The organism is Bacteroidota bacterium, from assembly GCA_039714315.1.
Taxonomy (GTDB): domain Bacteria; phylum Bacteroidota; class Bacteroidia; order Flavobacteriales; family JADGDT01; genus JADGDT01.
On record JBDLJM010000002.1, the window covers coordinates 1 to 57,671 of the forward strand.

The window sequence follows — 57,671 nt, forward strand, 5'->3', positions numbered from 1 at the left end:
TTTGTTTTATGATTTACAACGTATGAGTATAAAACACATCAGGTATTATAAGGGAGTCAGTTACATTATTTAAAAAATCAAACATAAATAATTCTATTTATTAAATAGATGATCCAAATCATATTACAGAATGAAAACAGAATAACAAACTCTTCTTCAAATTTTCAAAATACCTTCAGAATCACCAGTCATCAAGCTAAAATTTTTCTCCACCACCCTTAGCGAAGTATTTGCATAACAATAAACACATAAATGCCTGCATGTGTTATAGGCTCCTATATCCTTACTTACAATGCATCCGCATGCGGGTCTCTGCCCTTTGTCTTTAAGCTTAGGCTTAGGAGCAAAGAGTCCGGTCTTTTCGGGCTTATACCCCAGGAAGTTCATCAGTAGCTTATCGTCGGCAAAAAGCTCCGTCATCAGCTCATCGTCGATACATTTATTGTGTTTAATTCCGTATGCCGTCAGATCTATATCTTCGGCACAGGTGGCAGCTACTAAGCGGGGATTTATTTTATTCCATCCTGAAAGTATTTCACGCATGCCTTCGGCAAATTCTGTTTTTTGTTCAGGGCTAAACTCAGCATCGCCTATATTATCTTTAGTGTAGTAATCAGTGTTTCTGATTAAGTTATTCTGCACCTTTTTGTATTGCATAACATCGGCATAACTAAATACAAAGCTGTTTGTATAAGGCACCAATTCCCTGCCCAAATCCTCTACCCTGTTTAGCAGATCGGCCACCGATGTTTCCGGTGTTAAAATCAAAGGATCGAAACGCCAGATAACTTTCTCCTTCCCTACCCTTTCCGACAATTCTTTAAAAGTGGCCCTTCGTTTGGCAAGTTCAGGTATATCGGGTTCAAGATTTTCCTTTTCGTAATTATTGAGTGTATACTGAAAATAGTAGTTTATATTTTTCCGCTCTATCACATCGAGGTATTTAATAAGCGGAGCAGGATTTTTGGTCCAGAAAACAATAACTCTGGTATTTTTAAACGAAACATATTGGAGCTTCCTGTTAAAAGGGTTTTGCCAGGCTGCATAACCTTTCTCCAAACGCTTTATAAACCATTCGGCATGAAAGGCAGGAATATCGGTAGAGCGGCTTGCTGATATAATAAGTGGAGCAATCCCTTCCACTACACCCTTACTTTCGGTCTTTAATTTTATCTTTTCCCATGCCATTGCCATAATTTCAAAATTACTCCTTTTTAGAAATAATATGAAATCATGCCTATATTACAATTAAGACAGTTAAAGGATGATTCTTTAAAATCAAACCAATACAACTTCACCCCGCAAAACGGAATAAAGTCATATTATTAATTAAAAAATTCATGGATAGGTACTAGGCAAATCTCTCTGGATTTGTGCAGCAAACTTAGACAAATCGGCCTGTGAAAATCATGATGCTGATCATGATTAACAAATCAATAACAACCTGATATTACATCAGTTAATAAACACTTTATTTATTACAGTTGACAAGATAAGCAGCAGTAAAACCACAAATATTATTACCCAAATATAAAAAGGGGAAGTTCCTTTCTCTTTTTCACTTACCAGACCCTCAATATCGCCGGCATCGCACCACTCACACTTACTCTCCTCCCAAACCGGAGTATAGTCTTTTAGGTTTTTCTTTTGAAGTTGGGCAAAAGAGTAAGGACCTTTTTTCTTACTGTCTTTTGCATAGTAATATTGTGAAGGCTTTTTATTCCTCATTTCTATATCTTCATTAAATCGTCTACCACCGAAAGAAGAATATAAACTATGATAATATAAGGAATTGCCACTAACTGAAATACCGATATCAGAACTAATGATATAGCCACAAAAATCCACCTGATCTTATTATCCTGCCAGTTCCACACCTTAAATTTCATCGCAAAAAGTGGTAACTCAGCAACTAAAGCATATGACGCCAAAACAGTTATCAAATACAAAACCCACGGTGTGGCCACCATATTTTCTATCATTTCATCCTGCTTAAGCACAGAAATTAAAAAAATCGACAATACAAAAAGTGTAATTGCCGGTGTAGGCACTCCTATAAAGGAAGAAGTCTGACGTGTATCAATATTAAATTTAGCCAGGCGCAGGGCCGAAAACAAAGTGATCAAAAAACCCGGCAAAGCATATACTGTATCGCTATGCAACAAAATATTTAAGTTTTCATTAGAGTAGAAAACAACATCGGCTACATCGTTATTTGCGAGTTTTAACATTTCGAACATGGCCATTCCCGGTACCACACCAAAGGAAACCATATCGGCCAAAGAGTCCATCTGCTTTCCAAGTTCTCCGCTAACCCCAAGCAAGCGGGCTATCATCCCATCGAAAAAGTCGAAAAAAGCCCCCAGAAAAACAAAAGCCCCGGCCCATACGTAATATCCGTTTAAAATTAATAAAACGGCCATCAGGCCCGAAAATAAATTCCCTAAGGTTAAAATATTTGGTATATGTTTCTTCACTGACATTTCTCTTTTATCTTTTATCTTTTATCTTTCCTGCCTGACTGCGCCACGCAGGCAGGTATCTTTCCTCTTTCTTCTTTTATCTTTTATCTTTTATCTTAAAAATACAAATGTATGAAAAGAATCTCTACAAAAAATTTTGTTCTGAAAGCACAAATCCAAAACTTTGTAATTACTTTTACATATCATTAAATCATAAACCTATGAACTACAAAGAACTTTGCCACAAAGTAATAGGGATTGCTAAAGAAGCCGGCACCTTTATGAAAAAAGAACAGGAGAGCTTTTCCGAATCAAAAGTTGAAGAAAAAAGCATTAACTCTTTGGTTTCATACGTTGATAAAACGGCAGAGAAAATGATTGTTGAAGCCTTAACGCAATTCCTGCCCGAAGGCGGTTATATTGCCGAGGAAGGAACATCAGATAAAAAAGGAGAAACATATAACTGGATTATCGACCCTCTGGACGGCACTACAAACTATATTCACGGCTTGCCTACATACGCAGTTTCGATAGCTCTTATGAAAGACTCGAAAATGGTTCTTGGTGTAGTTTATGAAGTTGGAATGGATGAATGTTTCTATGCTTATGGCGATGGCAAAGCTTATCTTAACGGAAAAGAAATCAATGTAAAAAACAATCCTAAGTTGAAAGACTCATTAATTGCTACAGGATTTCCATACTACGATTTTAGCAGAAATACTGCTTTTTACAACACCCTGATGGCATTAACTTCGAAAACAAGGGGAATGAGAAGATTAGGTACTGCCGCCACAGATTTGGTTTATGTTGCATGCGGCAGGTTCGATGCTTTTTACGAATATAGCTTAAGTCCCTGGGATGTTGCAGCCGGATCATTTATAGTAGAACAGGCAGGCGGAAAAGTAACTGACTTTAACGGCGGAGATAACTGGTTGTTTGGAAAAGAAATTATCGCATCAAGCTCTTCTTTATATCCTGACTTTTCGAAGATAGTCATCGATGAATTTAACCAGGACTACAACAGTGGAGATATACTGCTTTAATGTATAATGATGAATTAATAATGATTAACTAATCGTTCTAAAAAAATAAATGCTTTTTGGAAACAAAAAATATATATCTCATAAGTGGAATGGGTGCCAATGAAAAAGTATTTGAGCGCCTCAACCTCGATGGTTACAACTTAAACTTTATTGATTGGATTATTCCTCACAAAAACGAAGCTATAGAAGACTACGCCAAAAGAATGTCAAAAAATATCGATACCCGCGGGGAAGTTATATTGATTGGTTTATCCTTTGGAGGTATCATGGTTCAGGAGATAGCTAAACTTATTGAAACAAATAAAATTGTAATAATATCATCGATAAAGAATAGGAACGAGCTTCCTGCACTTTACAAAATATCTTCAACACTAAAACTTCATAAGCTTATACCTTCATTTTTCTTTCATAATACAAAAATTTTAAGTAAATTATTGTTCGGAAAAAACAGTGAATCACTAATCAGAATTATGGAGCGTTTCTTTACGATGAGAGATATCAGATACAGCAAATGGGCAATGGATATTGTAGTAAACTGGAAAGAATCATCGCTTACAACAGACCTTTTACATATTCATGGAACAAAAGACACGGTATTTCCGGCTAAACATATCAATAATGCTATTTTTGTAGAAGACGGAACTCATTTAATGATCTTCAACAAGGCAACTACAGTGAGTAAACACATTTTAAACTTCCTGAAAAAACAAGATTAACAAATGCAAATAAAGAAAACACATATAGAAGGTTTATTAGAAATAACACCCAAGGTATTTGAAGACGACAGAGGCTATTTTTATGAGAGCTACAATAAACTGGCCTACATGAAAGAAGGTATTGACTACAACTTTATTCAGGACAACCAGTCTCTATCGCAAAAAGGTGTTCTTAGAGGATTACATTTTCAAAACCCTCCTTATGCACAGGGTAAACTGGTAAGGGTAATAAAAGGAGCCGTTATTGATGTTGCTGTTGATCTCAGAAAAAATTCACCTACTTACGGTAAATACCACAAAGTACTGTTAACCGAAGGCAACAAACGCATGTTCTGGATACCTCCCGGATTTGCACATGGTTTCCTCACTCTGGAAGATGATACCATATTTGCTTATAAAGTAACCAATATCTACCATAAGGAATCAGAAGCCTGCATAAAATGGGATGATTACGATTTAAATATTGAATGGGATATCCCGGAGGAAATCACACCAATAGTTTCTGAGAAAGACGAAGAAGGAGTATCTTTTAAAAATTACAAATCTGAATTTAATATAGTTATCAACTAAACGTGTTTATATATCAACAATTCTTGAAATAGAAAAAAATATTAACTTAATTGCAACCGAATTAATAAACGATAAGCCATGAAGAAGGTATTCAGTGTTGCAGCGATGGTGGTGTTGGCTTTTGCTGTAGGAAAATTATTTGTTTTCTCAGTTCCTGAGGAAAAAGAAAACGATGATACAAATCAAAAAAACATTAGCAACGAGTATAGGGTCTACGCTCTGAACTTACCTAAGGAAGCGTACTTTGCCGGTGAACAAACACCTCTGGACATTCCGGATGTAAAAGAACGTTTAGACAGGGAACTCTTAGTTAATACATATTGGCAATCGCAAGGATTACTTTTTTTCAAGCGTGCCAACAAATACTTCCCGACTATTGAAAAAATTCTAAAAGAAAAAGGCGTTCCTAATGATTTTAAATATCTGGCGCTAATTGAAAGTGGGCTTCAAAATGTAACATCACCTGCCGGAGCAAAAGGTTTTTGGCAATTGATGCCTAAGACAGCCCGGGAACAAGGATTGGAAGTTAATTCGAATGTTGACGAAAGGTATGATGTTAAAAAATCAACCGAGGTTGCCTGCGATTACCTTTTAAAAGCAAAGGAAAAATTTGGATCCTGGACTTTAGCTGCAGCATCCTACAATATGGGAATCTACGGTGTAAGCAAACAACTGAAAAGACAAAAAGTAGGCACCTATTACGATCTCCTGCTGGGAGAAGAAACAGGTCGTTATGTTTTTAGGATTTTGGCAATTAAAAAGATTTATGAAGATCCAAAAAAATACGGCTTTCATTTCAGAGAAAAAGACCTTTATACAATGCCCGAAACAAAGTTGATTGAGATTGATACTGCTATAAATAATCTGGCTGATTTTGCCATCACTCAGGGGGTTAACTATAAAGAGCTTAAAATGTATAACCCATGGCTAAGGGAAATTAATCTGAATAATAATTCCCGAAAAAAATACACTATAGAAATTCCGGTAGAATAATACCAATTTGAATTCAAAATGGTATAAAACGGATTTCATAAAATATAAATGCCGCAATAAAGATTTTATTGCGGCATTTATATTTTCAGACTAATCAGAGCTGATAAGCAATCAACATTAACAAGCCGGCAAACTCACCGGTACATTTACTGCCAATCCTCCCTCAGAAGTTTCTTTGTATTTTGAGTTCATATCCCTAGATGTTTCCCACATAGTTTTTATAACCTTATCCAAAGGAACTTTTGTTTCGGATGGCACTGTATTCAATGCCAATTGCGATGCGGTTATTGCCTTAATTGCCCCCATGGAGTTTCGTTCGATACACGGTATTTGCACCAAACCTCCAATCGGATCGCATGTTAAGCCCAAATGATGTTCCATGGCTATTTCTGCTGCTACCATTGCCTGCTCCGGACTTCCTCCCATTGCTTCTGTCAATGCTGCAGCTGCCATTGCCGAGGACACGCCTATCTCGGCCTGACATCCCCCCATAGCTGCCGAAATTGTAGCTCCTTTCTTAAATATACTCCCTATTTCGCCGGCAACTAAAAGAAACCTGACAATGTCACCATCTGTTGCATTCTTGTTTACTCCGGTTAAATAATACATCAAAACAGAAGGTATAACACCGGAAGAACCGTTGGTAGGAGAAGTAACTACCCTTCCCAATGCTGCATTTACTTCGTTTACGGCAATAGCAAATACACTTATCCAGTTGAAAATATTCTTATTATCGCTTTCCTTTTTCGAAATTGCATCCATCCACTCTTCTCTTGTGGAATATTTCTCTTTTCCTATAAGTGAATTAAACAGTACTGCCGCTCTTCGTGTAACATTAAGTCCTCCGGGCAAAGTTCCCTTAGTATGGCAGCCATCGTATACACAGTCCTGCATAACCGACCAAACTCTCAACAACTCCTTATAAACAACATCTTTTGACCGCCAGGTCAGCTCATTTCTCAATACGATCTCAGATATTGACTCATCATTATTATTACAATGATCCAATAAGTCCTGAGCTTCTTTTATAGGAAATGGCAATTCTCTTACTTCATCAACCTGCTTTTCATCCTCCTTTACAACGAAACCACCTCCGATTGAGTAAAAATAACTCTCGGAAGATTCTTTGTCATAATAAGCCGTGAATTTCATGCCATTAGGATGAAACTTTAGAAACTCCCTGTTAAATATAATATCCGTTTCAAAGTCAAACTCAATCTTCTTTCTCCCTCCCAGATTCAGTGTCTTTTCCTTTTTAATTTCATTTATTATATCCTCAATTTCATTTGTAGGAACAGTTTCCGGATCTTCTCCATTCAGTCCTAAAACCGTTGCCACATCAGTTGCATGCCCCCTACCTGTAAGCGATAAAGAACCGTAAAGCTCTACTTTGACTCTAGAAACTTTTAAGAAGATATATTCTGCCTCCAACTCCGCGATCCATCTTTCGGCAGCTCTCCAAGGCCCTAAAGTATGTGAACTAGAAGGTCCTACCCCTATCTTCAACATATCAAAAACACTAATACTCTCCATTACTAATATTAATATTATTAAAACTTCATTTAATACAGGCGTCCCAAACCGGATCTTGTGGTGTGGCCGCAATCAACGATATTATTTCCTTCTTCACAGGGTGAATAAACTCAATCTGTCGGGCGTGAAGGTGAACTGACAGATCCTTATTAGCTCTTTTGAAACCGTATTTAACATCTCCCTTTATCGGGAAACCTATTTTCGACAATTGACACCTAATTTGGTGATGCCTTCCGGTCTTTAAGTTAATTTCCAGAAGCTGATACTTATCCAACTCCCTTTCTATTTTATAATGTAAGATCGCTTCCTTGCTATTCGGAACTGCTTTATCGTTTGCATACGATTTATTCTGCTTTGGATTTCTAACCAAATAATGAATCAGTTCCCCTTCTTTATTCAGATGCCTTTTATCAACAATTGCCCAATATGTCTTTTTTATTTCGTGGTTTTGAAGCATTTTATTAAGACGGGTCAAAGCCTTATCAGTCCGCGCAAAAATAACAGCACCACTGGTAACCCTGTCAATTCTATGTACTACTCCCAAATAAACTTTCCCGGGCTTATCGTACTTATCCTTAATATACTCCTTAACAACATCGCTTAAAGGTTTATCGCCGGTTTTATCTCCCTGTACAATATCACCCGGACGTTTATTAACGACTACAATATGATTGTCTTCGTAAATCACCTGTAAGTTTTTCTTGTGACTCCTATGCATCTTCACATTTTCTTGCAAAGGTAGAACAAGAAGTGTTAGTTACAAACTGTAAGATACTAAGTTTTTAACGGGAGTAATAATTGCAAATTAATCAGAAGCATAAGCGATTAACCTTTCGTTGTGAGAAACAACTTTGTAATATAACAATTATTACCAATCGCTCCTTGAAAATAATTTAAAAAATAAGCTTAAGTTTTTAACCAATTCTTAATAAGTAATATTCGGAAATAAGAAGTCATTTTTATACTTTTAAAAAACTAACTAATCTCACATGCCTATGACACCATTAAGATCTAAAACAGCAATTGAACCTCATAAAATTTTCGTTCTCGATACCTCTGTAATTATTTTTGATCACGATTCTATTTTAAATTTTGAGGAAAATGATGTTGCTATACCAATTACAGTACTGGAAGAGTTAGATGAATTTAAGAAGGGTAGAGACACTAAAAACTATGCTGCCAGAGAGTTTATCCGATTTTTAGACAAAATTGCCGACACGCATTCACTACAAGAGTGGATAGATATTCCCGGTGAAGACAAAGGAGCCTTCAAAATAATAATGAACGGCAACAAATCTTCGGTTGATGCAAACGAAGTATACGCTGAAGAAAAAATGGATCACCGGATATTAAATGCAGCCCTCTCTCTTCAGGAACAGGAACCGGAAAAGAAAGTGATTTTGGTTTCAAAGGATATAAACCTAAGATTAAAGGCAAAAGCCCTGAACCTTCATGCCGAAGATTACGAAACAGGGAAAGTTCATGAGGTAGATAAATTATTGCATGGGGTACAAAAGGTTGTGGATGTAACCCATGATCAAATTGTTGTTCTTCACTCAAAAAAATATGTTGAAGAAGACCTGTTCCCCGAAATAGAAACCCCTCTGGCTAACGGATATTATATTTTTCAAAGTCCGGAAAGTTCTGCCTTAGCATACTTTAACCCATTTACTAAAAAATATGAAAAAGTGGACAAGAAGATGTGTTATGGAATAAAGCCTCACAACGCAGAACAAACCTTTGCTCTTCACGCATTACTTAAAGATGAGGTAAAACTGGTAGCTCTACAGGGAGTTGCGGGTACAGGAAAAACATTACTGGCACTTGCAGGTGCATTAGAACAGAGAAGAAATTTTAAACAGGTATATCTGGCAAGACCTATTGTTCCGCTTAGCAATAAAGACATTGGTTTTTTACCCGGCGATATTAAATCAAAGATCAATCCATACATGGAGCCTTTATGGGATAATTTAAAAGTTATTAAAAATCAATACGGCGAACATGACAAGGAGTTCAAGCAAATAAGTAATATGTTAGAAACAGAGAAATTAGTCATTGCTCCTCTGGCATATATTAGGGGAAGGAGTCTGGCTGAAGTTATTTTTATTGTTGACGAAGCTCAAAATCTGACTCCTCATGAAATTAAAACCATAATTACAAGAGCCGGAGAGAATGCCAAATTTATATTTACCGGAGATGTTAAACAGATAGACACTCCATATCTTGATGACAAATCTAATGGTTTATCTTATCTGGTTGATAAACTTTCGGGCAATGAACTTTTCGCTCATGTAGAATTAATAAAAGGTGAGCGTTCTGCACTTGCCAATCTGGCAAACGATCTTTTATAAAAATACCAAATAAACAATGAAATGCACTATATCTTTTTCGCCTAATCCATTTTTATTTCATTTAAAAATGCTTCCGTAGCTCTGCTATGCAATAATTTTTAAATTCGTAAAAAAGAATTATACTTCAAAGCTAACAGCGCATTCCATAATTTAATTGGTATAAAACCACATCAATACAATACCTATATAAAAAAGGGAGCAAATCATATCTGGCTCCCTTTTTTATTAATTCATAATCACCTGAAAAAAAATCAGGCAATCCGATTGTTTACTGACGTATTTGGAATAATATTATTTTGTAATAGCCTTAACTACCCACAAAATCAAATAAAGTACAACACCAGTACCATAAGCAAGTACTAAAACAGCAAAAATTATTCTAAATATTAGCGGATCTACATTAAATTTACTACCCAACCAATCGCATACTCCTAAAATCATATTCTATTCTTTAATTATTATGACACAACAAGGTACAAATTATTTACTTACTCAGCCAATACTATTTTAGCTGATTTCAACAGAGCTTTATTTATCTCTCTATTCATATTTTGATTGAAATCGTCGTACTGCAACTTTATCCTGTTATTTCCTTTTTCTAAATTAACTTCAATAACATTCGACCATCCAAATTCGCTCCAGTTATCTTCGCCTCTCTGCGGCATCACTACTGCAGCAATATATTCATCGTTTAAATAAAGTGATCTAAGCGCACATTTATTCTCAGTATTAATAGGTCCGCTTCCGTTTGCATATTCAAATGTCACAAAGTATTTTCCCTCTTTTAATACATTAAATTCTGTATAAATCTGATTGTTTTCTATCTGTGTCAAAACCAGTGACTCTACATCTTTAGCTGAAGTTTTTTCAAACTTCCCTACCGGGATAGTTACTGAAAATGAATTTTCAAATTCTACCGGCTCACTCAAAAACGACTCATTTCCAATTTTATCGATAGCCTTTACCTGATAACTTTCAAACGCCCCGTCAACTAATCGATTATACTGAGTATCGTCAGTTTGAATTTTCAACACTCCATTTCGATAAATTTGATATGAAATTGCATTCTCGGTTGCTTCCCACTTTAATATATCTCCCTCAACTTTCAACACAGGAGTTTCAGGAGAGAATTTATTCTCCACCAGATTGATCTTAGAATTCTGGTTCAATTGTCCGTTCATCACAATTTCAATATTGTGTTCTCCTTCAAGCGTAGCATCAACATAAGGATCCTGTTCTTCTCCATCAATCCTGAATGATGCAATTTTATTTCCAAAACCACTTATTTTAATATTTAAGATTGAGTTTCGGTACTTATAATTTTTCAACTCCAGGTTTCCTCCATAAGCTGAAGGTATCAAAGGATCAAAACTAATGGAGTTAGCGTTATATTCTATTCCAAAAAGAATCTTGTAATAGTTTGACAATTGTGCGGCTACAGACCATAACATATTATGGGAGTTCATAGCCTCCACATCTGTTTGCTCCCAGTCTCCGGTTTCTGCAACATAATTTTCATAGTTTGTAAGAAATAAACCCGCCGACCTGAATAGTGATGCCATCCCAAATTCAACGGCCTTTTCATTATGAACTTTCTTTGCAGCCAAATTCCAATACCCTTGAACAAAAGGCCAAATTCCATTATTATGATAAGGATGAATATTCGGAATTTGAGGATAAAAAACAGGTGTTCCCCATTTTACAACAGGAAAACTTTCGATCATTTTTTTAGCTCTTTCGTCAGAAGCTATCCCAAAACGAACCATGTGCGATGCACCTAAAGCTTCTGCTTTCGGCGATAAGCTCAAGTAATTTCTACCATAAAGAAAATTTCCGTAATAGCCTTTAGATTCAATCCAGAATTGATCATTAAGAGCCTTTTTTATATTCCTGGCCAACACCTCATATTCGCCGGCATCCTCACCCAACAGATGACTTATTTCGCTCAACACCATTAAAGCACGATAATGCACTGCAATCGTACCTAAATTCTCGGAATTATAAATATCAACCGGCTGCATCCAGCGCGGATATGATTGCTCCCTCCAATCAATAAACGAAGACTCTCCCTTTGTTAATCCGTCTTTTGTGAAAGCAACTTTTATATCGTCATCTAATGAGTTTTTTATAATAATATAAATCTGATTTAGCCATTCTCTGTCTCCGGTAATTTTATAAAGATGCCATGCTGCCGGAGCCCAAATCATTCTGTCGGTTGACACAGGCCAGGCTCCACCTGTTCCGGTATCCTGAATTATTCTATTGTCATCAACTTTTTTTAGAAGACCTTTTTTCACTACTTCCGGATGAGTAACAGATAAACTCAACATTGATGCATAACTCAAATCACGGGTCCATACTCCTCCCCATTTTGCTCCTGTATCAAAATAACCATCAGAGGTAACCAGGTTTTCAGACTCTTCCAAAGCCATATTATATAAAGCATTCAACAGTCGTGAATCTGATGAAAATTGAGGGAACTTTGATATATCTCTTTTTAATTTCCATGTCATGGATGTATCAATTCCAACCTTCGAAAGCACCTGATAATCAGACCTGATCTCAATATCAGAAATTGCTTCTGCTTCAAATTCTCCTTGATGTACAAAATCTTTACCAACAGTGTAATCGTCCGACTGATACAGTACCTCATTACTGTCTATTTCGCAGGAAGTGAACATTCCTATCAGACCTAACACATAAACTATTTTCCTCATTTCAGTTTTTATTAGTTACTTACACAAAAATACTATTCATTCTACTACTTTTGCAATCAATATTAAATAATAACACCAAATGAGCATTATAAATTTATTTAACACTCATTTGAAATTACAATTGGTATAAACTTCAGATCAGATGATATATTTAGACAATGCTTCTACAACAAAACTAAATAACAAGGTGTTAAATACAATGACCAAGGCTTTGGAGGAGATTTATGGCAACCCTTCATCAACCCATTCTTTAGGCAGAAAAGCAAAAGTTGCAGTAGAATCGGCGCGAAATTCAATATCAAAGATTCTAAATTGTAAAGCGAAAGAAATAATTTTCACATCCGGAGCAACCGAGGCAAACAATGCTATTATTTTTAATGCAGTCAACACCCTAAATGTTGAACGTATAATTTCTTCACCTATAGAACATCACTCTGTATTTGATACAATAAAAAAGATTGAAAACGATAATCTGGCAGAAGTTCACTGGCTGACAATTAATGAAAAAGGAAATTTTGATTTTGATGAGCTGGAGGGACTTTTAAAAGAGGACAAAAAGACTTTCGTTAGTCTTATGCATGTAAACAACGAAATCGGCAATATTACCGACATAGAAAAAGTGGGGAATTTATGCCGAAACTATAATGCAGTTTTCCACTCTGATACTGTTCAGGGCATAACTCACCTCAACTATGATCTTGAAAAGCTCCCTGTTGACTTCATCTGCGCCAGTGCACATAAGTATGGAGGACCAAAAGGGGTAGGTTTAATATTCAAACGTGATGGTGTAAAATTTTCGAAACAAATTTACGGAGGCGAACAGGAAAGAGACTTTAGAGCAGGTACCGAAAATATTCACGGAATTATTGCCATGCAAAAAGCTATAGAAATTGCCTTTAGCGAAAAAGAAAAGATTAACAATCATATTAGCAATCTAAAAAAACACCTGATAACATCGCTAAAAAAAGAAATTCAGGGCATTAAATTTAATGGCCTGTCGGACAATCCTGAAGAAAGCATTCCAACTATTTTGAATATAAAATTACCTCTTTCAAAACCGGGCAAGATGATTGTTTTTCAATTTGATTTAAAAGGAGTTGCCATTTCTGAGGGAAGTGCCTGCTCTTCGGGCGGAAGTTTAGGTTCGCACGTACTCAGGGAATTGCACAGCGACCCGGCAAACCCGGGAAGCAACATCAGAATCTCCTTTGGACCTGAAAACACACTTGAGGAGGTAGACTTATTTACAAAAATTCTCAAAGAAATTATCTCAACATCAAAATAATCCACATCTATGATAAATAACAAGAAATACATACTGGTCTTCCTTCTTGGAGCATTAACATTTTGGGCCTATAACAAGTTTGCCTTCCCAAAAGTAGAGCAAAAAATAAGACCCCAAATTTCAACAACTGGAATAATAGGAGCAATGGATGAAGAAGTAAACATCCTAAAAGATTCGATGCAGGTAGATACTGTTATCCAAAAAGCCGGGATGGACTTTTATAAAGGAAAAATAAACTCTAAACAGATTATTGTAGTAAAAAGCGGTATAGGTAAGGTTAATGCGGCAATAGCTACTCAACTACTTATTGATAATTTTAGCGTAAGCAACATTATAAATACGGGGGTAGCAGGAGGATTAAATGACACGCTAAATATTGCTGACATTGTAATAGCCAAATCACTGCGTTACCACGATTTTGATGTAAGCAGTTTTGGATATAAAATCGGAAAAATTCCAAGGATGGACACCTCTGTATTTTACTCCGATAGAATGATGATGGCTAATATTCTTAAAAACGGAAGAGGCTTAAAATATAGAATTGGCTATGGAGACATTTCTTCCGGCGATCAGTTCATTGCAAACGAAATACAAAAGAATGAAATAGTAAATTTATTCAACTCCGATGCAGTAGAAATGGAATCAGCGGCGATAGCACATGTGTGCTACCTCAACAATATCCCTTTTGTAATAGTTAGATCTATATCCGATAAAGCTAATGGCGAGGCACCTGCCAACTACAGTAAGTTTGAAAATGAAGCCGCAATAAAGTCAGCCACGCTTATTTTGAAGTCGATTAATTAAGCTTTAATTTAACGACAAAAAAAACTCGAAGCACTATCACTTCGAGTTTTTTTATTAATATTTTTTACATCCTACAATTTGCCAAGCTTCATTTTGGCATCATGCAACTCTCTGTTAAGCTTAGTAAACCTTTCGAGATTATTTTTCTTATGTGCATCAAATTCTTTTTCAAGATCTTCGAACTTATCTTTAGCTTCTCTGGTAATTTGATAGCTTTGTTTGTAAAGGAAGAAAAATACTCCGACTAATATCAATAATACGATCGCAGTCACATACATAATAGTCGCAAAACTTCCCTTCGATATTTGCAAGCCCATTGTAGAAAAACTATCCTCCCGTGTTAAACTTTCATCAAGATTCCCCTGAGTGCTTTTCAGGTCAGCATTTAAGCTTGTAATTGTTGTTTCAAGGTTAGATATAGTTTCTCTATCACTTACAATTGTATTCTCCAAATTACTGATTGTATCATTTAAAGCTTTATAAAACTCATTAATTTGATATTCCTTGAAAAACAAATAACCATCCCATAAATTAAGGTTCTTCTTAAATACAGAAAACTGTTCTTCAATTTTTACCTCCTTCTTCCATGCATTAATATCTTTTTTTGCGAAAGCCGATATTGATAATGTCATCATTATCAAAACAAATGCTGCTACTCTTCTCATCTTTTAATCTATATAAATTTGTTTTTCATTTATCCAATATTACCTTGTCATTTGCACCATCTATCAAAGACCATAATTCAAGGTATTATCTTTTGTATTCCGTATTTGCGAAATTAATTAACAATTACAGTACTTACAAATATTTACATAATAAGTTAGTCCCTAACAGTAAAATTATCTATACCTCTACTATTCAGGTACTTACATCCACTATGTCTTCGTATTTTCACCAACAAATTGTTAACACTATAATAAATGTAATATTTATATTTCAACAATTATCAATTTTTATAGCACAATATTAAAATTTAACAACTAATCAAACAATAAATAGGTCAGCTTTAGTATTATCAGAGTCGAATTATGTTGATAAACAATCCGGAAAAAGCTAATACTTATCAAACAATTGTTTTAAATTTTGACTTCGATTTTATCATTCAATTTCTGAACTGAAATCTTTAAAAATCACAGTATAAAGAAAATTAGCAATGCGTATACTACATACATCTGACTGGCATTTAGGAAAAAAACTGGAACGTTTTTCCAGACTAGAAGAACAAATATCCGTAATGGAGGAAATTTGTGATATTGCTAATTCAGAAGAAACGGATGCCATAATTGTTGCAGGAGATGTTTTCGACACCTTTAACCCTCCCGTTGAGGCTGTAGAACTTTTCTACAGAACCCTACGCAAACTTTCTAACAACGGAAAGCGACCTGTCGTTGTTATTGCCGGCAATCATGATTCTGCCGACAGAATAGAAGCACCGGATCCGCTGGCACGTGAATTAGGGATAATTTTTGTTGGATACCCGAATTCAAAAATAAATACATTTGAACTGGATAGCGGATTAAAACTAATTAATTCGGACAAAGGATTTTTAGAGTTTCTTCTTCCAAACTCTGAACTTTTAAGGATATTAACTACCCCGTATGCAAACGAGCAACGTTTAAGAAGCTTTTTGGGAGTTGAAGATTCCGAAGATGAACTAAGAAATATTTTGGAAGAGAACTGGAAAGAAACGGCAGAAAAATACTGCGATTCTAAAGGTGTAAATATTCTAACTGCCCACTTATTTTTCACAAAAAAAGGAAGTAAAATCCAAAATGAACCAGATGATGAAAAACCGATCTTACATATCGGCGGAGCACAGGCGATATACAGCAATTCCATTCCGAAAGAAATTCAATATACTGCCTTAGGCCATCTTCACCGCAAACAGATTGTAGACGATACTGTTTCGCCTGTAGTTTATTGCGGAACTCCAATAGCCTACAGCTTTGGAGAAAGCAATCAGGATAAATTTGTAGCCGTTTTAGATATCAAAGCAAATGAAAAAGCCATTATAAATTTTGTAGAATTAAAAAATGGAAAAAAACTATTAAGGAAGGTCTTCAATGATTTGGAGGTTGCAAGAGAATGGTTAACAGAAAATAAAAATGCTCTGGTTGAAATAACTTTAGAGATGGATAATTTCATGACAGCCGATGAAAAAAAATCTCTTTTTGATATTCATGACGGGATAGTGAATATAATTCCAAAAATCAATAAAAAAGATGGAGATACGGACTCTGAATCTAAGTCCATAAACATCCAGGATGACCTGCCCAGCCTGTTTAAAAAATATTTTTCATCTAAAAATGGAGGCCAGGAACCTAATGAAGAGTTGATGGAACTATTCAACGAAGTTATTTCTAAAAACTAAGCCCATGATACCATTAAAATTAAAAATCAAAGGTATATATTCATACATCGAAGAGCAGACTATCGATTTCAGCAATCTTACGGACAGCTCTCTATTTGGAATTTTTGGAGCGGTAGGAAGCGGAAAATCTACCGTTCTTGAAGCAATTACATTTGCTCTTTACGGAGATACCGAACGACTCAACAGCAGAGATTCCAGGGCCTACAACATGATGAATTTAAAATCGAACGAATTACTTATAGATTTTGAATTTTATACTGATACCAGGGATAAAAAATACCGATTTATAGTAAAAGGGAAGAGAAACAGGAATAACTTCAATGATGTTAAAACATTCGAAAGAAGCTCTCTGGAATCAACAGGTGATGGAAGTTGGCTTCCCACAGAAAAATCAGCAACAGATATAATAGGATTAAGCTATAAAAACTTTAAACGAACTATAATTATTCCGCAAGGTAAGTTTAAGGAATTTCTGGAGCTAACTGCAAAAGACCGAACAGAAATGCTCAACGAAATCTTTCATCTCCAAAGATTTGATCTGGCGCCAAAACTGGGCTCTATAAAAAATAAAAACGAGGAGAGCTTAAATATCCTAAGCGGAGAAATGAAGCAATATGAAGGTAAAAACCCGGAGGTATTAAAAAATCTTGAATCAGATAAAGCTTTATTGACAAAAAAAGAATTAACAGCAAACGAGGAAATTAAAAAGCTTAGGGATAATATTTCAGAGCAAAACAAACTAAAAGAACTATTTGAAAGCCTGTCTGCGGCAGAATCAAAACTCGGCAAACTAGACAATCTAAAAGGTGATTTCGAAAAAAGAAAAACAGAATTAACCAACTATAGTTATTGCAGAATCAATTTTTCGGAATTATTAAATACCGAATACCGCATTGAAAAAGAGATTAAACATAGCACTGATAAACTGTCATTATTAAAAAATTCTCTTGAAAAGAACGAAGAGAATAAAAATGAACTGGCATCCGAATTGAAATTAGTTCAAAAAATATATGACAAAAAAGATGAGCTAACCAAAGAAGCTGAGGAACTGGAAATAATTATCTCTATCAGAAACTCTATTGCTGATAATGAAATTCTATCAAAAAGGATAGAAAAAGGCAATCGAATAATTGTTCAGGAAAAATCAGAATCAAATGAAAATCAAAAAATATTAGTTGAGAAAAAGTCAGAACTAAAAAAACTCAAAGAAGATCTTCCAAATATTTCTATTCTACATAATGTAAAGAATCACCTAATAAAACAGAACAATTTAGAGAATCAGTTAAAAGACATCAATACCGAAATAAATAAAAGCACTAATGAAATATCATCGATAAAAAATCAGATAAAAACCGATATTGAAGAGAAACACTTTTCAGAGTCAATATCAGAGATAAGAAAAAAAACAGATGATGAAATAGATTTTCTAAAAAGTAAACGAATTGAGCTGAATGAAAAACAGAATCATACTTTAGCTCAGGAAAAATTAAAAAATTGGGCAGACGATTTAGTTGACGGTACTCCATGTCCCGTATGTGGTTCTGAACATCATCCTCACATCTTAAACATATCAGACTTACAAAATGAAATATCCGAAATAAAGAAGAAGGATGAATATTTGGAAAAAACACTGTCGAAACTTAATAAGCAAAATTCAATATTAGACATAATAGAACACAAACTTTCAGCTTCAAAAGAACTACTTTCGGATAATACCTCGAAAAAAATAATAGTAGAAAAAGAAATTTCTGCACATAACAACTCTTTCCAATGGGAACAATTTAAAGATATATCTTTAGAAAAAACAGACAGACTAATATCTGATACAGAAAAGCTCAGTCAACAAATTAATAATTTAGAAGAAAGTATCGCTCTTATCGAAAATAAATCATTAAAGCTACGAGAGAGTATTGACAGAAATTCTGAAGGAGTGCAAAAGCTAAAAAATAAACTAATTGCAGATGAAGCAACTATAGAAAGCAAAAAAGGTGCATTGAAAAGATTATCGCTAAAACAAGTTGAAAATGAAGATAATAATTCATTGACAAAGTCTGCTAGTCAAAATATGGAAACTGTAAAAAAAGCAGAAATCGATTTTGAGAGAATATCTAAAGAAACAACCTCTATAATAACAGTAATTGCGGAGATAAAAGGTCAGGAAAAAGAAATTACAGAAAAACTAAAAACTCTCGATGAATCAATTTTGGATGCTAAAAATCTATTAAGTAATTCATTGGCTAAATCTGAATACAGTTCATTAGAAGTTGTAAAAAGAATTCTCTCAAAAAAAATAGATGAGCAGGATGAATCTAAAATTATTTCAGATTTTGAACTAAATCTAAAATTAGCCGCAGAAGAATTAAACAAACTTAAGAAGATAAGCGAGGGTAAAATTTTCGATGCGAATTTATATTCTAAAACTAAAGAAGAACTTTCGCATAAAGAGGCGGAATTAAAAAAACTAACTACTCAAATTGGTGTACTTCAGGGTGAAATATCAAAACTAACAGGCGATCTGGAAAAGAAGAATATTCTTGAAAAGGAAAATGAGAGTCTTTTGAAACGAAAAGACAACATCAATATTTTATCTAAATTATTTAAAAGTAAAGGCTTTGTAAATTACATTTCAACCGTCTATTTGCACAACTTAAGCGAAGCGGCAAACAACAGGTTCTTTAAAATGACAAAGCAACAACTTCAACTTGAAATTACGGATAGTAATGAATTTCAAATTCGCGATCTGTTAAACGAAGGAAAAACAAGAAACATTAAAACTTTATCAGGCGGACAGATGTTTCAGGCATCACTTTCTCTGGCTCTGGCTCTGGCCGACAGTGTTCAGTCGCAGGTAAAAGCTGATAATAAATTTTTCTTTCTCGATGAAGGTTTTGGTTCCTTAGATGATGAATCTCTTCACATAGTTTTTGAAGCATTAAAATCGCTTAAAAACGAGAACAGGATTGTAGGAATAATTTCACACGTTGAAAGTCTGAAGCAGGAAATTGACATTCACCTTCAAGTTAATAAAGATGATGAAACAGGCAGTATAATTAGACATTCATGGGAATAACAATAAATTCAACTTAGATTTATTAACTGAATTCAGCCTCATTTTATCACAAATAAAATGAGGTGATTTTTTTAAAAGAAAAGAGTATTAATTCGTAACTTTAGTAACAAACCAAAATCATAACACTTAAGTTACACGCTATCTTCAACTTTCTAAAAAGAATATACTATGAAATAATGAGCTTTTTCCCGGTAAAGCTCTTACTTATCCAGATGCGGACAAATTTGTTTCTGCTTGCTTTTTGGGCTATTATCATTGCATTTATTACAGGTGATCTTGCAAGAGTATACGGCCTTCAATTTCTGTTTGTAGCCCCGGAATACTTTAACAATGTAAACTTTTGGTCATTCTTTCTTGTAGGGATCTTTTTTGGACTGTTTACGATGGCTTTTCATGTAACTTCGTATGTTTACCTCAGTAAACATTTCCCTTTTTTAGCTACACTCGACAAGCCTCTTTTAAAATTCTCAATCAATAACTCCCTCCCACCGACAATAGCATTTTCGGTATATTTCTATTCTACATTCAGGTTTTTATACTTAGTAGAAAACATGCCAATCAAAGAGATATTTATACTATTCCTTGGATTCACCTTAGGGGTAATATTAATTATATCATTGATGTTTACCTATTTCTTCTCTACAAATAAAAATGTATTAGACCTCTTTGGAGATAAATTAGGAACAAGAATAAAAAAGACCATAGACAAACCTCTTAATGTACTTCTTAAAAAAGAGAAAAGCATAAAGAAACTTTCTAAAGACAGTCAAAATATTAAATACTACTTAAAAACACCTTTTAAAATAAAACTTGTCAGACCCACAAAACATTACGACAAAAAAATGCTTCTTAATGTACTCCAACAGCATCACTATAACGGTGGTCTGTTGATGATGGCCATTATATTGCTAATGTTTATTTTAGGGATATTTTCAAATCAGACTTTCTTAAAAATACCTGCAGCAGCAACTGTTTTGCTAATTTTTTCGCTTTATATAATGATTATTGGAGTTCTTCAAACATGGTTCAAAAAATGGACCTTTACTGCTACTGTTATTATCCTCTTAGCCTTTAATTATTATTCACCGGTATTTATAAAATCCAACCAGAGTAAGGCCTATGGCCTCAATTATAAAACATCTGCAGAATACAACGCATTAAACTTTAATAAGATCTCGAACGACTCCATATTCAGACATGATTACATTATCGGTTTAGAAACCCTAAAAAAATGGAAGAAGAAGAATGCTACAATTGTAGGCGACAAACCAAAACTGGTATTTATAAATACCAGCGGGGGTGGACAAAGATCTGCATTATGGACATTTAATGTTTTAAATAAGCTGGACTCTGTCTGTAACTTTAATATAATGAAGCACACTCACCTCATCACAGGAGCTTCAGGTGGAATGCTGGGAGCATCTTATTACAGACAACTATACCTTTTTGGAAGTAATGATGAAATTTCCAAAAACTTTTATACTTATTACGACAGACTTGGCAAGGATGTTCTTAATCCAGTAATGTTTACTTATGTGGTAAACGACCTGTTTTTCCCTTTTAAAAAATTTAAATACAACAACATAGAATACATAAGCGACAGAGGTACTGCTCTGGAAAACCAGATCAACAAAAACACCGATTTTTCATTGGAAACACCGATTAAAAAACTTATCAACCCTGAGTTAAACAGCAAAATTCCAATGATGATTTTCTCCCCTACCATTATTAATGATGGCAGAAAACTATTAATATCGCCAAGTCCTATTTCATATTTAACGTATAACAAATCAGTTGAAAACCAAAATCGCCAGGTAAATGAATATGATGCTGTTGAATTCTCAAGATTGTTTGAGGACCAAAAGGCAGAAGATTTACGTCTTTTATCAGCATTGAGAATAAGTGCTTCATTTCCTTATATCAGCCCCATGGTAGTATTACCTTCTACTCCGAAAATTTCCCTAATCGATGCAGGGGTACGCGATAACCTTGGCTTTGAGCTTACATTACGCTTCATGGACAGATATCATGAATGGATTAGAAACAACACCTCAGGTGTAATAATAATCCAGGTTAAAGCAGACAAAGCATCTACAATAGAAATTGAAAATAAAAAATACAGTATAAGTAATTCTCTTTTTGAACCAATTACGGGGGTAGTTAAAAGTTTTTCTACAATTCAGATCTACAATCAAAATCAACTTCGCCAATATTCATTTTCCAACTTCGATTTCGACGTTGATATGATTGCATTCAGTCTATTTGAAGATATAGAGAGAGTATCACTTTCATGGCATCTTACGTCAATAGAAAAAGGGGAAATATTAAAGGCTAAATCATCTGTCAGTAACAGAATAGCCTTTTTAAAATTTAGAAAATTATTGGGATTATCAAATGATGACATCACCTCGGACATAGAGGATTAGGGTGCTTAATACCAGTTATAAATTAAAATTTACCGGAAAGAAAATTTAAATCACAACTGGTATAATATATTCCGTCAGATTAAATAAACCTTACTCCTTAACCACTCTAACAACCTTCGAAAATTTTGTTCCGTTAAATATTTGAACAAAATAAACACCTCCCTGTAGTTCTTTATCTATAATCAAACTGCCCTCATTGTCAAGAACATCCAGCCTATATACTTCCTGCCCAATAGAATTTGTCAATATAAGGTGGGCTGTTGACTGTAAACGATCTTTGAACTTATAATCTACCTGTAAAAAGTTTTTAAAAGGATTGGGGAAAACGTTAATCTCACTTAGAAGTTCATCTTCGAGTGACAATGCTTCCTTAGTTAAAAGGAACTCTTTAGATGTGATTTCTCCCTGCTCTAAAATAACTGTTACAGAAAGTGTTTCATACCCCTCTTTTCTCACTTCAACCTCAAAAGTCCCCGAATTTGCAGTACCACTTTTAAATGAGCCGCTATAATCACTATAACTTAGGCTTGAATCTTCTACAATTTCTATCTCGGCATTATATATACTGCCATTAGTATCATCATCCTTAACAATTCCTTCTAAATAGGCTGCTTTCTGATAGTCTGGCTTTAAAATATGTAATCCGGTTTCGGTATCAGAGACCAAAATATTTCCGGAAGGCAGGTAAGGGTATACGCCCCATGCTCCATTAAACTCAGCCTTATCTACCGGCGTAGTATCGTATCTGCCAACTTCAACAAGATTATCCGGTTTACTTGCATCAACAAGTTGTACTCCCTGTGCATAATATGAAGAAATTAGAAAATCGCCATTCACAACAGTATTGTGAGGAATAGACTGTTCAGAATACTTCGAACGAATCATATCCAACTTCACGATGTTATCAGGGTTTGACACATCGAAGGATGTTATGTAAGCCGACTTCCTTTCATCGGTAGTATATAAAGTTCGAGCATCATCAGAAAGCCAGGCATTATGAGTTGTTCTATTAGGAGTTTCACTGGTTACAACATCCTTTGGATTAGCCTTGTCGTTTACATCCACTACTACAAAATATCCATTTTTATCGGCGCAACCGTACAGCGTATTATCCTTAACATAACCATCATGTAAATAATGATTCTGATAATAACTCAAATACTCCGGGGATGTAGGACTATCTTTTAAATCTAAAATCAGAGCACCTCCAATCTCATTAACCCCAAAAATATACGCTATCCCGTTTTCATCAATAAAAATATTGTGGGCTGTTTCGTAAATACCATCAATCTTATATGTCCAGGTAGACATTTCTTCACTATTAATAGTATTTAAATCTATAATTAATAAACCTTGGGCCTTATCCGAAGATGAATAAATACCATGTGTTACATATGCGTAATGACTGTAGGTCTTAATATCTTTCCAAACAGAATTAACGGTTTTTACATAATTAAGTTCAGTTGGTTTTTTGGGATCTGTAACATCTACTATCGATATACCTTCATATGTACCAACCAAGGCATACTCATTTCCGTCAACCGAATATCCCCATATATCATTTAACCCTACATCAGGATATTGTAATCTACCCTCCAGTGAGATATTCAAATTTTGCTGTGAAAAGACTGATGAAAAGCTAAGGAGCAATATGAGTATAAGCTTGTAGCGCATTTTCCAGTTGGTTTTAGGTGTAAATAAACTGTTTTCCCAGAGCTATAAAGTTAATAAAAAAAAAGACAAAAGACCGAATTTAGTGGCAACACTCTATTCGATCTTCTGACTTTAATGCTATAACTCTAATATAATTTGATTATCGGGATCATCATCTTCCGGGTCCTCTTCAATTACAGGAGGAGTATAAGGCAAAGGCTCCTTAATATCAATCTTTCTGATCTTAGTAGATGTCAACTGATTTCCTAAGGCTTTATACCCTTTTACTCCAACAAAATCCTCTACATTTATAACTCTGTTATCAAGCTTATCCTGCCCTCTTGTCTTTGCAAATTCTACTTCAATAACAGGTCTGTAGTCCAATGCTACACGAAGAAGAAAACTACCTTTACTATCACTGATAAAACTTTCTTCACGGTCGAATCTATCGAATAGGAAACGCTTCATAAAATAACGTTTCTTTTCCCCTTCGTAATATATTGCTGTGATAGGAAGGTCTTTATCCCACTTCTCTAAAATAAACATTTCATCGTCGAAGTGAGTATTTAATTCAAATCCAATCAGCTTTATGCTACCTCTCTTTGTAATAACCATTAGCTTGTCATCGCCCAGAAACTCACCCAGAAGCCTTCCACGTTCTTCAACATTCAGACGCTTAACAGCATCATCATACCAAATTTTTCGGGCAGCAAGAGTAGAAATACCTTTTTCTTTTAATTCTATTTTTCTGATAGGCAACTTTGTTACCTGATTACCTTTCACCCCTCTACCCTTTATGGCTAACTCAGCAAAATCGATATCAAACTTAAGCTTCTTAACTTTCTGCTGCACTTTAAGGTTTACACTCACAATCTCTGCCTCTCCATTATGGTTAGCTGTAAAATATAGCACCTTACTTCCTTTCGATCCTGTTGTAAGATCGTATTCCTTATCTCTTGTTACGGAAGTGACATTGAAACGTTTCATATAAGTTACTCCGGATACACCATCGATGTAAATAAGGTTGTATACCGTACGCTTATCTCCTTTCTTAAATACGGCTATATGAATAATATCCTTACCGAAGAAAGCTTTAGATGAAATCTTGGATACCACCATCTTTCCATCTTTCCTTATAACAATAACATCGTCAATATCTGAACATTCAGTGATAAATTCATCTTTTTTCAAAGATGTTCCTGCAAATCCATCGTTCCTGTTTACATAAAGTTTCTCATTTTTAATAACAACTTTAGAGGCTACTATATCATCAAAAAGCCTGATTTCTGTATGTCTTGACCTATCCTTACCATACTTTTTCTTCAAATCTTTGAAGTACTCTATCGCAAATTCTATCAGGTTATCTAAGCTATATTGGATTTTAGCAATTCTCTCTTCAAGAGACTCAATATAAAGCTGGGCCTTAGATAAGTCGAATTTCGAAATTCTTTTAATCTTTATCTCAGTAAGTCTTACTACATCATCATCGGTGACCTCTCTTACCAAATGAGACACATGAGGTATTAACCCTTTGTGAATAGCAGAAATCACACCTTCCCAGGTTTCCTCTTTCTCAATATCTATATAGATCCTGTTTTCGATAAAAATCCTCTCTAACGAGGACATATGCCACTGTTCTTTTAACTCGTGAAGCTGTATCTCTAATTCCTTTTTTAATAAGTCTACTGTATTATCTGTAGAACTTTTAAGAATCTCAGTAACACCAATAAACACAGGTTTTTCATCCTGAATCACACAACATAAGGGCGAGATAGAAACCTCACAGTCGGTAAATGCAAATAAAGCATCTATTGTTTTATCAGGCGAAATATTTGCGGGAAGATGTATTAATATCTCAACTTTATCAGCTGTATTATCCTCGATCTTCTTTATCTTAATTTTCCCTTTGTCATTTGCCTTCAGGATAGAATCGATCAACGAAGTAGTAGTAGTACCATAAGGTACCTCCACTATCTTTAATGTTTTCTTGTCTTCTACAACAATTCGGCTTCGCACCCTAACTTTTCCACCTCTTAATCCATCATTATAACCGGAAAAATCAGCAATCCCACCTGTTAAAAAATCAGGGAATATTTCAACTTTCCTTCCTCTAAGATGATTTACCGAAGCATCGATTAATTCATTGAAGTTATGGGGCATAATCTTTGTTGACAAACCAACTGCAATACCTTCTACTCCCTGAGTCAACAACAATGGGAATTTTACCGGAAGATGTACAGGCTCATTATTACGACCATCGTATGATGCCTGCCATTCAGTAATTTTTGGATTAAAAAGGACTTCGAGGGCAAACTTCGACAAACGAGCTTCGATGTATCGTGGTGCTGCCGCTCTATCTCCGGTAAGAATATTTCCCCAGTTACCCTGAGTATCTATCAGTAATTCTTTCTGACCTAACTGAACCATTGCATCTCCAATTGAAGCATCACCATGGGGGTGATATTTCATTGTATTACCTACAATATTGGCTACCTTATTATATCTCCCGTCATCAAGCTCTTTTATCGAGTGCATTATTCTTCGTTGCACCGGCTTAAATCCATCAAATATATCAGGAATAGCTCTTTCAAGGATTACGTATGAAGCGTAATCAAGGAACCAATCCTGATACATTCCTGAAATTTTATTTACATGAAGTTCCTGATGATCTTGAGCTTCGGCACCCATGTCATCTGAAAGATTATCCGAATTCAAATCCTCTTCGTAGTGGTCGTTGTTCATTTATTACTTCCTTTTTACAGTTTCTCAACGCGTTTTTCAACGATTGACTTAATAATAAAACTTCATTTTTGTTGAGACAACTAATAGATACTTTCAGGGTTTTTGTCTTTACATCGCCATTTAGATGCAGATAAAGCGTTCTTCTGAAAAAAGAGCTTTTAATCTTAAACCCATTAAGTTTAGCCTTTGGAAACTCAGCAAAAAACTGGTTATCAGACAATTTTGAAATCAAAACCGGCTCTGATGATTTAATTACAAGGACTTCCCCTTCACTGTCGTACTCAAAGAATGGGAAACCCCGCCAAATTAATAAAAAGGATATAATAAGAAATATAAAAATTAGTAATCCGTTCTCTATTGAATTTCCATATCTACCTGAAACATTATCATCAAATAAATTCAATGCAAATACAAGTAAAAATGCAACATAAATTGATGCATACTGAAATTTAACTCTGGTATTACTAATTTTCATTTTCGGGAACAGGGACTAATTTATACCTTACTAATATACAAAATCCCTATGACATATACCCGTATTTATATTACATAATTTGTCAGATTATTCTTCTTCCAACAAATCCTTTTCTATTCTTAAATTTTCAATAATAAACTGCTGTCTATCAGGAGTATTCTTCCCCATATAGAACTTCAATAAATCATCTATTGTTGTATCTTTCCCAAGCATCACAGGATTAAGACGGATATCATTGCCAATAAAGTGTTTAAATTCGTCTGGCGAAATTTCTCCTAATCCCTTAAACCTGGTTATCTCTACCTTGTTTTTCAACTTATCTATTGCCATTTGCTTCTCTTCATCTGAATAGCAATAAATAGTTTCCTTTTTATTTCTAACCCTAAATAAGGGTGTTTCCAAAATATACAGATGTCCCTCCTTTATAAGTTCGGGAAAAAACTGAAGAAAAAATGTTATCAGCAACAAACGAATATGCATCCCATCAACATCGGCATCGGTAGCAATAATGATGTTATTATATCGAAGATTCTCAATTCCATCTTCGATATTTAACGCAGCCTGAAGCAGGTTAAACTCCTCGTTTTCGTATACTACCTTTTTTGTAAGACCATAGCTGTTTAAAGGTTTTCCCTTTAATGAAAACACAGCCTGAGTATTAACATCTCTCGATTTAGTAATAGAACCACTGGCAGAATCTCCCTCCGTAATAAATATTGAGGTTTCCAACTGTCTCTCCGCCTTCTGATCGCCATAATGAATTCGGCAATCTCTAAGCTTTTTATTATGAACACTAGACTTTTTAGCTCTTTCACGGGCTAATTTCTTAATTCCCGAAAGCTCTTTTCTCTCCCTTTCTGCCTGTAAAATCTTCTTGTAAATAGATTCAGCCACATCAGGGTTTTTGTGCAAATAATTATCTAGCCTGGTTTTAATAAAATCACTAACAAAGGTTCTTATTGTTTGCATATCAGGCCCCATTTCTAAAGAACCAAGCTTTGTCTTTGTCTGCGACTCAAATATTGGCTCTATAACTTTTATACTGATAGCAGCTATAATAGATTTCCTGACATCAGAAGCATCGAAATTCTTATTAAAAAACTCCCTGAAAGTTTTTACAACCGCTTCTCTAAAAGCAGCCTGATGAGTTCCTCCCTGTGTAGTATGCTGACCATTTACAAAGGAATAATACTCTTCGTTGTACTGGGTCTGAGAGTGTGTCATTGCAAGCTCAATATCCTCGTCCTTTATATGGATTATCGGATAAACGATTGGATTTGAAATATTATCATTCAACAAATCCTTTAATCCATTTTCCGAGTGATATTTTTCACCATTAAAAATTATAGTTAAGCCACGGTTCAAATACACATAATTCAGAACCATACGCTCCACATATTCAGTTCTGAAGTGATAGTTGGGGAAAATATTTTCGTCGGGAACAAAAGAAATTTTTGTTCCTTTTCTTAAACCGGAATCCGTAATAGCATCATCGGCAGTTTGGTCTCCTAATGAAAATTCAGAAACTTTAGTTTGACCGTCCCTTACTGACTGAACCCTAAAATAATTTGACAAGGCATTTACAGCCTTTGTTCCAACCCCATTCAGTCCCACAGACTTCTTAAAAGCCCTACTGTCGTATTTTCCTCCGGTATTAATTTGCGAAACACAGGCATTAACCTTCCCTAATGGTATTCCCCTACCGTAATCTCGAATGGTCACCTGGTTCTCTTTTATTGAAAGATCTATCGTTTTACCAACTCCCATTACAAATTCATCGATAGAGTTATCGATTATCTCCTTCAATAATATATAAATTCCATCATCATGTGAAGAACCATCTCCAAGTTTTCCTATGTACATTCCAGGACGCATCCTGATATGCTCCTTCCAATCAAGGGACTTAATATTATCTTCAGTATAAGTAGCGGCAGCCATACAGTTAGGTTATTTTGTGTTTTACTATTGTTTTTTTCTACTGCTAAAAAACATAAACAACTGAAAATCACTCATTGTTACATCTCCAAACAACAACATAAATCAACACCTAAATATATTATAATAGAGTAAAAATCAAAATATCTAAACACATCTTTTATCAACAAGATTATCAAGATCGTTTTTATAAGAAAGAATACCTTATAAAATCAAAAAAACCGGAATTATAAAAATCCCGGTTTTTTTTTAATATTTTACAGTAATATTGTTCTATACATTAAACAAGAAATGCATTACATCGCCATCCTGAACAGTATATCCTTTACCTTCTACCCGTAATTTTCCTGCATCTCTACATTTCGATTCCGATCCGTATTCTACGTAATCATCATAAGCAATTACTTCAGCACGTATGAATCCTTTTTCAAAATCGGTATGTATAACCCCGGCAGCCTGTGGTCCGGTAGCACCTACAGGGATAGTCCAAGCACGAACTTCTTTAACCCCGGCCGTAAAATATGTTTGTAGGTTAAGTAATTTATATGCTTTTCTAATTAAACGGGAAACTCCGGGTTCATCCAACCCTATCTCTTCAAGAAACATTTGCTTCTCTTCATATTCTTCAAGCTCAGCAATATCTGCCTCTGTTGCAGCTGCCAGAATTATGATTTCGGAATTCTCATCTTTAATTGCTTCTTTTACCTGATCTACATATTTATTTCCGCCTTTAGCCGAAGCCTCATCAACATTACAAACGTATAATACAGGTTTATCGGTTAACAGATTCATAGATGTAACTACTTCTCTATTATCAAAATCAACAGCTCGAGCTGAAATACCCTGCTCCAAAGCCTCTTTGAATTTCTCTAAGACTTCAGCATTCTTTTTAGCTTCCTTGTTGCCTGTTTTAGCAATTTTCTTCTCTTTTTCTAAACGTTTTTCTACAGTATCCAGATCTTTTAACTGCAACTCCATATCGATAGTTTCCTTATCCCTTACCGGATCGATAGTTTCATCAACATGAGTGATATTTTCATCCTCAAAACATCTCAAAACGTGTAGAATAGCGTTTGTTTCACGGATATTTCCTAAAAACTGATTCCCTAGACCTTCTCCTTTAGACGCACCTTTTACCAATCCCGCTATATCTACAATATCAACAGTAGCCGGCTGAACTCTTTCCGGATTTACAAGCTCGGATAGCTTTGTAATACGTGAATCCGGTACAGTAACCACACCAACATTAGGTTCAATAGTACAAAATGGGAAATTAGCCGATTGGGCTTTCGCATTCGAAAGACAGTTAAACAATGTTGATTTTCCAACGTTAGGCAATCCTACAATACCACACTTCATATTTTATTTTTTTGCTTTAAGCAATAAGCCCTACGCTATATGCTTTGAAGTTTATATTCATTATCTATCAGCTCAATACTTTACGCTTATCGCTTAGAGCATTTACGCGGGCGCAAAGGTACTCATTTTTAGGCATAAAAAAAGCCCCTTAACAAAGGAGCTTAATAATATTTTTTTTACTGTCTTTCTTATTGCAGCTTAAATGTAATAGGTAACATAAACGATACCGGTACAGCTTTACCACGTTGTTTTGCAGGAGTCATTGAAGGAATTTTTGAAACAATACGCAATGCTTCTTTATCTAAATTCTTATCAACCCCTCGAAGTACTTTCGCTTGTCCGATCTTACCGTCTTTTCCAATTACAAACTGAACAATTACACGACCCTGGATTCCCATTTCTTTGGCAATTTCAGGATACTTAAAGTTCTTCTTAACGTGTTTCATAATACTTTTCTGGAAACACATATATTTAGCTTGCTTTGTCGGCTCCTTTTCACAACCGGGATAAACTGGCTGAGATTCTACAACCTGGAAGTTAAATACTTCTTCTTCCTCATCATCAACTGCTACATCTTCGATTTCTACTGCTTCTTCTTCATCAGTTTCAGTAGATTCTATCTGTAACTCTTCTTCCAACTCAACATCATCCTTTACTACCACGATTTGCTCCTGTGGTGGTGGTGGAGGTGGTGGTGGTGGTTTTTGTTGCTGTCTCTCCGTAATCGGAATAACTTCTTCATCTTCTAAAACTATCTGCTCATCTCCCAAACTTGCAACCTCATGGTCGTATGATTTGTATTCCAAAACAAGATAAACAGCTAGAAGTGACAGGATTAATCCTATCTGCATAAATAAGCCTTTTCTGAGTTCCAGATTGGCTTTCGGATTCTTCTTCGCTTCCATAAACACTTTTTTGTTAGGCTCGGCTAAGATACTTAAAAGAATGTTAAAAATCCAAATAAAAATATACACTCGTAAAACAGCTTAAACCTACAGCCAAGAGTGATCTATTTTATAATTTGTTATTTTCCCAAAATCCTTTCAAACATCCTTAAACCTTTTACTATTTTAACTAAAGGATATGCAACAATAATGCCAACAAAGTCAGCCATTGCATCCTTCCAGTCTCCGCTTCTTCCGATTTTCATACTTTCCTGAAAAACTTCAATCAAGACACCAAATACCAAGGCAATTAATGCAGAGACTATATAATTTTTATTCAAATTCTTACTCCCAAGTTTGTAATTTAAAGCTAGAACCATAAAGGCAGTAAATACCATATATATAATAGCATGAATCAGTTTGTCGGAAACAACGAACAATTCATTCGGTATACTTTTACCAGGAAGTAAACTCATTAAAGCAATTATTCCTGCCCATAAAAAGGCCGGAATAAATGCCAACATGTTTTTTTTAAGCCCCAATTTGCTCTTTGTAATCAGAATCACTTAATAAAGCTTCAACTTCTGAAGCATCACTAAGTTTGATTTTAATCATCCATCCTTCACCATAAGCATCAGAGTTAACTATTTCCGGCGAAGATTCTAATTCTTCATTAAACTCAATTACTTCTCCTGATAGCGGCATGAATAAATCAGACACTGTTTTTACAGCTTCAACAGAACCAAAAACTTCATCTTTTGCAAGAGTTTCACCTTCTGTTTCTACCTCAACATAAACTATATCTCCTAATTCGCCGGCGGCAAATTCAGTAATACCAACTGTAGCGATATCACCTTCTACTCTAATCCATTCGTGGTCTTTGGTATACTTTAATTCTACGGGAATATTCATTTTATTATTATTAAAGTTTTTTTATTATTTATCAGACGACAAATTTATATTTTTTTTCTGATATATGATTACTCGATAATAAGTTTAAATAAATCCTGATCCAGAAATTTTTAGTTCCCCAAATTAAATCTGGCACTAAAACCAAATCTCGCATTTGATGTAGGGAATGCTGTTGAAAGAGCATACTTGGTTAAATTCTGATCATAATAAACTTTCAAAGTAAGACGTTTGCTTAAAGCATAGTCTGCACTACCTTTAACCGATGTCATATTTTGACCTCCTGTAACCTGAGTATCATCTTCCGATAAATCTCTGATAAATGTTCTATTTTGTCTGTAAGACACATCTACTTTTAAGTTCAGGTCACTTTTTATGGTTCTTCTACGCCCCTTTGAACGGATTACAAATTTTAGATCCTTAACCCGGTATCCAAGTCCCACAATATACTCTTCTCCCAAAATCTCAGTTACCATATTATTATCCATACTAAGATTAACCGTTCTATCTTTCTTAATCTCAGTTTTAAGATTAATATTCGCATTCATCGCCATATCAACCCTAATTAAAGGAGAGAACTGTTCTATTAAATTTATGTTACTATAAATATACTCTCCAATATAATTCCCACTTTTATCTATAAAAGGAACACCTTCTTCGTACTGCAAATTAGTAGTAAAAGAATTTATAGAGTAAGCCGATCTGTATCCATGAGCAATAGTAAAGTTTTTAAAGTTATTTTTAAACCACGGTATACGCATCAAACCACTATATGTAATATTCCAGTTAGGAATAGGGATATCTCTGGTAGCACTTAAGGTTATTTCTCCTGCTTCCTTACCTGAGTATGCTGCTAAAAATGCAGGAATTAAAACCTGTTGGCTATTAGGTCCAAACCCTTTCGGATATCCTGTTTCCGGGTCAACCGGAACGGAGTTATTCCCGTAATAACTACTTGCAAGTCTGTTGGATATTAACTTTCTATTTGACTTTAAACTATTAAATGTTTCGGAACCATTTTTATCACTACTAGCAAAGCTGGTAAGCAATGTAAAATAAGTAATATTGAAGTTACCCGTCTGCATCGGATTCTGGGAATAAAAACCATCCTCACCAACGTCCTGAATTACATATCTGTAGAATTCAGAATGACTAATTGCATAATTTCTGCTTGCTGTAAGATCTATTCTAAACTCAGGTAATGGTTCTATTGTTCCCTTGAAACTAAGTTTTTCAGTATTAGTTTGTCTATAAGAATCATTTAATCTCGTATCATTAGTCAACCATCCATTCAACACAGCCGTTTGTCTTATATCGGTTTGATCACCAAACATAAACCCTAAAGACGGGGCCGGTCCTCCATTATAATTCTGTTGCCCAAAGAAACCAACCTCCGGCAAGTAACCCGGTAAAAAAGTACCATTATTCTCGGAATACGAAAGTGTTACATCTTTTACCATTGTGACTAAACCAACCGGAATATCCCAAAACGATGATGAAGCCGTTGATTCTTTCTTGGTTCCGGGATTAGCGGGAGATCCTGGCTTTCTGCTTTTCGAAGAAGAACTCTTACCTACCCCAAACAATCTATACAACTTTTTAAAATCCAACTTACCATTTAACTGGAAAGTATTAGAGTTTTGAAGATTATTACCAAGATCCATATCTTCATTTCTTGTAGCAATAGATCCGGCTTGCCAGTCAAAGTCAGAAGAATACTTAACATTTACATCAACCCATTTTAATGCAGGAATACTTTTTAATGGAAATTTATACCCTACATTGAATCTTTGATGAAAATGTGTCGGTCTTCCGAATGACATTATATTAGTCCATATAGTATCTCTTTGCTCATCTGTTTCAATTTGTCCAAAAGGCTCATCGACAATATTATTTGCTCTTGTACTAAGATCTAACTTCAGGTTTTTAGTTAAATCGAAAGTAAAAGCATAGGCATAATTCATCATGAAATTCTTATTGTACATAGGGTCAATCTTCAAATCTGCATTTTCCAGATTTCTATACTTCTCTGTATTATAGCGTCGGGTAACATCTGATTGGAAAGACAATTTTGACGGAAAATAATAAAAATTAAAATCCTCAACTAAATCAAGCCAATCTGTACTTTTAGCGAATTTCCAATTTTTGAAAGGAGTTACATTATTAGGCTTAGTGCTATAGTTATATTGAATTCCACCTTTATATGTATTGTCGATAAAATACTCTGTATTTACATCACTGTGGTATGTTTTACTTTGTGAATAACTAACAGAAACATTTTCTATATCGTATATTTTTGGTTTATCTTTTCCTTTTCGTTCCTTTTTAACATTAGTAAAACTAACACTGGTTCGTCTGGTATAGTCTTGTGATATTTTCAACCTCTCATCCCTCTCTGCATCATCACTTATACTTTTCAATGATTTTTCCAGAGCAATATCAGGATTCAATGGATCATATTCAGGATCTTTGAATGTTTCGGATCTTGTATAATACATGGGAACATTTAATCCCCAGTTTTTCGGTGTGAATTTTCCAAGATTTACATTAGTTGCCAAATCATACTGCTTCACATCTTCATTTGATCGTTGTGAAACACCTTTTTCCAATGAACCGAAACCAATTGTACTCATTGATCCTGAAAAAGAAACATCTCCCAAATCGGCCAGATTGGCATTTACTGTAGCTGCTGCTGCCCAGCCTCCACGTTCATCAAAATCGGTTAAGCGCAATTCATTAACCCATACCTCGGCACATTGTGATACTCCGGAAGCATTCTCTACACCAATTACAATACTTCGAATATTAGCCATATTTGGATTTCCTTTTACTCCAACAATATTCTCTCCATCGTTCCCGGTATAGAGTTGGGTAATATCAAATCCGACATTATTTCTTGCCAGCTTAATATCTTCCCACACAGAAAATGCCATATCGAGTTCATTTTGAGAAGGCCAAATATCGGTATCAACAGTTGCTCCCCATGCAGTTGGTTTCAAAGGAATGCTATATTGGTAATAGTTATCCGAGAAATCGGATCCCATCCTGATTACTAAATTCAAATCACCGGTTTCTATCCCGTTCGAGGACTCCAAACCTTCGAGGTGAGAAAACATTTTCAAACGTTTATACCTACGTAAATCCAAGCTAACATTCTTAAATGTAGCTCTGGATTCTCCGTCCTGTAAATCGCAAACCCTAAATGCAAGCGCTTGCTCGTTTTGTTGCTGAACCTGTGTTTGATTAAACAATTTTTCCCTCTCAATTCCGGGAGGTATAACATAAGGTATTGGATACCTGCTTGAATTCTCCTCCAGGTTTACTGCCGACACCTCGAACTTTGTATTCAAACTATCTGCAATAGGCCTGTCAAAATCACTACCAAAAACTTTGTTATATCTTCTCCACTCGCCTCTAATAAATTCAAGGCGGGCCATACGTAAAACTGTCGGATCTTTAAATCCGGTCATAAACATTCTTATAAACCTGATTGATCTAAAGTCACTAATACCTCCTACAACATCATCAGGCTGAGAAAGTGGTATTTTAAACTGATACCATGTAACATCTCTTCGCTTACCATTTGCCAATAAAACATTACGAACCTTTTTATCTACAATATAACTTTCGCCAACATCCATATCAGGATGCAACTTAACTTTGTATTGAAAATAAGCCTCCGTTCTACTTAAACTTTGGTCTCTGTTAAGGTCTTCTACATCAGGTAAAGTTGTTGATGCTGTCGGATATGATTCAGGAGATTTTGTGGCAGGAACTGAATTTCCTTCTACTCCGTTATAATCTCTATATCTATCCAAAATCGATACTTCATCTCTATCATAGTCGCCTCCTCTGAAGTGATGAAAATCATCACTTGCAGGATCCGCTAATATTTTAGAATAAACTTCACCTGATACTTTAGAGTTGATATCATTTAAATAATTAGAATAAAAAACAGTTTCATCCTGGCTGTTCATTCCATTGTACCCAACATCCTGAGCAACTACAGCATTATCGTTATTATCAAAAGAATATATCAAAGACTGATTTCGTGGCACAAGTCCCCACTCTGTTTCTATCAAATCATTGGGGTCGCCATTTGCAGGAACTCCATTCTCGAAACTTTTTCTACCATCACGAAGAATATCTTCAGAAATCGACCCGATATTGAAATACAGGTCTCCCCCTTCATTATTAGGATCTTCACTGAAAGGATCCATCATCCAAACATGTATAAATTCAATGTTTGATTCCTCAAAGTTACTTGTATTTAAGGCTCTCGTTATTCCACCCCATCTGTCTTCAGGATTTGCAAGAGAACCATCATTATTCACATTATCCGAGTCGAAATTATACATCCCTCTTTCGGTAGGATTATAAGATAAATCAAACATTGGGATAATCGTAGGATTTCCAATCGGAACCTCCGTTTCAGGAAAAACTTCATTAATATAGACACGTCTAACACTATTATTAGACAATTGATCTGCATCCTTTTTTATATGGTCAGGAGTAAGAGTTGAATTACCATAAAACAACGGATCAATTATATACCAGGATAAGTTTGCTCTGTTCTTCCCGTATTCCAAACTGTTCTCCTGCTCCGACTCGGGGAACAAATTTGGAGTTGAAGCCATAGACCACTGGGTAACATTTTTAATATCCATGAAAATCTGAGTAGACTCAAAATCATCAATATAAGAAGTAGCTCCTCCGGTAACACTTATTCCACTTGGAGATCCCGGCATTAAATATGCAAACTCACCTTTAACAGTGATGTTTGATTTTACTTTTGGATCGGCAAAAGAAATTGCTCCTGCAACATCACTTAAAAACGGAACTTCATTGCTATATGTGGCACCAAGTCCTAAAATTGTATTATTAACAGGCTCTACACCGTATGACACCTTCTGAGTTAGCGGTTTTTCCCGAAGATTGAGAATATTAGCATCCATAACAAAGTTATCGCTAAATTTATGCTCAATATTCAACCCCATAAAGCGCCTGGTTTGCAAACTAAAGGCAGAGTTATTTTCGAGAGAAACAGAAACAGGAGCACCGGAAGATATCAGGTTTTCATTAATAATTTTAACTCTACCAAGCTGATAATCTACTGTATAATCCACTCCCTCTACTAAAGTTCGTCCTCCTGAGGTAACCTTTACAGAACCTCGTGGAACATTGATAGCTCCAAGGGGAATTCCTCCACCACCTTCTGACTTATATTTCCCCTTAAGCAAAAACTTATTTAAATGTGTTTGCTGCTGGGCTACAAACTTCGTGGAATCGTATAGTTCCTGAAAAACATATTTTTTTATTGCGGCATCATCTCCTGCTAACTTTTCTTTTAAATACTCTCCAAAGGGCTGTGCTGAAGGAAATATTATTTTTCCGTTCCTACTATCAACCGTAATACCATTTATAAAATCGAAATACCCGTCAGGCTGGGGATCCCTGTTTTTATTTAAATTATCGAGATTAAATATCCTCAACAAAATTTCATCTTTAACCGGCGAATCAGTCAAATAATTAAGTGGCACACCCTTTTCGTCGTATGCATACATAATATCCATTCTGAAATCTTCAGAAGAAACCTGATAAGCACCAATTGAGTAGATGTTTTTCATCATAAGATCCCAAATAGGCAGTCTTACGTCAGTAATTGTTGATTTCAAAAGCTTTACAACAATATTTTTAGGAGCTTCAACACCATCATTCGAAAATTCACCTACCTGATACGTTTTTCCATTATAGGTATATTGAAATGCAACTCCCAAAACTTCATCGGCATTTAAGGACTGATTCAACGAAATATATCCTAAACGAGAATCAAAAGTAAATTCGTTTTGCGTTAATTTCCTCGCATTTTCCAATACAACATAATCGGAGCCTTCTTTTAATCCTAAATTTGTCATGGATGCAGCTACCTGAGATATATCTCTAACTCCAGCCGGAAGGTTTGCAGGATCTATTGAATTGAATCCATTGTCAGGAAAAGAACCTTCAGGATTAACAGAAATGTTATCATTATAAGGATCCACTTCTCCCAAATCCATCATTCCTACGATGTTTCTGACATTTTCAGTTTCTGCCTTTCTATTCGTTGTCCAAACTTCAATCCTGGTTATATTGATACCACTATTTATAAATGGAATATCTTTTAATGCTGCATCGTAATTCTCGAAAAAGTACTGAGAAAAGAAATAGTGTTTATTCTCCTCATAGTTATCTATGTAAAACTCAAAATCATTAACTGTTGCACCTCCTTCGGAAGTTACAGTTTTTGTTTGTGATTTTTGTTCAGAAAAAACTCCTGTAACAGTAGTCTTTCCAAACTGCAATTTAGTTTTCACACCAAACAGACTTTGAGCCCCCTGTATAAGAGATGAGTTTACAGGTAAACTTACATTACCCATTTCTATCTTCTTAACAATATCATCATCATTTCCTGTAAACTCCAGCTTCATTTGATTCTGAAAGTTGAATGTTGCCTGAGTATCATAATTTGTCTGAAGGCGTAGTTTTTCCCCTATTTTACCAATAACACTCAACTGAATCCTCTGATCGAAATCAAAATTCAAGCTCGATCTGTTTTCCTCAGGTATTTGAGGATTTTCAATTTTCTGGTATAACATCCCCAAATCTAGAGATGCAAATCCCTGGGGTATAATTTCAATTGTATTTCCACCGAATACAGTTTCGAAAAATTTTGAGTTAACCGTAAATTGAGGAAGCAAGTTATCTGATCCTGATCCATCTTTACTTTTCTTAGGATCTAAAGCGTCAGATTTTTGTTTAAAATATTCCTTCATTGATTTGTTCAAAACATAATCGGAATATTCTTTTCTATTCATCAGATAGGGATGCGAAATATTATACTCTCCAATTTTATTGGTAAAAATATAATACGAACTTTTTGTATCGTACTCGATTTTTTCTTCTGAGTTCTTTGGATTGTCCAGATACAGACCTCCAACTTTTGAATGATTAAACGGAAAAATCAAACTATCGGTTTTCGTACTGTCCGTAACAGTCTGAGAAACCTCCTGACCAAATGAGCTTATTGATAATAACAATATTACCCCTAGTATAAAAAACCGGATATAAACTCTATTAACTGACTTATAGAATTGCATTAATAGATTGTGGGCTTGTATATTTTGAATTTGTTTCTTGATAATTAAGTAAGTTTTAAGCTTTGTAACTATAGAACTTTTAAAGCATTTTTTATAAGCTCTTCGACAGATAATCCCGGTTCATTTTTCAAGAATTTTTCAATTACTTTAACCGATTGCTTTCTTGCAAAACCTAACACTTCTAAAGCAGATAACGCCTCCTCTTTATTTGTATTGTGTTTTGGTAAAGAAATTTCAGAATCACCAATACTTATATCTACTTTATCTTTAAGATCTATAATTATTCGTTGTGCTGTTTTTGCTCCGATCCCCTTTACGCCTTTAAGAACATCAACATCCTCACTTAACAGGGTCTCCTGAACCTGTTCGGCTGTAAGTGTTGACAAGATAACTCGTGCTGTATTTACCCCTACTCCATTTACAGAAATCAACAAACGGAAAATCTCACGTTCTTCACGTTCGTAGAAACCGTATAAAATTTGTGCATCCTCACGAACTACAAGGTGTGTGTGGAGCTTCAAATTTTCAACATCGGGCAACTTCGAAAAAGTATTGAGCGAAATATTGATAAAATACCCAACACCATTGCAATCAACAACTGCATGTGTCGGTTGTTTTTCAACAAGTCTACCCTGAATATGTTCAATCATAATATCGGCATTTGAGTTATTTTGAGATATAAGAAACTCTAATCGCCAAATGTATAATTAATTCTTCAAGTGGCTTATGATTTATACTGTTTTTTAATGCCCTTAAACCTATTAACACATTGTATAAAAAAAGGTTCGTTGAATTTCTTCAACGAACCTTAAATATAATATTAAAATAGTTTTCTATTATTATCCTCTCACTTGAGCATCAACAACTGCTACACTAATCATATGTACAATTTCTTCAACACTTGAGTGAAGTTGAAGTATATGAACCGGTTTTTTTAGCCCCATCATAATAGGACCAACATTTACAGTATTGTTATCAACCTCTTTCAATAATTTGTATGAAATATTTGCCGAATCAAGATTAGGGAAGATAAGTACATTAGCACTTTCGTTTGCCAAATCAGAGAACGGGAAACGCTCTGCCATCATTTTCTTGTTAATGGCAAAATCTGACTGAATCTCACCGTCAACTGTTAATTCAGGATATTTAGAATTAATCATCTCCAATGATTCAGCCATTTTCCTTGCTGATGCTTTTTTAGATGATCCGAAGTTTGAATGCGACAACAATGCCACTTTTGGTACAAATCCGAAGTTACTTGCGAGTTTGCTTGTCATTTTCGCAATACTTGTAATTTCTTCCGATGTTGGATCATAGTTTATCGCTGTATCGGAGAAGAACAATGGTCCTTTAGTAGTCAATAACAGATTACAGGCAGCAACTTTACCAACTCCTTCCTCAGCGCCAATCACCTGTAAAACAGGGCGCAACACACTAGGATAACTTGTTGAATAACCGGAAATCATAACATCTGCCTCACCGTTTTTAACCATAAATGAAGCAAAGTAATCACGGCCTCTCACCAATTTACGAGCTTCATCTATAGTAACCCCTTTTCTCACTCTGTCAGTCCATAACTGTTGAGCAAACTCTTCTCTTTTTTCAGATCTGGAAATTTCTTTAGGATTAATTATTTGAGGATCAAAATCAAGACTTAATGATTCGATAATTGATTTAATTCGCTCTTTATCTCCTAATAATATTGGTTCAGCAAAGCCTTCTTCTTTAGCGATTTGTGCCGCCTTGATAATATTAATCTGCTCTCCTTCGGCAAAAACAACTTTTTTAGGAGCTGTTCTTGCTTTATTATTAATACGACGGATAACTTTATTACCCCAGCCCATTCTTTCAATAAGCTCTTCTTTGTATTTATCCCAATCAGCAATAGGCTTAGAGGCAATACCTTCTTCCATTGCAGCCTTGGCAATCGCAGGAGGAACAGAAGATATCAATCTTTGATCGAATGGTTTTGGAATAATATATTCCTTACCAAAAGTAATATTAGAAAGATTATAAGCTGCTGCTACCTGTTCAGGCACCGGTTCTTTTGCAAGTTCGGCCAAAGCGTGAACTGCAGCAATCTTCATTCCCTCACTTATCTTTTTAGCTCCAACATCGAGAGCTCCACGGAAAATAAATGGAAAACCTAATACATTATTAACCTGGTTTGGAGTATCTGAACGACCTGTACCCATAATAATATCACTACGGGTTTCAACAGCAAGATTATAATCAATCTCAGGAGTTGGGTTAGCCATTGCAAAAACGATAGGGTCTTTAGCCATAGTTTTCAACATCTCCGGACTAACAATATTACCCTGTGAAAGACCAATGAATACGTCAGCATCTACCATTCCTTCTGCCAGTGTGTATATATCTCTATCAGTTGCAAACTCGGCTTTTTGCTCTGTCAGATTACCTCTATCCTTACGAATGATACCTTTACTATCAGTCATAACAATATTTTCGGCCTTTGCTCCAAGCGATTTGTATAAACGAGTACAAGAAACAGCTGCTGCTCCTGCTCCGCTTACCATTATCTTAACCTCTTCTATTTTCTTACCTATAAGTTCACAAGCATTCAATAAAGCAGCTGCAGAAATTATCGCAGTACCGTGTTGATCATCGTGCATTACAGGAATATCCAACTCTTCTTTTAATCTTCTTTCTATTTCAAAAGCTTCAGGAGCTTTGATATCTTCGAGGTTAATCCCTCCAAAAGTTGGTGCTATATTTTTTACAGTTTCAATAAATGCATCAACATCATGAGTATCAACTTCAATGTCGAACACATCTATATCTGCAAAAATCTTAAACAAAAGCCCCTTTCCTTCCATAACCGGTTTTGAAGCCTCCGGTCCTATATCTCCTAAACCTAAAACCGCCGTACCATTAGAAATAACAGCTACAAGGTTCCCCTTTGCAGTATATTCGTTTACAGTTTCCGGATTATGGTGAATTTCCATACATGGCTCAGCAACACCAGGAGAGTATGCCAATGCTAAATCCCTCTGTGTACTGTGTCGTTTTGTCGGAACTACTTGGATTTTTCCCTTTCGTCCGGATGCGTGATATTCCAACGCATCTTCTCTCAATGATGCCATAACTTTTATTTATATATAGTTTATTTGTTTTATAAAATAAGTTGCCAATTGACAAAGCTAAAAAAAATAGCAGACAATAGTAAATTTATAAGCTACTCTCACGAGTAAGCTTCACCTATTTTTCTATTTCCTGAGCATCGACAACAGCTATAGTTGCCATATCTACAATTTCTCTAACCGAACTGGATAATTGAAGAACGTGTATTGGTTTTTTTAATCCCATAACAATCGGTCCTATTGCCTCCGATGATCCTATTTCCTGCATTGTTTTATAAGTGATATTTCCTGACGTTAAATCCGGAAATATTAATGTATTTACATCTTTATCTTGTAATTTGGAAAATGGATATCTTTCCATGCGTAAATCTTTATTCAATGCAAAATTAGCTTGCATTTCACCATCAATTAAAACATCAGCATGTTTGTCGTGAAGTTCAGAAATTGCTTTCTTTACTTTATTTGAAGATTCGCCCGGAGCAGAACCAAAGTTAGAGTAAGACAACATTGCCATAACAGGCGTTACTCCAAAGGCCCTAACCTTTTCGTTTGCCAATAATGAAATATCAACTAATTCTTCGGCTGTTGGTCGTATATTTATACTTGTATCAGCAAAGAAATAAGGTCCTTTTTTTGTTCTAAGCATGTACATACCAGCAATTTTGTTTACATCATCGCGTTTACCTACAACTTGTAAAGCAGGGCGAATAACATCGGCATATGGTGAGTTAACTCCCGAAATCATGGCATCAACATCTCCTGATTCAACCATTGCAGCTCCAAAGTAGTTTTTATCGTTCATTAATCGGTCTGCACCAATCATTGATATCCCACTTCGAGCACGTTTATTGAAAATCAACTCCGCATATTTAGCTTTTTGCTCTTTAACATCATCACAAGTATTATCGATAACTTCCAGATCAGAAATATCAATATTATTTTCTGTAGCCAAATTATGAATTCTAGTTTTCACTCCTACCAGAACAGGTGATGCAACACCTTCATCCTTAATAATTCTGGCTGCTTGCAATACATTCTTATTTAATGCATCACTAAATACAACACGTTTAGGGTTTGCCTTAGCTTTTGCTGTCATTCCTCGCATAATAGCATGGTCAGTTCCCATACGTTCAAGCAATTCCAACTTATACTCTTCCAGATCAGTAATTTGTCTTCGGGCAACACCTGTTTCCATAGCGGCTTTTGCTATCGCTACCGGAACAAACTCTATTAAACGAGGATCCATTGGTGTAGGAACAATATATTCTTTACCAAAAGACATATTTTCTTTATTGTATGCTTTCCTAACGATATCCGGCACCGGCTCTTTTGCCAAAGCGGCAATCGCATTTACAGCTGCCATCTTCATTTCCTCATTAATAGCAGTTGCTCTAACATCTAAAGCTCCTCTAAATATATATGGGAAACCAAGTACGTTATTAATCTGGTTAGGATAATCAGAACGACCGGTAGCCATAATAACATCTTCACGAGTTGCAATAGCTTCATCATATGAAATTTCCGGCACCGGGTTAGCCATTGCAAAAACAATAGGATCTTTAGCCATTGTTTTAAGCATATGTGGTTTCAAAACCCCTGCAGCCGAAAGACCTAAAAATACATCAGCACCCTTAATTCCCTCCTCGAGTGTTGAAATACCATTATCAACTGCAAACTCCTTGTTTACAACACTCAAATCCGTTCTATCAGTTGTAAGTACACCGTTAACATCACTCATTATAATGTTCTCTCTCTTAACTCCAAGTTGAATGTACATTCTTGTACAAGCACAAGCAGCTGCTCCAGCACCACTAACAAATAGCTTTATTTCTTTTATATCCTTTTCTACAAGCTCTAAAGCATTCAGTAAACCGGCTCCCGAAATAATAGCAGTACCATGTTGATCATCGTGCATTACCGGGATATCTAATTCTGCCTTCAGTCTGTTTTCTATTTCGAAACACTCAGGAGCCTTAATATCTTCTAAGTTAATCCCTCCAAATGTTGGAGAAATAGCTTTTACAGTTTTTATAAAATCATCAACGTTTGTTTGATCAACTTCAATATCAAAAACATCAATATCAGAGAATATTTTGAACAACAAACCTTTCCCTTCCATCACAGGCTTACCGGCCACAGCTCCAATATCTCCAAGCCCTAAAACAGCTGTTCCATTTGATATAACGGCAACTAAATTCCCCTTTGCCGTGTATTTATAAGCATCTTCAGGTTCTTTATTAATTTCCATACATGGGTCAGCTACACCCGGACTATATGCTAATGATAAATCTCTTTGTGTACGGTGATGCTTTGTAGGTACAACCTGAATCTTACCTGGTCTTCCATTTGCATGATAATCTAATGCATCTTGTTTTGTAAATTTAGCCATCTTGTCTAAACTATTTATTGGTTTATTGCTTTTGTATTTTGGTTTATAATCATGTAATCATAAATGAATACAAATGTATTTTGTTTTTCATATTACCAATGAAAAAAGCAACATGTCATTTATCATATTTGCAATTTTATCGTCACTTTTATCAGATATTAATATTTTTATCAAAAAAAATGGAGAAATTAGACAATTAACCTTCATCTGTTATCAACTGTCAAAAAATTGCAAATTTGTCCGTTTTTTGTATAGTACATTTTTCATTTTTTCTCTCTATAGAAATAAGCAGGGTTATTAATTACCGAAATTATTAATTAATAAAACATTCTTATTAAAGTGATTTCGACATGAGATATCCTGATTATAAAACAGATCAAACATCAGTTATTAAAAAGTTAACACTATGAATAAAACACTTTCATATATTGCCTTATTAGTAATAGCAATATTCTTCTCTACAAATGGGGAAGCATGTACCACTGCTGTAATTTCGGGTAAATACACAAAAGACGGGCGTCCTTTGTTATGGAAAAACAGAGATACAAACTCCCTTAAAAACTCATTAGGGTATTTCGAAGGAGGAAAATACTCATATTTAGGCTTAGTTAATTCGTCAGATACTAAAGGTAAGAATGTTTGGATGGGTATGAATAATGCCGGATTTGCAATAATGAACTCAGCTACTTACAATCTTTCTAAAGATTCAGGATCAGGTGGAGAAGGTGTAGCAATGCGAGAAGCTCTGGAAATTTGTGAAAGCCTTGAGGATTTCGAAAAATATCTTGACGATCAGGAAAAACCTTTTGGGTGGAGAGCAAACTTTGGAGTAATAGACGCATATGGTGGAGCAGCCTATTATGAAGTTGGACCTGATGGCTATGTAAAGTTTGATGCAAATGATCCAAAAACAGCTCCTTTCGGGTATATAATTAGAGCAAATTATTCATTTACAGGAGAACTTGCCAAAGGCAGTAGCGGATATATAAGGTATCACGCTGTAGATGAGGCTTTCTATCTAAAACAATCAACTGTAGGATTGGGGCCAAAAGATATAGAACAGGGAGTAACTAAGGATTTGTATAATTCACTTACAAAAAGAAATTTGTTTGAAATATATGCCGATGTACCTGAAAACAATCCAAGATATGAGGTGTTAAAGGATTATATTCCGAGAACTACATCTTCTTCCTCAACCGTAATTCAAGGAGTAATGAAAGGTGAAAATCCAAATCTTGCAACAATGTGGTCAAATGTTGGTTTCCCGCTTGCATCGGTTATGGTTCCTACCTGGATTGAATCAGCAGTTGAACTTCCATACGTAGTAAGATACAACAATACCATAAAAAATTCACCTGTATGTTATGCTGCACTTAAATTAAAAAATGAGAGAATATTAAATATCAGATGGGGTAAATTCGCTTCGAGATACTTAGATGTTAATGCACTGTTTAACAAAGACAATAGCGGAATTGCACAAATAATTAAAAAGCAGGAAGACGAGATATACAGCAGAGCAGAAAAATTACAGAGCCAATGGCGCAAAAACAACACAAGCAACAAGAAAGAAATAAAGGAATTCTACAAATGGGTAAACAATCTTGTGATTGATACGTACAATAATGAATTCGATATAGACCTTAATGAGAAAAACCTTGTGGCTCCGGTTTCTGATAAAGAAAATCAGAATTCAATGAAAGGTGTTAACTAATCCAAATACATATTATTTATGAAAATAGTTAGAAACATATCTATACTACTCATCACTTTATTTTCAATTTCATTTACGGCATGCACAAATTCGGTTGCAAGGGAAAACGATAAGGATAAAAAAATAAAAGTTGCCGTTTTTAACGGTAACGGAGCAGGAGCTGTAAGTGTTATTGAAACCATAGAAGCACTAAAAATAGATACAGGTATAAAACCACTGGAAATAAGTGCTGCAGAAATTCAACAAGGAAAACTAAGCGAAATTGATGTAATAATTTTCCCGGGAGGATCAGGAAGTAAAGAATTAAACAACCTTGGAAAAACAGGTAAAGAGAAGGTTAGAAAATTTATTTTAGAGGACGGTAAAGGAGTTGTAGGGATATGTGCAGGATCCTTCCTTTTAAGTTCTACCCCGGGATACCCAAGTTTACAATTGGGAAGCGTTAAAGTTATCGACAGAGCCCATTATGCAAGGGGTAAAGGATTAGTGGAATTTAAATTAAACGAAGAAGGTCTTAAAATTTTCCCTGAACTTAAGGACAAGCCACAATTTGCCCAATACTACGACGGACCGGTAATGGAGGCTGTTGAAAGCAATTCGAAGTTCACGGAACTCGGACAGTATGTAACTGACATCCATCCAAACAAAGGAGCTCCTGAAGGTGTTACACCGGGAAAAGTATTCATATACAAAGACACACCGGGCAAAGGAAAACTTTTTGCAGTTGCAGGACATCCCGAATCAACTCCCGGCGTAAGATGGATGATTCCGCGTATGGCCCGTTGGGTTGCAGGAGCAGAATTAGTATCATACAACGAAAAATGGGTGAGACCTGAGATCAACAATGAAGCAATTTTGTACGATTCAGAAATGAAAAAATACGAAAAACACACATGGTGGAACCTGTTTAGCGAAGATTCTAATGAGCAAATTGAAGCCTTGGACAAATTGCACAAAATAAGATCGAGACCGGCTGTGAGATGGACAGTAGGTTTATTAAGAGATAGCAACCCTGAAACAAGAATGCATGCTGCAAAAACTTTAATGGACAGAGAATATACTGATGCTTTTACCGATGTGAAATCTGCTTACGAAGTTGAAGAAAATTCAGATGTAAAGGAAGTGCTTAAAGAAGCGGTGGAGTTTTTAAGTACTTTTTAAAAAAAGCACCCTTTTGGTTACTTATACCAAATAAACAACAACTAACAACAAAGGTGGTCGCAAATTGCGACCACCTTTTATTCTTTATATAAATTTACACAACCCTATAGATGTCCTATCGGATCTGCATCTCCATCAGGATCACCGTTCACATAACCATCAGTTGACGGATGTCCGTTTGTCATCAGTAAAACACCACACATGTGAGGTGCTGCCATTGATGTACCACTCATAGTAGTATATCCTCCACGGTAATGTGTTGAATAAATACTTACACCGGGCATACAGTAATCAACAGGTGTTCCATAATTTGAAAAATATGCAAAATCATCATTAACATCCATTGCTGATATTGTCCAAATATTCGGTCCGTTAACTCTAGCCGGAGAATGATTAAGTGCATCATCACTTTCGTTTCCGGCAGCTAATGCGAAATAAATTCCATTTTGCGAGGCAGCATAAACGGCATCGTCAATCGGCGCATATACTCCACCACCTAAACTCATATTTGCAGCATCACCCGGACTTGCATTTGCGGCAACATAATCAATTCCTGCAATAATCCAGGAGTAATAACCACTTCCTCTTCTATCCAGAACTTTTACAGGAACAACTGTTGCTCCTGCTGCAACTCCTACTACTCCAATTTCGTTATCAATTGCCGCTACGGTACCCGCACAATGAGAACCATGACCATTATTATCATCAGCTGACCTGTCATTTGTAAATACAGCAGCTCTGTCTACATCAACATTTAAATCGGGGTGATCAAAATCTATCCCTGTATCAATAATCCAGGCAGTTTTCCCCGTACCATCACCATAACCAACTCTTGCTATCCCGTATGGTACTTCTTCTCCGGTTGGAGGCTCGGTTCCGGGCTTTTTCAGGGTGAACACCTTATCAGGAACAATATAAGCAACCTTATCATCTCCCTTTAACGCCTTTAACTCACCTTCATCTAATTTGGCGGAGAATCCACGTAGAGCTGAATTATAGGAATGTCCTATTGCTTCTCCGGATATATCGTATTTCGAAACTAATCCCTTAGCTTCAAATTCCATTGCCTCAACTCGCTGTGCGTAATTCAGGTTGGATACAGATTTTTTAACATCTGCTTTTAATACTACAACATACTGTCCGGGAACAACCTGACTTGTAGTTTCATCTAAACTAAGAGGTAATTCCTGTTCCTCTTTCTGACATGCTGAAAACATTAAGCCAACGACGGCCAATGCGAAAGAAATTCTTTTCATAATTAATTATTATTTTGTTGGTTAATAAATTGATTAACAAATGTAATACTTTATATATCTGAATACCAATAGATAAAACTTAACAATTTAAAAAAAACGAACATACCCTTTAAGCATTGTAATAGCGGCTAATTAAGTTAAGTTTGTAAAAATCAAATAGAAAAAAAACTTACAATCCCGTAATATTACCCTTTCAAGACATTAATTACATCAAATAGTTCGTACTACAATTATATATATTCTAAAAAAATTGATAATATTCGGCTTTAGAGACTAAGTTTTCCGCTTTAATTAAAAATGCTCAACTTGTTAATCGCTATTTAAATTTTCATTTAACCACAACACTTACTCTTTTAGCAACCATTCCTATTTTTATATACATTTTTATATAGTACATAACTCTTTTTCATGATGGTGACATTTTTTTTAAAAATATTCTCCGTATTCTTCTTTAAAAACCAAAACTTACACATCAAACCCTTCTATCGTTTGATTATTACACTTTATATCCTACAAGCCATATACAGGATAGCAAACTTACAATCACAAACAATACGGCCTTATAATGTATCTCTACAATAGTACACAACCACCCTAAAAGATAGCAAACCTGATATAAATCACAATAAGACCATATACCCATACAGGACTACTACCTTACTATAATTAACTACAAACACATATAGGAGTTACAATTTGAAACCTAAAAAACCTATTGCCTACACAAAAAGAAACAAATACTTTTGCCATGAAATAAAATTCAACCATGAATAAACAACAGTAAACTGAATACTTAATTCATATATATCAGTATAAAATTGGAAGCTCTATTAACACTTTATCAGATATAAAACTTTTACAAATAATTAAATCAAACAACAATTAATATTAATTAAAACAACAATGAAATGAGAAAATCATTACTTATTTTTCAAATGCTATTAGTACTTATCGGTACTAACGCAAATGCTCAAACCGAAGGCGAGGTGATAGTATATCCCCCGCTTATTCAAACTGATTGGGTTGATATCAGTATTGCACCTACTGATTTTAATCCATTCAATTATTATACTCCGGTAAATTACTCACCCGGATCAGTAGCCATGGCAATGGGTACTGTTATGAAGCACTGGGAGTGGCCTAAAACAGGGGTTGGTTCACACACATATACTGATTATGGAACAAATGCCACAGGTACTCATTCTGTTGATTTTAGTGGTGCATTTTACAACTATGATCTTCTAGCAGACAATTATTATGCGCCTAATGCCGGAACTACGCCTGCAACTGAAGCAGAACTTCAGGAAGTTGGAAAATTAATGTATCATTGTGCCGTTTCTGTGGATGCAAATTTTGAAGGTTGGAAAACAACTTCTAATATAAACCGTATTCCTGAGGCATTAGCTAACCACTTCCGTTATGGCTCTCATTACGAAGAGCCCCAAAGTTATACCGCCTTTTGGAGTACATTAGAAAGGAACATACAGAATGGACAACCTGTAATTTTAGCATTAGATGAGTATGGAAAAGGACAGGTAGCTGTAGTAGTTGATGGTTATAAACTTGAAAATGGAAAAGAATATTATCATATTGTAACTAATACTTTTGTTCCGGAAGCTTATTTAAATACTGGATGGTATGCGTTGACTGATGATCCCTACGTAACATCACGAGTTGGAGTTGTAGGAGCTGTACTGGATATTACTCCTGTTCCTGAAATATCAGAGATTGTTAAAAGTGAAGTAGAATCTGAATATATACTTAAGTGTAGATTAGCTGATTACGCATATTACAGTGTCTTCTATGTGGAACAACAGGTAAATGGCGGAGAATGGAGTTATATTGACTTTGGTCGCCAAATATGGTCCGGAGATATCGAAAACGGTGTAAATATAAGCATCCCTGAAGGTGGAGCTTACAACTTCAGAGTTTCTGCAAGTGGTGTTATGGGTGCTAAATCTGAAGAAAAATCAATTGTTGTAAAAGATAACATCATAGCTTTAGAATTCGATGGTGATGATTCGTTCTTCGTATATGATAATTCGAGTAACGATATGGACATATCTGATGAATGGACAATAGAAACCTGGGTTAATATAAAAAGTCACGTTGCGGGTACTTATCCTGTTATTTTAGACAGACAGACTGTATTCTCTTTATATGTAATCAGTGATACCGATGCTGATTATGCACTACGTTTTGCTTCACGTTCTTCAACAGGAGGAACAATTGCATATGTATCCAGTGAGCGTGGTTCCTTAAATATGAACTTCGGACAGTGGCACCATGTTGCTATTTCCCGTAGTCTGGGAATAACAAGTCTGTTTATTGACGGGCAGCTTGCAGATAGTTCAAACGAAACTGGTTTTGCACTAACTCCAACTACAAAAGCACTTAATATTGGGGCAAGATACTGGGGAGGATATCAAAGATACATGGAAGGAAAACTGGATGGTATAGCAATATCTAAAGAAGGAAAGTACACATCTAACTTCGCACCGGATATTACAGAAAATTACCCTATTGATGCAAATACAGTACTTGCACTGAACATAGATGAAGGTACAGGTATAGACCTGACAGATGAAACAAATAACTTCGCAATTGTTAAATTAAGAGTGCCATACAATAATCCTAATTGGGTATTTGAAAAACACCAGACATCTTTAGGAAAAACTCTCAGTGAGAAAAATATAGACCCACTCACAAACAGGCTTAAAATATTCCCAACTGTAGCAAGTGAGGTAATTAATATCGAATCAAGTATTGATGAAGATGCATTAATAAAAGTATACAATTATGTTGGCCAAACAGTTAAAGTATCGAATGTGGAGTTATCTAAAAACAATATTTCTACTATCGATATTAGCGAACTTTCCAATGGAATATACATTGTAAAAATAGAAAGTGCTAACTCTAATCTTACAGAAAGAATAATTGTAAGAAAATAGTTAGAGTAATTTATACCAATTACACATCAAAATGACATATAAAACCTTTGTCTTTTCAATTTTATCTTCTGTAAAAAATAGTTCCGTAGCCCTGCTATGCAACGATTTTTGTAAATCGTTAAAATCAAAAATACTTTGATTTTTACATGTCATTCTGAAACGTAATTGGTATTATTACATAACTAAAGAGTCCTTAGTAAAATCCTAAGGACTCTTTTTATACCAATTAAATTTCAGAATGCTCTGTTAGATTTGAAATATAATTTTTTTTTACAAGTTTCAAATTTATTGCATAGCAGGGCTATGGAAGAAATTTTAAAAGATGTAAAAATGGATTAGATGAAAAATATACGGTGCATTTTGATGTTTATTTGGTATTATTATGATTAAGAAATATTATTTCCGTATCATTATTCTTTTCGTAACAGAAAAATCAGAACTATTTACTTTTACAATATAAATTCCTTTAGTAAATGTATTAACTCCTACCCTGTAAGCTTTACCATCCTTTAAAATTGAATTACCTGCCTTAATTAACTGCCCCAGACTGTTATAAATATGGTAATTGAATTTCTCTCCAACCGCTTGATTTATTTTGATATTAAATTCATCATTAACAACAGTTGGGTAAATTGAAATTTCATTTTCGATCAATACACTTTCACTATCAAGCGTTTTTCTTAATGAGCCGATAAATGATTCAAACACCCAATTAGCCTGATTCGGACTTACTCTTAGTTTTACAGTACTAAAATTACCTGCCTCATCGGCAAGATCTGTTCCTATACCTTCATCCAGGTTAAGAGCTAAAACGGAATTTTCAGTAAGCGGATAGTTTTCCTGAATATTTGGAGTAAAACCAGAAATATATTTCCCTTCTGATGAAATTGCTATACCGTCTATTTTACCGTTGAAGTATCTTTCATAACCGCTCCAATACCTTGCTCCGACATTTAATGCGCCGGTAGTTGATGTAAGGTTAAAATCCTTATCAGTACTTGTTTCTACCAATTTACCATCAATAAACAAATAGGTCTTATTGCTTTTTCTTGATATAGCTACATGATGCCAATCACCATAATTCAATACAGCTAAGCTATTATCACTTCTCAACGAAGCAACTATACTTCCATATGAATTTCGCGCAGCGAAGCGCAGAGCGTAATCAGCCTGAGTATTATTATCATCAATTACGTACAATGAGAAAACTGTTTTTCTATCAAGCAGAACAGGATAGGTTCCTGAAGTATGGTTCGCAACATTAAACCATGTCTCTATGGTCCACTCATCAGAAACGTCCAAGTCGTTACTAGAATTATCATAAATAAAAAACGAATCATCGCCATCAAACTCCAATGCAACTATATCGTCTTTTACAAAAACAGACATTCCTTCTGAATATGCGTTGTAAAAATAACCACCATTAATTTTAGCTCTCACCCTATAATTATATGTTCCTGATTCAACTACTGAAATATTCAATTGAGTATCTAAAACTTCAGCTGCAATTACTTCCCAGTCTCCTCCATCCTTTTGTTGTTCAACAGAAAATGATTCCCAGTTAAGTTTATCTGCTACATGCCACTTCAGAGTGTATTGCTTTTCTACATCACCTCTAAGTATTTCTGTAATTTCAGGATTCGGTAATATATCGAATACAGCAGCTTCTACCAGATCGTATCCATCGCCTGTTCCATCCCATCCAAATTCGATATCATACCAGTCATTATATCGTCCATGCCACCCCCAGTTTAGGTGATACAGTCCTGTGGTTTCATCATAACCATCAACAACCAATGCATGTCCGGCACCGGTATTATCTACGTCTTTTATTGCAATTAAAACCGGCTTACCATCACGCAGGTTTTCCTTCATGCGGGTCCAAAAACTGTCCCATGTTCTGGTTTTATAATGCCCTGAAAATCTAAAGTAATTATTTAATGCATCCGGTTGACGGCTAACGTTAGAAGTGGATCCGTACGACTCGAAGTCCATATCTACAGAAACGGCACAATGATAAGCCAAATAACCTACTGCCCTGCGTTGTACATCTGTAGAAGGTTGATAATAATAATTATCGAGCATATTATCATAATCGTAAGTTTGAGAAGAGAAATCGACGGAATATGTTTTCTGCGAATCATTTTGGTTGTCCGTGTAGGTATGGGAACCTACTCCGGTTTTAGGCCACTCCCAGTAGTGAAGTACCTGTGCCATGGAAATTGCAACACAACCTGCAGAATAATGCCATGGTGTAAAGTAATTTAGAGGGAAAACTGCTACTGAATCGTCATCATAACAATTAACACCCCCCCAGTTATCTGTTAATAATGTGTCAATTGTACTATTTACAAGCTTTGTTGATAAAACAGAAGCCTGCACAACTTCCTCGGGTTTTACAACATTTTGAGCAACTGCTTCATTTGCTATTAATCCTAATAACAACAGAAGCGACAATAAGTTTTTCATTTGATTGGTTTTTAATTCATATTCGATTTTGCGGTTTACTTGGGGGTTGATAAAACATTTAATGTAAAGTACTATTACTGTATTTTCTGTTGTAAAAACAACGCTATACTCTATATGTGTTTAAATTATAACAATACAAATTGTCCGAAAAAAAAGCCTATAGGGAGAATTTGATTAAATCCCCCCTAAAAAGGGCTTTTTCTCTTCAATAATTACTAACACAAATAAAGTCCACTAATAGCTCAACTCAGAGTTTAGCTATTAGTAAATGTTATTCAATAATTATTTTTCTGTTCATTTTAAAGTTTCCTCCATCAATTTGAAGAATATATATTCCTGTATTAATAGAAGGTAATTGTAATGTCCATTTGTTCGATGAAATTTCACTGGAAGAATTCAACTCTAATTTCTTTCCATTTAAATCAAACAGATTGAATTTTATGGCTTTTGAATTCAGCAAATCATTTTCTGTTATAGATACTTTAATAAAATTGCTAACTACAACAGGGTTGGGATATACCGAGATTAACGATGCTATTAATTCTAAATCATCATTCGATAATTCGTTTTCCGTTTCTTCGAACTCCCAGTCTAACGACAAAGCATCATCTTTCAAGATAAAACTCAATTTTCGAGCTGAATCTTTGAATCTGACTCCATGTACATTTTGAAAAGTGAGATAGGTTATTGTATTAGCGTCTACATCAAAATGTTCTTTCTGCGAAGGAGTGAAGTCACTTGAATACCTGGCTATACTTGAAATTCTAAGCTGATCCAAATCCGCATTTAGCTTACCTGAATACCCACTGTGATAACGCTCACCAAAATTCAAAGCCTTATCGCTTTTTGATAAATTAAAACCACTATCAGTACTTTCGCTGCGAAGCGTTCCATTAACAAACATTTTTGTAAATGATCCTGAATGAGAAACGGCTATATGAATCCATTCATCAAATACTAATTCACTCGTTGAAACTTTAGCCCCACTATTAGCAGTAAAGTCAATTGAGTAAGATGTAGCAGTAACATCATTTACTTCAAAAGCAAATACATTTTCCTGATCGAGAATAACATCTTTATCGGAACAAGACTCATCCACTCTTATCCATGTTTCAAAAGTATAATCTCCGGTGAAGTCTAAGTCGCCATTTGTAGTTTGACGGGCAAAGGATTTTTGGTCTCCTCCCAAGCTTACATAACCGTTATATCCACCATTTACAGCAAATACTTCTATTTCAGACCATGAATCATCATAATAACTACCATTAGTCATGGCTTTTACTCTGAACTGATATACATTTCCTGTAGGGTTAACTATGGAGTAAAACTTGCCTGTGATACCATCAGAAACTAATTCCCATTCGCCACCGTCAACTCTTTGCTCAAGTGTATATTCATTATGATTTACAAATTCACTTGTAATCCAATTTACAGTAATATCACTTGTGCCATCTTCACTTTCAACAGATGAAATTTGAGGAACAGGATACATGTCTAACAATGCTCCTGTAATTCTATTATATCCCGGTGATGCATCAGTCCAATTTTCTATATCGTACCAGCCATTTTTTACATTCCAGTCATTATATGTTCCCCAATTTATGTGGTAAAGTCCATCAGACTCTCTATATCCATCAACAACAATAGCGTGTCCGTCTCCGGTTCTACTAGCCTCGATAGCTGTTTGAACAGGGTTTCCCGCTTTCAAATTATCCTTCATTTTTTCCCAGAAAAGAGCATACGAATCAGGGTATTCGTAATGACCGGAAAAACGGAAAAAATTTTCAGCAACAAATGGTACCTTGTTTACATTTGAAGTAGACCCATAATACTCAAAATTCATTTGCAATGCACTTGTTACGTGATAGACCAGTTTACCTACCGCTTCTTGTTGAATATCAGTAGATGCTTTATATTTATACTCATCAAGCATATTTGCATAATCATATTCAACAGAATCGAAAAATGCAGTATGTATTTTTGATGAAGCTTCACAATCTTTACAAGGTGTATAATTATCCTGATAAACATTGCTTCCTGTTCCGGTTTTAGGCCATTCGTAATAATTAAGAACTTGTGCCAATGAAATAGCAACACATCCGGGTGAACAATGGTTTGGAGTATAATAATTTAAAGGATACACAGAAACTCCGGTATCATCTACACATTTAACTCCACCCCATGTATCAGTCAACAAAGGCCCGTATTCTTGCGTTGTTTTGGCAATATTATTGTTGTTAGTTGTTGTAATTACCGTTTGTGCTAATAACTGACCATTTATCATCAGTATAAATGAAATAGCAATGGAATAATAATAATTTGCGTATCCTTTTGTCATAAAATATTTAAAAAAAAGGGATGCCCATATATACAGACACCCCCATTAAATCAAATAATCATATTATAATTCAATTATAGAGCAACACGAACTCCGCCACCTTGCACTAAAACTTCTCCTCCATCAGCTTCGTTTTTAGTAACAATCTTTGTTGCAGGATTTCCTTCAGCATCAGTATAATCTACAGTTTCGAATTCCTCTTCGAAGTTAAACATCAATGATGTCTCTGCTGTAACAGAATAAAGCTCTGCATTAACATCATCATAATTAAGGTCTTCGATACGGAATTTCTCAGCAACAGCACGCACTCCATCAATTTTTCCAACAAATGAATTACCAACACCTCCGTATCCAACATATCCATTTGCAGAAGCGTCATCCGCAGCTATAGTATTCATTGCTTGAGCGTCATAATAGTCATTATAAGCTTTAACAACCCACCATCCATCAGCATCTACAACATGTGTAGTACCATCGTCTTCGTATTCCCATTCGGTTACATAGAAAGTTTCATTAACTCCATCTACATAAAGTTTTATTGTAGTTCCATCACAAATTGCTGCAACATGCTGCCATACATTAGTTTTAATAGCACCGGGTCTAACATTTATGTATGTACTGTTACCATCGTCATCCTTTACTGTAAAATAAATTCTATCACGACTATACATTGTAAAAGACCACTGGTTCCATCTTCTGGCAACCTCCTGGTTTTTCACTACTTCAGGTGTATTTATCCATGCTTCCACTGTCCATTCAGTAGCTCCATTCATTCTGGCAAGAGCTTCATTATTAGCAATCTTAATTCTTTGATCACTTCCATCGGCATTAACTGTTTGCTCATAAGCATATTCAGAATAT

At 35.2% G+C, this 57,671-nt stretch carries 37 protein-coding genes (1 of these 37 running past the window's edge); 13 read left to right on the top strand and 24 right to left on the bottom strand.

Going from position 1 to position 57,671, the window contains the following annotated elements:
• Positions 1–156 precede the first annotated feature (156 nt).
• The 3 genes from ABFR62_00445 to ABFR62_00455 form a co-directional block, all read right to left on the bottom strand.
• Complete coding sequence (locus tag ABFR62_00445) at positions 157–1,194, bottom strand: DUF1848 domain-containing protein (GenBank protein ID MEN8136885.1); 1,038 nt, start codon at positions 1,192–1,194, stop codon at positions 157–159.
• A 261-nt stretch (positions 1,195–1,455) separates the two neighbouring features.
• On the bottom strand, positions 1,456–1,728 hold the full coding sequence (locus tag ABFR62_00450) for a DUF4339 domain-containing protein (protein MEN8136886.1): 273 nt from the start codon (positions 1,726–1,728) through the stop codon (positions 1,456–1,458).
• A gap of 2 nt (positions 1,729–1,730) precedes the next feature.
• Positions 1,731–2,483, bottom strand: a complete 753-nt coding sequence (locus tag ABFR62_00455; protein ID MEN8136887.1) for a CDP-alcohol phosphatidyltransferase family protein — start codon at positions 2,481–2,483, stop codon at positions 1,731–1,733.
• A 200-nt stretch (positions 2,484–2,683) separates the two neighbouring features.
• On the opposite strand from ABFR62_00455, the gene ABFR62_00460 reads away from it, so the two are divergent.
• The 4 genes from ABFR62_00460 (at position 2,684) to ABFR62_00475 (ending at position 5,784) form a co-directional block, all read left to right on the top strand.
• On the top strand, positions 2,684–3,505 hold the full coding sequence (locus tag ABFR62_00460) for an inositol monophosphatase family protein (protein MEN8136888.1): 822 nt from the start codon (positions 2,684–2,686) through the stop codon (positions 3,503–3,505).
• Positions 3,506–3,561: 56 nt separating this feature from the next.
• Positions 3,562–4,221 carry an alpha/beta hydrolase gene (locus ABFR62_00465; protein MEN8136889.1) on the top strand — a complete coding sequence of 220 codons (660 nt, stop codon included), beginning with the start codon at positions 3,562–3,564 and terminating at the stop codon, positions 4,219–4,221.
• Positions 4,222–4,224: 3 nt separating this feature from the next.
• On the top strand, positions 4,225–4,791 hold the full coding sequence (gene rfbC, locus ABFR62_00470) for a dTDP-4-dehydrorhamnose 3,5-epimerase (GenBank protein MEN8136890.1): 567 nt from the start codon (positions 4,225–4,227) through the stop codon (positions 4,789–4,791).
• A 78-nt stretch (positions 4,792–4,869) separates the two neighbouring features.
• On the top strand, positions 4,870–5,784 hold the full coding sequence (locus ABFR62_00475) for a lytic transglycosylase domain-containing protein (GenBank protein MEN8136891.1): 915 nt from the start codon (positions 4,870–4,872) through the stop codon (positions 5,782–5,784).
• 117 nt (positions 5,785–5,901) lie between these two features.
• Here ABFR62_00475 and ABFR62_00480 read toward each other — a convergent pair whose 3' ends face one another.
• Together ABFR62_00480 and ABFR62_00485 are read right to left on the bottom strand one after the other, a co-directional pair.
• Complete coding sequence (locus ABFR62_00480) at positions 5,902–7,317, bottom strand: L-serine ammonia-lyase (GenBank protein MEN8136892.1); 1,416 nt, start codon at positions 7,315–7,317, stop codon at positions 5,902–5,904.
• A gap of 25 nt (positions 7,318–7,342) precedes the next feature.
• Entirely contained in the window at positions 7,343–8,035 is a 693-nt protein-coding gene (locus ABFR62_00485) for an RNA pseudouridine synthase (protein ID MEN8136893.1), read from the bottom strand.
• A 271-nt stretch (positions 8,036–8,306) separates the two neighbouring features.
• Between ABFR62_00485 and ABFR62_00490 the strand changes: the two genes are divergently transcribed.
• Complete coding sequence (locus ABFR62_00490) at positions 8,307–9,668, top strand: PhoH family protein (GenBank protein ID MEN8136894.1); 1,362 nt, start codon at positions 8,307–8,309, stop codon at positions 9,666–9,668.
• Positions 9,669–9,959: 291 nt separating this feature from the next.
• Here ABFR62_00490 and ABFR62_00495 read toward each other — a convergent pair whose 3' ends face one another.
• Positions 9,960–10,109, bottom strand: a complete 150-nt coding sequence (locus tag ABFR62_00495; protein MEN8136895.1) for a PspC domain-containing protein — start codon at positions 10,107–10,109, stop codon at positions 9,960–9,962.
• 47 nt (positions 10,110–10,156) lie between these two features.
• Complete coding sequence (locus ABFR62_00500) at positions 10,157–12,385, bottom strand: glycogen debranching protein (protein ID MEN8136896.1); 2,229 nt, start codon at positions 12,383–12,385, stop codon at positions 10,157–10,159.
• Positions 12,386–12,527: 142 nt separating this feature from the next.
• On the opposite strand from ABFR62_00500, the gene ABFR62_00505 reads away from it, so the two are divergent.
• Together ABFR62_00505 and ABFR62_00510 are read left to right on the top strand one after the other, a co-directional pair.
• A complete protein-coding gene (locus ABFR62_00505) occupies positions 12,528–13,670 on the top strand; it encodes a cysteine desulfurase family protein (GenBank protein ID MEN8136897.1) in 1,143 nt (380 codons plus the stop codon).
• Between the two features lie 9 nt (positions 13,671–13,679).
• Complete coding sequence (locus ABFR62_00510; GenBank protein MEN8136898.1) at positions 13,680–14,474, top strand: 5'-methylthioadenosine/adenosylhomocysteine nucleosidase; 795 nt, start codon at positions 13,680–13,682, stop codon at positions 14,472–14,474.
• Positions 14,475–14,545: 71 nt separating this feature from the next.
• Here the strand turns inward: ABFR62_00510 and ABFR62_00515 are convergent, their stop codons facing one another.
• Positions 14,546–15,139 (bottom strand): hypothetical protein, encoded by a 594-nt coding sequence (locus ABFR62_00515; GenBank protein MEN8136899.1) that lies wholly within the window; start codon positions 15,137–15,139, stop codon positions 14,546–14,548.
• A 488-nt stretch (positions 15,140–15,627) separates the two neighbouring features.
• Here ABFR62_00515 and sbcD point away from each other — a divergent pair, with 488 nt between their 5' ends.
• From sbcD to ABFR62_00530, 3 genes are all read left to right on the top strand, one after another.
• Positions 15,628–16,845 carry an exonuclease subunit SbcD gene (gene sbcD, locus ABFR62_00520; GenBank protein MEN8136900.1) on the top strand — a complete coding sequence of 406 codons (1,218 nt, stop codon included), beginning with the start codon at positions 15,628–15,630 and terminating at the stop codon, positions 16,843–16,845.
• 4 nt (positions 16,846–16,849) lie between these two features.
• The gene (locus ABFR62_00525) at positions 16,850–19,915 is read left to right on the top strand and encodes an AAA family ATPase (GenBank protein MEN8136901.1); all 3,066 of its coding nucleotides are present in this window, start codon (positions 16,850–16,852) and stop codon (positions 19,913–19,915) included.
• Positions 19,916–20,127: 212 nt separating this feature from the next.
• Positions 20,128–22,341 (top strand): patatin-like phospholipase family protein, encoded by a 2,214-nt coding sequence (locus ABFR62_00530; protein MEN8136902.1) that lies wholly within the window; start codon positions 20,128–20,130, stop codon positions 22,339–22,341.
• A gap of 90 nt (positions 22,342–22,431) precedes the next feature.
• Here ABFR62_00530 and ABFR62_00535 read toward each other — a convergent pair whose 3' ends face one another.
• From ABFR62_00535 to ABFR62_00590, 12 genes are all read right to left on the bottom strand, one after another.
• Positions 22,432–23,952, bottom strand: a complete 1,521-nt coding sequence (locus ABFR62_00535; protein MEN8136903.1) for a choice-of-anchor B family protein — start codon at positions 23,950–23,952, stop codon at positions 22,432–22,434.
• A gap of 180 nt (positions 23,953–24,132) precedes the next feature.
• Positions 24,133–26,736: a DNA gyrase/topoisomerase IV subunit A gene (locus ABFR62_00540; GenBank protein MEN8136904.1), complete on the bottom strand. Its 2,604-nt coding sequence runs from the start codon at positions 26,734–26,736 to the stop codon at positions 24,133–24,135.
• Entirely contained in the window at positions 26,696–27,211 is a 516-nt protein-coding gene (locus ABFR62_00545; GenBank protein MEN8136905.1) for a hypothetical protein, read from the bottom strand. Before ABFR62_00545 ends, ABFR62_00540 begins: the two co-directional genes overlap by 41 nt.
• Before the next feature lie 87 nt (positions 27,212–27,298).
• Entirely contained in the window at positions 27,299–29,149 is a 1,851-nt protein-coding gene (locus tag ABFR62_00550) for a DNA topoisomerase IV subunit B (GenBank protein ID MEN8136906.1), read from the bottom strand.
• 270 nt (positions 29,150–29,419) lie between these two features.
• On the bottom strand, positions 29,420–30,505 hold the full coding sequence (gene ychF / locus ABFR62_00555) for a redox-regulated ATPase YchF (protein MEN8136907.1): 1,086 nt from the start codon (positions 30,503–30,505) through the stop codon (positions 29,420–29,422).
• Positions 30,506–30,693: 188 nt separating this feature from the next.
• Positions 30,694–31,410 (bottom strand): energy transducer TonB, encoded by a 717-nt coding sequence (locus ABFR62_00560; protein MEN8136908.1) that lies wholly within the window; start codon positions 31,408–31,410, stop codon positions 30,694–30,696.
• Positions 31,411–31,529: 119 nt separating this feature from the next.
• Entirely contained in the window at positions 31,530–31,913 is a 384-nt protein-coding gene (locus ABFR62_00565; protein ID MEN8136909.1) for a VanZ family protein, read from the bottom strand.
• Positions 31,914–31,920: 7 nt separating this feature from the next.
• Positions 31,921–32,301: a glycine cleavage system protein GcvH gene (gene gcvH / locus ABFR62_00570; GenBank protein ID MEN8136910.1), complete on the bottom strand. Its 381-nt coding sequence runs from the start codon at positions 32,299–32,301 to the stop codon at positions 31,921–31,923.
• Positions 32,302–32,411: 110 nt separating this feature from the next.
• A complete protein-coding gene (gene sprA, locus ABFR62_00575; protein ID MEN8136911.1) occupies positions 32,412–39,374 on the bottom strand; it encodes a cell surface protein SprA in 6,963 nt (2,320 codons plus the stop codon).
• A gap of 128 nt (positions 39,375–39,502) precedes the next feature.
• Positions 39,503–40,084 (bottom strand): Holliday junction branch migration protein RuvA, encoded by a 582-nt coding sequence (gene ruvA, locus ABFR62_00580; GenBank protein ID MEN8136912.1) that lies wholly within the window; start codon positions 40,082–40,084, stop codon positions 39,503–39,505.
• A 189-nt stretch (positions 40,085–40,273) separates the two neighbouring features.
• Entirely contained in the window at positions 40,274–42,538 is a 2,265-nt protein-coding gene (locus ABFR62_00585) for an NADP-dependent malic enzyme (GenBank protein ID MEN8136913.1), read from the bottom strand.
• A 115-nt stretch (positions 42,539–42,653) separates the two neighbouring features.
• The gene (locus tag ABFR62_00590) at positions 42,654–44,924 is read right to left on the bottom strand and encodes an NADP-dependent malic enzyme (protein MEN8136914.1); all 2,271 of its coding nucleotides are present in this window, start codon (positions 44,922–44,924) and stop codon (positions 42,654–42,656) included.
• Between the two features lie 406 nt (positions 44,925–45,330).
• Here ABFR62_00590 and ABFR62_00595 point away from each other — a divergent pair, with 406 nt between their 5' ends.
• Together ABFR62_00595 and ABFR62_00600 are read left to right on the top strand one after the other, a co-directional pair.
• A complete protein-coding gene (locus ABFR62_00595; protein ID MEN8136915.1) occupies positions 45,331–46,635 on the top strand; it encodes a carcinine hydrolase/isopenicillin-N N-acyltransferase family protein in 1,305 nt (434 codons plus the stop codon).
• An 18-nt stretch (positions 46,636–46,653) separates the two neighbouring features.
• Positions 46,654–47,796: a BPL-N domain-containing protein gene (locus tag ABFR62_00600; GenBank protein ID MEN8136916.1), complete on the top strand. Its 1,143-nt coding sequence runs from the start codon at positions 46,654–46,656 to the stop codon at positions 47,794–47,796.
• Positions 47,797–47,900: 104 nt separating this feature from the next.
• On the opposite strand, the gene ABFR62_00605 is transcribed toward ABFR62_00600, so the two are convergent.
• Positions 47,901–49,052 carry a S8 family peptidase gene (locus ABFR62_00605; protein MEN8136917.1) on the bottom strand — a complete coding sequence of 384 codons (1,152 nt, stop codon included), beginning with the start codon at positions 49,050–49,052 and terminating at the stop codon, positions 47,901–47,903.
• 908 nt (positions 49,053–49,960) lie between these two features.
• Between ABFR62_00605 and ABFR62_00610 the strand changes: the two genes are divergently transcribed.
• On the top strand, positions 49,961–52,003 hold the full coding sequence (locus tag ABFR62_00610) for a C10 family peptidase (GenBank protein MEN8136918.1): 2,043 nt from the start codon (positions 49,961–49,963) through the stop codon (positions 52,001–52,003).
• 396 nt (positions 52,004–52,399) lie between these two features.
• Here the strand turns inward: ABFR62_00610 and ABFR62_00615 are convergent, their stop codons facing one another.
• The 3 genes from ABFR62_00615 to ABFR62_00625 all read right to left on the bottom strand — a co-directional run.
• Positions 52,400–54,472: a C10 family peptidase gene (locus ABFR62_00615; GenBank protein ID MEN8136919.1), complete on the bottom strand. Its 2,073-nt coding sequence runs from the start codon at positions 54,470–54,472 to the stop codon at positions 52,400–52,402.
• Between the two features lie 271 nt (positions 54,473–54,743).
• The gene (locus ABFR62_00620; GenBank protein ID MEN8136920.1) at positions 54,744–56,810 is read right to left on the bottom strand and encodes a C10 family peptidase; all 2,067 of its coding nucleotides are present in this window, start codon (positions 56,808–56,810) and stop codon (positions 54,744–54,746) included.
• A 74-nt stretch (positions 56,811–56,884) separates the two neighbouring features.
• On the bottom strand, positions 56,885–57,671 hold the 3' portion of the coding sequence (locus ABFR62_00625) for a LamG domain-containing protein (protein ID MEN8136921.1). Its footprint extends 110 nt past the window's final position; the window shows 787 of its 897 coding nt (coding positions 111–897); its start codon lies off the right edge, out of view; it ends in the stop codon at positions 56,885–56,887.

Coding starts and splice junctions, on each gene's coding strand:
- rfbC (MEN8136890.1), top strand. CDS start 4,225: ATGCAAATAAAGAAAACACATATAGAAGGTTTATTAGAAATAACACCC.
- ABFR62_00480 (MEN8136892.1), bottom strand. CDS start 7,317: ATGGAGAGTATTAGTGTTTTTGATATGTTGAAGATAGGGGTAGGACCT.
- gcvH (MEN8136910.1), bottom strand. CDS start 32,301: ATGAATATTCCCGTAGAATTAAAGTATACCAAAGACCACGAATGGATT.
- ABFR62_00455 (MEN8136887.1), bottom strand. CDS start 2,483: ATGTCAGTGAAGAAACATATACCAAATATTTTAACCTTAGGGAATTTA.
- ABFR62_00565 (MEN8136909.1), bottom strand. CDS start 31,913: ATGTTGGCATTTATTCCGGCCTTTTTATGGGCAGGAATAATTGCTTTA.
- ABFR62_00595 (MEN8136915.1), top strand. CDS start 45,331: ATGAATAAAACACTTTCATATATTGCCTTATTAGTAATAGCAATATTC.
- ABFR62_00540 (MEN8136904.1), bottom strand. CDS start 26,736: ATGAACAACGACCACTACGAAGAGGATTTGAATTCGGATAATCTTTCA.
- sbcD (MEN8136900.1), top strand. CDS start 15,628: ATGCGTATACTACATACATCTGACTGGCATTTAGGAAAAAAACTGGAA.
- ABFR62_00620 (MEN8136920.1), bottom strand. CDS start 56,810: ATGACAAAAGGATACGCAAATTATTATTATTCCATTGCTATTTCATTT.
- ABFR62_00460 (MEN8136888.1), top strand. CDS start 2,684: ATGAACTACAAAGAACTTTGCCACAAAGTAATAGGGATTGCTAAAGAA.
- ychF (MEN8136907.1), bottom strand. CDS start 30,505: ATGAAGTGTGGTATTGTAGGATTGCCTAACGTTGGAAAATCAACATTG.
- ABFR62_00505 (MEN8136897.1), top strand. CDS start 12,528: ATGATATATTTAGACAATGCTTCTACAACAAAACTAAATAACAAGGTG.
- ABFR62_00450 (MEN8136886.1), bottom strand. CDS start 1,728: ATGAGGAATAAAAAGCCTTCACAATATTACTATGCAAAAGACAGTAAG.
- ABFR62_00590 (MEN8136914.1), bottom strand. CDS start 44,924: ATGGCTAAATTTACAAAACAAGATGCATTAGATTATCATGCAAATGGA.
- ABFR62_00515 (MEN8136899.1), bottom strand. CDS start 15,139: ATGAGAAGAGTAGCAGCATTTGTTTTGATAATGATGACATTATCAATA.
- ABFR62_00615 (MEN8136919.1), bottom strand. CDS start 54,472: ATGAAAAACTTATTGTCGCTTCTGTTGTTATTAGGATTAATAGCAAAT.
- ABFR62_00545 (MEN8136905.1), bottom strand. CDS start 27,211: ATGAAAATTAGTAATACCAGAGTTAAATTTCAGTATGCATCAATTTAT.
- ABFR62_00585 (MEN8136913.1), bottom strand. CDS start 42,538: ATGGCATCATTGAGAGAAGATGCGTTGGAATATCACGCATCCGGACGA.
- ABFR62_00525 (MEN8136901.1), top strand. CDS start 16,850: ATGATACCATTAAAATTAAAAATCAAAGGTATATATTCATACATCGAA.
- ABFR62_00530 (MEN8136902.1), top strand. CDS start 20,128: ATGCGGACAAATTTGTTTCTGCTTGCTTTTTGGGCTATTATCATTGCA.
- ABFR62_00610 (MEN8136918.1), top strand. CDS start 49,961: ATGAGAAAATCATTACTTATTTTTCAAATGCTATTAGTACTTATCGGT.
- ABFR62_00500 (MEN8136896.1), bottom strand. CDS start 12,385: ATGAGGAAAATAGTTTATGTGTTAGGTCTGATAGGAATGTTCACTTCC.
- ABFR62_00475 (MEN8136891.1), top strand. CDS start 4,870: ATGAAGAAGGTATTCAGTGTTGCAGCGATGGTGGTGTTGGCTTTTGCT.
- ruvA (MEN8136912.1), bottom strand. CDS start 40,084: ATGATTGAACATATTCAGGGTAGACTTGTTGAAAAACAACCGACACAT.
- ABFR62_00550 (MEN8136906.1), bottom strand. CDS start 29,149: ATGGCTGCCGCTACTTATACTGAAGATAATATTAAGTCCCTTGATTGG.
- ABFR62_00490 (MEN8136894.1), top strand. CDS start 8,307: ATGCCTATGACACCATTAAGATCTAAAACAGCAATTGAACCTCATAAA.
- ABFR62_00485 (MEN8136893.1), bottom strand. CDS start 8,035: ATGCATAGGAGTCACAAGAAAAACTTACAGGTGATTTACGAAGACAAT.
- ABFR62_00510 (MEN8136898.1), top strand. CDS start 13,680: ATGATAAATAACAAGAAATACATACTGGTCTTCCTTCTTGGAGCATTA.
- ABFR62_00445 (MEN8136885.1), bottom strand. CDS start 1,194: ATGGCAATGGCATGGGAAAAGATAAAATTAAAGACCGAAAGTAAGGGT.
- ABFR62_00495 (MEN8136895.1), bottom strand. CDS start 10,109: ATGATTTTAGGAGTATGCGATTGGTTGGGTAGTAAATTTAATGTAGAT.
- ABFR62_00600 (MEN8136916.1), top strand. CDS start 46,654: ATGAAAATAGTTAGAAACATATCTATACTACTCATCACTTTATTTTCA.
- ABFR62_00560 (MEN8136908.1), bottom strand. CDS start 31,410: ATGGAAGCGAAGAAGAATCCGAAAGCCAATCTGGAACTCAGAAAAGGC.
- ABFR62_00605 (MEN8136917.1), bottom strand. CDS start 49,052: ATGAAAAGAATTTCTTTCGCATTGGCCGTCGTTGGCTTAATGTTTTCA.